The 57,671-nt window shown below is 39.1% G+C and carries 56 protein-coding genes and 1 tRNA gene (1 of these 57 cut by a window edge); 56 read left to right on the top strand and 1 reads right to left on the bottom strand.

What is annotated here, in order from left to right:
• The 50 genes from MN204_RS12080 to MN204_RS11835 all read left to right on the top strand — a co-directional run.
• A protein-coding gene (locus MN204_RS12080) for a sensor histidine kinase (RefSeq protein ID WP_249871327.1) crosses the window boundary here: on the top strand, positions 1-665 show its 3' portion. 475 nt of this gene lie to the left of the window's left edge; only the last 665 of its 1,140 coding nucleotides appear in the window; its start codon lies beyond the left edge, outside the window; its stop codon occupies positions 663-665.
• Positions 666-763: 98 nt separating this feature from the next.
• A complete protein-coding gene (locus tag MN204_RS12075) occupies positions 764-1,456 on the top strand; it encodes a response regulator (protein WP_249871326.1) in 693 nt (230 codons plus the stop codon).
• Between the two features lie 149 nt (positions 1,457-1,605).
• Positions 1,606-2,448 carry a DegV family protein gene (locus MN204_RS12070; protein WP_249871325.1) on the top strand — a complete coding sequence of 281 codons (843 nt, stop codon included), beginning with the start codon at positions 1,606-1,608 and terminating at the stop codon, positions 2,446-2,448.
• Positions 2,449-2,528: 80 nt separating this feature from the next.
• Positions 2,529-3,935: an ATP-dependent helicase ComFA gene (locus MN204_RS12065; RefSeq protein WP_249871324.1), complete on the top strand. Its 1,407-nt coding sequence runs from the start codon at positions 2,529-2,531 to the stop codon at positions 3,933-3,935.
• Between the two features lie 2 nt (positions 3,936-3,937).
• The gene (locus tag MN204_RS12060; protein ID WP_249871323.1) at positions 3,938-4,618 is read left to right on the top strand and encodes a ComF family protein; all 681 of its coding nucleotides are present in this window, start codon (positions 3,938-3,940) and stop codon (positions 4,616-4,618) included.
• Positions 4,619-4,662: 44 nt separating this feature from the next.
• The gene (locus MN204_RS12055; RefSeq protein WP_249871322.1) at positions 4,663-5,088 is read left to right on the top strand and encodes a TIGR03826 family flagellar region protein; all 426 of its coding nucleotides are present in this window, start codon (positions 4,663-4,665) and stop codon (positions 5,086-5,088) included.
• A 91-nt stretch (positions 5,089-5,179) separates the two neighbouring features.
• Positions 5,180-5,440 carry a flagellar biosynthesis anti-sigma factor FlgM gene (gene flgM / locus MN204_RS12050; protein WP_249871321.1) on the top strand — a complete coding sequence of 87 codons (261 nt, stop codon included), beginning with the start codon at positions 5,180-5,182 and terminating at the stop codon, positions 5,438-5,440.
• Between the two features lie 109 nt (positions 5,441-5,549).
• Complete coding sequence (locus MN204_RS12045) at positions 5,550-6,041, top strand: flagellar protein FlgN (RefSeq protein ID WP_249871320.1); 492 nt, start codon at positions 5,550-5,552, stop codon at positions 6,039-6,041.
• A 27-nt stretch (positions 6,042-6,068) separates the two neighbouring features.
• Positions 6,069-7,586: a flagellar hook-associated protein FlgK gene (gene flgK, locus MN204_RS12040; RefSeq protein ID WP_249871319.1), complete on the top strand. Its 1,518-nt coding sequence runs from the start codon at positions 6,069-6,071 to the stop codon at positions 7,584-7,586.
• A 9-nt stretch (positions 7,587-7,595) separates the two neighbouring features.
• A complete protein-coding gene (gene flgL / locus MN204_RS12035; RefSeq protein WP_249871318.1) occupies positions 7,596-8,480 on the top strand; it encodes a flagellar hook-associated protein FlgL in 885 nt (294 codons plus the stop codon).
• A gap of 181 nt (positions 8,481-8,661) precedes the next feature.
• Positions 8,662-9,225 (top strand): DUF6470 family protein, encoded by a 564-nt coding sequence (locus MN204_RS12030; protein ID WP_249871317.1) that lies wholly within the window; start codon positions 8,662-8,664, stop codon positions 9,223-9,225.
• A gap of 18 nt (positions 9,226-9,243) precedes the next feature.
• The gene (fliW, locus tag MN204_RS12025; RefSeq protein ID WP_249871316.1) at positions 9,244-9,690 is read left to right on the top strand and encodes a flagellar assembly protein FliW; all 447 of its coding nucleotides are present in this window, start codon (positions 9,244-9,246) and stop codon (positions 9,688-9,690) included.
• Positions 9,690-9,914, top strand: a complete 225-nt coding sequence (gene csrA / locus MN204_RS12020; protein WP_249871315.1) for a carbon storage regulator CsrA — start codon at positions 9,690-9,692, stop codon at positions 9,912-9,914. The genes fliW and csrA overlap by 1 nt, the downstream gene beginning before the upstream one ends.
• 77 nt (positions 9,915-9,991) lie before the next feature.
• Positions 9,992-10,360: a flagellar protein FlaG gene (flaG, locus tag MN204_RS12015; RefSeq protein ID WP_249871314.1), complete on the top strand. Its 369-nt coding sequence runs from the start codon at positions 9,992-9,994 to the stop codon at positions 10,358-10,360.
• 12 nt (positions 10,361-10,372) lie between these two features.
• Entirely contained in the window at positions 10,373-11,869 is a 1,497-nt protein-coding gene (locus MN204_RS12010) for a flagellar hook-associated protein 2 (RefSeq protein ID WP_306798684.1), read from the top strand.
• 29 nt (positions 11,870-11,898) lie between these two features.
• A complete protein-coding gene (gene fliS, locus MN204_RS12005; RefSeq protein ID WP_249871313.1) occupies positions 11,899-12,300 on the top strand; it encodes a flagellar export chaperone FliS in 402 nt (133 codons plus the stop codon).
• Positions 12,300-12,653 (top strand): flagellar protein FliT, encoded by a 354-nt coding sequence (locus MN204_RS12000; protein WP_249871312.1) that lies wholly within the window; start codon positions 12,300-12,302, stop codon positions 12,651-12,653. The genes fliS and MN204_RS12000 overlap by 1 nt, the downstream gene beginning before the upstream one ends.
• Positions 12,654-12,899: 246 nt before the next feature.
• Positions 12,900-13,460 carry a ribosome hibernation-promoting factor, HPF/YfiA family gene (gene hpf, locus MN204_RS11995; RefSeq protein WP_249871311.1) on the top strand — a complete coding sequence of 187 codons (561 nt, stop codon included), beginning with the start codon at positions 12,900-12,902 and terminating at the stop codon, positions 13,458-13,460.
• Between the two features lie 254 nt (positions 13,461-13,714).
• Entirely contained in the window at positions 13,715-13,879 is a 165-nt protein-coding gene (locus MN204_RS11990; RefSeq protein WP_249871310.1) for a hypothetical protein, read from the top strand.
• Positions 13,880-14,089: 210 nt separating this feature from the next.
• On the top strand, positions 14,090-16,603 hold the full coding sequence (secA, locus tag MN204_RS11985; protein ID WP_249871309.1) for a preprotein translocase subunit SecA: 2,514 nt from the start codon (positions 14,090-14,092) through the stop codon (positions 16,601-16,603).
• Between the two features lie 64 nt (positions 16,604-16,667).
• A protein-coding gene (gene prfB, locus MN204_RS11980; protein WP_249871308.1) for a peptide chain release factor 2 occupies positions 16,668-17,769 on the top strand; the annotation gives its coding sequence in 2 pieces (ribosomal slippage) (positions 16,668-16,739 and positions 16,741-17,769; 1,101 coding nt in all).
• Between the two features lie 240 nt (positions 17,770-18,009).
• The gene (gene cccB / locus MN204_RS11975; protein ID WP_249871307.1) at positions 18,010-18,369 is read left to right on the top strand and encodes a cytochrome c551; all 360 of its coding nucleotides are present in this window, start codon (positions 18,010-18,012) and stop codon (positions 18,367-18,369) included.
• Between the two features lie 589 nt (positions 18,370-18,958).
• Positions 18,959-19,645: a cell division ATP-binding protein FtsE gene (ftsE, locus tag MN204_RS11970; RefSeq protein ID WP_249871306.1), complete on the top strand. Its 687-nt coding sequence runs from the start codon at positions 18,959-18,961 to the stop codon at positions 19,643-19,645.
• On the top strand, positions 19,635-20,528 hold the full coding sequence (ftsX, locus tag MN204_RS11965) for a permease-like cell division protein FtsX (RefSeq protein ID WP_249871305.1): 894 nt from the start codon (positions 19,635-19,637) through the stop codon (positions 20,526-20,528). Before ftsE ends, ftsX begins: the two co-directional genes overlap by 11 nt.
• Positions 20,529-20,585: 57 nt before the next feature.
• Positions 20,586-22,058: a murein hydrolase activator EnvC family protein gene (locus MN204_RS11960; protein ID WP_249871304.1), complete on the top strand. Its 1,473-nt coding sequence runs from the start codon at positions 20,586-20,588 to the stop codon at positions 22,056-22,058.
• A 269-nt stretch (positions 22,059-22,327) separates the two neighbouring features.
• Positions 22,328-23,797, top strand: coding sequence for a S41 family peptidase (locus MN204_RS11955; RefSeq protein ID WP_249871303.1), 1,470 nt, complete (start codon positions 22,328-22,330; stop codon positions 23,795-23,797).
• Positions 23,798-24,144: 347 nt separating this feature from the next.
• The gene (locus tag MN204_RS11950; RefSeq protein WP_249871302.1) at positions 24,145-25,362 is read left to right on the top strand and encodes a PDZ domain-containing protein; all 1,218 of its coding nucleotides are present in this window, start codon (positions 24,145-24,147) and stop codon (positions 25,360-25,362) included.
• Between the two features lie 266 nt (positions 25,363-25,628).
• On the top strand, positions 25,629-27,611 hold the full coding sequence (gene uvrB, locus MN204_RS11945) for an excinuclease ABC subunit UvrB (protein WP_249871301.1): 1,983 nt from the start codon (positions 25,629-25,631) through the stop codon (positions 27,609-27,611).
• Between the two features lie 7 nt (positions 27,612-27,618).
• Complete coding sequence (uvrA, locus tag MN204_RS11940) at positions 27,619-30,498, top strand: excinuclease ABC subunit UvrA (RefSeq protein ID WP_249871300.1); 2,880 nt, start codon at positions 27,619-27,621, stop codon at positions 30,496-30,498.
• 140 nt (positions 30,499-30,638) lie between these two features.
• The gene (locus MN204_RS11935) at positions 30,639-30,992 is read left to right on the top strand and encodes a YojF family protein (RefSeq protein ID WP_249871299.1); all 354 of its coding nucleotides are present in this window, start codon (positions 30,639-30,641) and stop codon (positions 30,990-30,992) included.
• Between the two features lie 27 nt (positions 30,993-31,019).
• Positions 31,020-31,691, top strand: a complete 672-nt coding sequence (gene bshB2, locus MN204_RS11930) for a bacillithiol biosynthesis deacetylase BshB2 (RefSeq protein ID WP_249871298.1) — start codon at positions 31,020-31,022, stop codon at positions 31,689-31,691.
• 130 nt (positions 31,692-31,821) lie between these two features.
• On the top strand, positions 31,822-32,016 hold the full coding sequence (locus MN204_RS11925) for a PspC domain-containing protein (protein ID WP_249871297.1): 195 nt from the start codon (positions 31,822-31,824) through the stop codon (positions 32,014-32,016).
• Entirely contained in the window at positions 32,016-32,375 is a 360-nt protein-coding gene (locus MN204_RS11920; RefSeq protein WP_249871296.1) for a phage holin family protein, read from the top strand. The genes MN204_RS11925 and MN204_RS11920 overlap by 1 nt, the downstream gene beginning before the upstream one ends.
• A 341-nt stretch (positions 32,376-32,716) precedes the next feature.
• Positions 32,717-33,649 (top strand): HPr(Ser) kinase/phosphatase, encoded by a 933-nt coding sequence (hprK, locus tag MN204_RS11915; protein WP_249871295.1) that lies wholly within the window; start codon positions 32,717-32,719, stop codon positions 33,647-33,649.
• A 21-nt stretch (positions 33,650-33,670) separates the two neighbouring features.
• Entirely contained in the window at positions 33,671-34,546 is an 876-nt protein-coding gene (gene lgt / locus MN204_RS11910; protein ID WP_249871294.1) for a prolipoprotein diacylglyceryl transferase, read from the top strand.
• A gap of 44 nt (positions 34,547-34,590) precedes the next feature.
• Positions 34,591-35,550, top strand: a complete 960-nt coding sequence (locus MN204_RS11905; RefSeq protein WP_249871293.1) for a nucleoside recognition domain-containing protein — start codon at positions 34,591-34,593, stop codon at positions 35,548-35,550.
• Positions 35,525-36,184, top strand: a complete 660-nt coding sequence (ppaX, locus tag MN204_RS11900; protein WP_249871292.1) for a pyrophosphatase PpaX — start codon at positions 35,525-35,527, stop codon at positions 36,182-36,184. Before MN204_RS11905 ends, ppaX begins: the two co-directional genes overlap by 26 nt.
• Positions 36,162-36,677, top strand: coding sequence for an acyltransferase (locus tag MN204_RS11895; RefSeq protein ID WP_249871291.1), 516 nt, complete (start codon positions 36,162-36,164; stop codon positions 36,675-36,677). The genes ppaX and MN204_RS11895 overlap by 23 nt, the downstream gene beginning before the upstream one ends.
• Before the next feature lie 12 nt (positions 36,678-36,689).
• Positions 36,690-37,235, top strand: coding sequence for a glycerol-3-phosphate responsive antiterminator (locus MN204_RS11890; protein ID WP_249871290.1), 546 nt, complete (start codon positions 36,690-36,692; stop codon positions 37,233-37,235).
• A gap of 263 nt (positions 37,236-37,498) precedes the next feature.
• Positions 37,499-38,506, top strand: a complete 1,008-nt coding sequence (locus MN204_RS11885; RefSeq protein WP_249871289.1) for a TRAP transporter substrate-binding protein — start codon at positions 37,499-37,501, stop codon at positions 38,504-38,506.
• 840 nt (positions 38,507-39,346) lie between these two features.
• Positions 39,347-39,829 carry a TRAP transporter small permease gene (locus tag MN204_RS11880; RefSeq protein WP_249871288.1) on the top strand — a complete coding sequence of 161 codons (483 nt, stop codon included), beginning with the start codon at positions 39,347-39,349 and terminating at the stop codon, positions 39,827-39,829.
• A gap of 1 nt (position 39,830) precedes the next feature.
• Positions 39,831-41,135 (top strand): TRAP transporter large permease, encoded by a 1,305-nt coding sequence (locus tag MN204_RS11875; protein ID WP_249871287.1) that lies wholly within the window; start codon positions 39,831-39,833, stop codon positions 41,133-41,135.
• A gap of 20 nt (positions 41,136-41,155) precedes the next feature.
• Positions 41,156-43,549, top strand: a complete 2,394-nt coding sequence (locus MN204_RS11870) for a glycoside hydrolase family 31 protein (protein WP_249871286.1) — start codon at positions 41,156-41,158, stop codon at positions 43,547-43,549.
• A gap of 224 nt (positions 43,550-43,773) precedes the next feature.
• Positions 43,774-45,438, top strand: coding sequence for a glycerol-3-phosphate dehydrogenase/oxidase (locus MN204_RS11865; protein ID WP_306798683.1), 1,665 nt, complete (start codon positions 43,774-43,776; stop codon positions 45,436-45,438).
• A gap of 217 nt (positions 45,439-45,655) precedes the next feature.
• Entirely contained in the window at positions 45,656-46,651 is a 996-nt protein-coding gene (locus MN204_RS11860) for a tetratricopeptide repeat protein (RefSeq protein ID WP_249871285.1), read from the top strand.
• Positions 46,652-46,738: 87 nt separating this feature from the next.
• Positions 46,739-47,692, top strand: coding sequence for a thioredoxin-disulfide reductase (gene trxB, locus MN204_RS11855; RefSeq protein ID WP_249871284.1), 954 nt, complete (start codon positions 46,739-46,741; stop codon positions 47,690-47,692).
• 442 nt (positions 47,693-48,134) lie between these two features.
• Positions 48,135-49,016 carry an RNase adapter RapZ gene (gene rapZ, locus MN204_RS11850; protein WP_249871283.1) on the top strand — a complete coding sequence of 294 codons (882 nt, stop codon included), beginning with the start codon at positions 48,135-48,137 and terminating at the stop codon, positions 49,014-49,016.
• Between the two features lies 1 nt (position 49,017).
• Positions 49,018-49,980: a gluconeogenesis morphogenetic factor MgfK gene (locus tag MN204_RS11845; RefSeq protein WP_249871282.1), complete on the top strand. Its 963-nt coding sequence runs from the start codon at positions 49,018-49,020 to the stop codon at positions 49,978-49,980.
• Positions 49,981-50,088: 108 nt separating this feature from the next.
• Positions 50,089-51,039 carry a DNA-binding protein WhiA gene (whiA, locus tag MN204_RS11840; protein ID WP_249871281.1) on the top strand — a complete coding sequence of 317 codons (951 nt, stop codon included), beginning with the start codon at positions 50,089-50,091 and terminating at the stop codon, positions 51,037-51,039.
• Between the two features lie 164 nt (positions 51,040-51,203).
• Positions 51,204-51,458: an HPr family phosphocarrier protein gene (locus tag MN204_RS11835; protein WP_249871280.1), complete on the top strand. Its 255-nt coding sequence runs from the start codon at positions 51,204-51,206 to the stop codon at positions 51,456-51,458.
• A 48-nt stretch (positions 51,459-51,506) separates the two neighbouring features.
• Here MN204_RS11835 and clpP read toward each other — a convergent pair whose 3' ends face one another.
• Positions 51,507-52,097: an ATP-dependent Clp endopeptidase proteolytic subunit ClpP gene (gene clpP, locus MN204_RS11830; protein WP_249871279.1), complete on the bottom strand. Its 591-nt coding sequence runs from the start codon at positions 52,095-52,097 to the stop codon at positions 51,507-51,509.
• A gap of 241 nt (positions 52,098-52,338) precedes the next feature.
• On the opposite strand from clpP, the gene MN204_RS11825 reads away from it, so the two are divergent.
• From MN204_RS11825 to MN204_RS11800, 6 genes are all read left to right on the top strand, one after another.
• A tRNA-Arg gene (locus MN204_RS11825) sits at positions 52,339-52,414 on the top strand.
• A 115-nt stretch (positions 52,415-52,529) separates the two neighbouring features.
• Positions 52,530-53,894, top strand: a complete 1,365-nt coding sequence (locus tag MN204_RS11820; protein WP_249871278.1) for a sigma-54 interaction domain-containing protein — start codon at positions 52,530-52,532, stop codon at positions 53,892-53,894.
• A gap of 225 nt (positions 53,895-54,119) precedes the next feature.
• Positions 54,120-54,815 (top strand): CoA transferase subunit A, encoded by a 696-nt coding sequence (locus MN204_RS11815; RefSeq protein WP_249871277.1) that lies wholly within the window; start codon positions 54,120-54,122, stop codon positions 54,813-54,815.
• A 24-nt stretch (positions 54,816-54,839) separates the two neighbouring features.
• Positions 54,840-55,514 (top strand): 3-oxoacid CoA-transferase subunit B, encoded by a 675-nt coding sequence (locus MN204_RS11810; RefSeq protein ID WP_249871276.1) that lies wholly within the window; start codon positions 54,840-54,842, stop codon positions 55,512-55,514.
• Between the two features lie 170 nt (positions 55,515-55,684).
• Positions 55,685-56,461 carry a 3-hydroxybutyrate dehydrogenase gene (locus MN204_RS11805; protein ID WP_249871275.1) on the top strand — a complete coding sequence of 259 codons (777 nt, stop codon included), beginning with the start codon at positions 55,685-55,687 and terminating at the stop codon, positions 56,459-56,461.
• A 27-nt stretch (positions 56,462-56,488) separates the two neighbouring features.
• On the top strand, positions 56,489-57,667 hold the full coding sequence (locus tag MN204_RS11800; RefSeq protein WP_249871274.1) for a thiolase family protein: 1,179 nt from the start codon (positions 56,489-56,491) through the stop codon (positions 57,665-57,667).
• Positions 57,668-57,671 lie beyond the last annotated feature (4 nt).

Genomic DNA, 57,671 nt, shown 5'->3' with positions numbered 1-57,671 from the left:
TTGAAAATGCAAAAGAGAAGCAGGAATTTGGATTAAAGATTATTGAAGCACAGGAAGACGAGCGCAGGAAAATATCTCGAGAAATACATGATGGACCTGCACAGATGCTTGCGAATATTTTGCTTCGCTCAGAGCTAATGGAGCGGACGATTCGTGATGGTACAGCAGAACAGGCAATAGCCGAAATCAGAAGTGTCAGGGAAATGGTTCGATCCTCCCTATATGAAGTCAGAAGAATTATTTATGATCTGAGACCGATGGCACTCGATGATCTTGGTCTTGTTCCTACGATTAAGAAATATGTGGATAGTATAGCCGACTACAATAATATTGACATTGACTTTACTGTTATTGGTGAGGAAAGGCGCCTCAATCAAAAATATGAAGTAGCCTTCTTCCGACTGATGCAGGAATCTATCCAAAATGCTACGAAACACAGTGAAGCGAGTTTGATTCAAGTTAAGCTGGAAATAAGAAGAGATAGCCTGACGATGCTTATTAAGGATAATGGTAAAGGATTCGATATGAGTATCAAAAGGGATAAGTCATTTGGTCTGATAGGAATGAGAGAAAGAGTTGAAATGCTGGAAGGTCATCTTAATATCCAGTCTGCTATTGGCAAAGGAACAACAATCATCATAAAAGTTCCATATTCTACGCCATAAGTATATAATAGTTTCATAAGATAAATAGAGCGAAACGTATTTCCATCATATAAATATAATAGGGCAAATAGTTAATCGTATGTGGGAGGAAAGTGTCGATGAATACTGAGAAAGAAATTCGTATTGTTTTAATAGATGATCATAAATTATTTCGTGAAGGTGTAAAGCGAATCCTGGAATTTGAGCCATCGTTTAATGTGGTAGCCGAGGGTGATGATGGATCTGTTGCATCTAAGCTGGTAAAAGAAAATAATCCGGATGTTGTATTGATGGACATTAACATGCCTGAGATAAATGGTGTGCAGGCAACTTCTGATCTTGTTAGGTATTTTCCAAATTCCAAAGTTATCATCCTTTCTATCCATGATGACGAAAGCTATGTGACACACGCGCTGAAAACAGGTGCACAGGGGTATTTGCTTAAAGAAATGGATTCTGATTCATTAATTGAAGCAATTAAAGTAGTAAGCGAGGGTGGTTCTTATCTGCATCCAAAGGTAACACATAATCTCGTGAAGGAATATCGTCGTCTTGCTAGAGAGAATTCGTCGAGTATTTCAGATAAAGGAATTGAATACCGCAAACCGCTCCATTTGCTGACGAAACGTGAGTGTCAGGTATTGCAGTTGCTGGCAGATGGCAAAAGCAATCGCGCAGTAGCAGAAACATTGTATATCAGTGAAAAAACTGTAAAAAACCATGTGAGCAATATTTTACAAAAAATGAATGTTAATGACCGAACCCAGGCAGTAGTTTCAGCAATCCGCAAAGGCTGGGTTGAGGTAATCTAAATAAGATAGCTTTTTAAAAAAATAATCCCTATGATATTTCTATCAGGGGATTTTTTTATGCACAGAAATTACAGATGATTTTTTTAGTTGATTCATGTAGAATAAAATGAAATGAAGTACAGTTCATTTTGATGAGGAGTAGGATATACATGAAGCTTGCTGTAATGACGGATAGCACAGCGTACATAAGTGCTGACGAGAGGAAAAATAAAAATATTCATATGGTTCCGCTCAGCGTTATCTTTAATGATAGATCCTTTGAGGAAGAAATAGATATTACGACAGAAGAATTCTATCAAAAAGTTAAACAATCAAAAGAATTGCCAACAACTTCACAGCCTTCCATCGGTTATATAACGGAAAAGCTGGAAGAACTCGCAAAAGACTACGACGCAGTTATATCTGTTCATTTGTCCAGTAGAATCAGTGGAACATATCAAGCAGTTGTTACTGCGGGGGAAATGGTCGAAGGGATTGATGTTTTTCCCTATGATTCTGAAATGAGTTGTATGGTCCAGGGCTTTTATGCTTTGGAGGCTGCTAATCTGGCTCAACAAGGTAAATCAGCAGAGGAAGTAATTGCACGTTTGGATGAAATGAAGGAAAGCATGAGAGCCTACTTTATGGTGGATGATCTGACAAATCTGCAGCGTGGGGGACGTCTTAGCGGTGCCCAGGCATTGGTTGGTAGTCTTCTGCAGGTGAAGCCAATTCTTCATTTTTCGGACAAGCTAATTGTTCCGTTTGAAAAAATACGGACCCGCAAAAAAGCAATTAGCCGAATAATGGGAATGCTTGAATCTGATGCCGAAAAAGGAAAAAATCTTCGGGTAGTTTTTATTCATGGAAATGCCGAAGCAACTGCGATAGAGCTTCGGGATGAATTTTTGAAAAAGTATCCGACAATGGAAACTTCCATCAGTTATTTTGGTCCTGTCATCGGTACCCATTTAGGGGAAGGTGCCATAGGAGTTGGCTGGTACGTAAAGTAGCAAGGAATTAGTAAGAAATTGTTAGTCTATGATTACCGACAATTTCTTACTATACAATATAGAAAGTGAGTGATGCATAGATGCAAGATTATGAAATGCCACCCCTTCATGAACTCTCCGCACGATTCTCTGGAAAACTTCTTCTCAGAAAGGAAATCCCACTTGAGGAAACCCTTTTTCAGCAACTTCTATCATTGAACTACCTCACACCTAAAAAAGCCATCACCCGGAAAAATTTTACATATCAATGCGAGCGCTGCGGTAATCAGAAACATTATTTATTTGCGAATATACCATGTGGAATATGTAAACAAAGGCACTTATACTGCCGTAAATGTATCGAAATGGGGCGAACAAGTGAATGTGAAATGCTGTATTATTGGACAGGTCCGCAATTCACTTGGATTTTTCATGAAAATCCTTGTTCCTGGCAGGGTGAACTTACAGACGTTCAGCAAAAAGCCGCACAACGAATTGTAACAGCAATTAGAAATAAGGAGCGGGAGCTTTTGGTATGGGCTGTTTGTGGAGCCGGAAAAACGGAAATGCTTTTTCCGGGAATAACAGATGCTTTACAGATGGGCAAACGAGTTTGTTTGGCGACACCAAGGGCTGATGTTGTAAGGGAATTGCAACCCAGACTGCAGAAGGCATTTTCAAAAGTAGCTATTCAAGCATTATACGGAGGTAGCAAGGATAAGCAAGGAACTGCACAGCTGATTATTGCAACCACCCATCAACTGCTTAGATATGAGGCAGCATTTGATGTGATGATTATCGATGAAATTGACGCTTTTCCTTACCATGCAGATGAATCATTGCCATTTGCAGCAAACCGTGCAACAAAAGCACAGTGCACGACAATCTATCTAACTGCGACTCCACGTAAACGACATCAAATGTTGATCAACCGTAAAAAACTCCCCCATGTTTTTGTGCCTGTCCGTTTTCATGGGCAGCCCCTTCCAGTACCGAAAAAGACGATGTGCCATAGTCTGAAACGGGACCTATCCAAAAATCTCCCGCCAGCAGCATTTTTAAAATGGATAAAGGTAAGACAAAATCCCAGCAGACAGCTTCTCATTTTTGTACCCTCCATAACACTTGCTGAAAATATGAAGGACCATTTATACAGGATCCTAAAGCTGCAAGGTCACTTTCACTCGATAGAAAAGTTAGATTCCGTACATGCAGCTGACCGTGACAGGGAACAGAAGGTACGTGCATTCAGAGAAAAAGAAATTTTCATCTTGATTACAACGACAATCCTTGAAAGAGGTGTAACCTTTCCCTCGGTCGATGTAGCAATTTTTGATGCAGGTCATGATGTGTTTGATGAAGCTGCCCTTGTCCAAATTTCAGGAAGAGCGGGAAGAAGCCCGGATGACCCAACAGGCGAGGTTGTATTTTTTCATCAAGGGAAAACAGAGGCAATGATACAAGCCATTGACTCCATCAAAAAAATGAATAAAAGAGGAGGATTCTAAGAATGATTTGTCTTTGGTGTTACAGGGAGATAATTCCAGAGATTACCTGGTCAAATCTGTTCCAGTTGTACAAGCCGAAACCTATCTGTTTAGACTGTGAAAATGAGTTAGAGCTATTGCAAGGTGAGCGATGCAGAAAATGTAGTCGTCAAACAAATAAAGAAATCTGTTCGGACTGTTTATGGTGGGATGATAATGGAGCACTTGATACGATTGAATTTAATTATTCGTTATTTGCCTATAATACGATGATGCAGAATATGATAGCTAAATGGAAATACCGTGGTGATTATATTCTTGGAGAGCTGTTCAAAACATACATGGTGGAGGCTTTCAATAAGAAATTTGCCAACTTAAAAAAGGACGTGATTGCTGTTCCAATCCCGCTGAGTAATGCACGGATGAAAGAACGGGGCTTTAACCAGGCCAACTTGTTGGCTGAATTTCTTCCAGTGATACGTGCGGATATTCTTTTGAGGAAAGACGGGGAAAAGCAATCCAAGAAAAATCGAATGGAGCGTATCTTAACCGACAACCCTTTTTTTATTCAACAGACTATTAACAAACCGGTCCTACTTGTCGATGATATATATACAACAGGCACAACATTGCGTCATGCAGCAACACTGCTGAAAGAGAATGGATGTCCAGCAGTTTATGCCATTACATTGGTTCGGGGTTAAAGCTTGTATGTGCTATAATTTAGTTGAAAAGAGGGAAAAAAACAATGGCTGAATTAGCTAATTGCACCCGCTGTGATACAGTTTTTGTAAAAGGATTACGTGATATTTGCAATAACTGTTATAAAAAAGAAGAAGCAGCATTTCAGAAAGTTTATGGTTTTTTAAGAATAAGAAAAAATAGAGAAGCAACCTTAATAGAGATTGTCGAAGCAACCGGTGTGGAAGAAACGTTAATCACTAAATTCGTCAAAGAAAAACGTCTTCATCCGACCCAATTTCCAAATCTTGGCTATCCATGTGAAAAATGCGGGATAACCATTTCCTCCGGGAAACTTTGTATAGCTTGTACGGAAGAATTGAAAAAAGAGTTAACAACATATGAAGAAACCGAAAAAAGACTGGAAGAAGTTCGACTTCGGGAAACCTCCCTTGCAAATACCTATTATTCGATAGAGAAACATAAGAAATAAATAGCTTAACGTTTTTGTTTAAGCAGTCGATAATAGAAGTAAGATAAATTGTCCGTAAATTAATGGAAGAACAGAAAGAGGTGAAGCACAAATGAAAATCAACGGTACGAATCATACAAACTTCAATCCATATAAACAACAAATTCAAAAACAGGCAGAAGTAAAAAAGGATATCCAATCGAAAGATCAAATTGAAATTTCGAGTGAGGCAAAGCAGCTGCAGGAAAATGAAAAAACGAGTGAAAAGCGTGCTACCCATGTTCAGGAAATCAAACAGGCGGTTGAGTCCGGGAATTATAAAGTGAATCCGGAAAAAACTGCCCAAAAAATGCTGGATTTCTGGTCGAAATAAAATGTTATAGCACGTCCGAACTTTCCAGCTTGCTTTCGTACTATGAAAGCATCCGCTGAAAGGATTGGTGACAACCAATTTTTCTGAAAATGCATAGAAGGAGGACTTCATGTTGTCCGTTCATTTAATTACAAAGTCAATGGAAGAATTAGTGCGAATACATGAGGACTTGTTAACTGTTTCTAAAGAAAAAACGAAAGCAGTCAAAGAAGGTTCCCTCGATCCATTACAAGTACTGCTCGTAAAAGAACGAAAACTTATCCAACTTTCCGAACAAACAGAACGCAACAGGCAGGAAGCAGTTGAGACTTGGTGTAAAGCGAATCATCATTCGGCTGAAGGTGCTACCATTACGAATATACTCCATAAAGTCGAGGATGAAGCGGAGCAGGCTCATTTGGAAAGTAACGCAATAAAACTTACGGAGTTAATTACAGAGCTGAAACAGCAGGAACAGTTAAACCATGTCCTGATCAGTCAATCGATGCAATTTGTCCAATTATCATTGGATTTGATGAGTCCGACATTAAAAAATATGAATTATGGAGTCAATAAAGATACGGAAACCTCAAATCGATCCGTCTTTGATTCGAAAGCATAAGATTAAGCAGTAAAAGGAGTTCGCCAAATGAGTACATTTCATGGTTTGGAGATGGCAAGACAGGCTTTATCCACCCAACAGTCAGCTTTATATACAACCGGTCATAATATCGCAAATGCCAATACAGAGGGCTATACAAGACAACGTGTCAACTTTGAAACATCATCCCCTTTTCCTCAAGTATCACGAAACAGGCCTCAGATTCCAGGACAAATGGGTACAGGAGTTGAGGCAGGTTCTGTTCAGCGTATCCGCAATCAATTTTTGGATAATCAATTTCGCAGTGAGAATAGTACTTCAGGCTATTGGACTGCAAGATCGGAAGCGCTAAGCCGTATGGAGACACTCTTAAATGAGCCTTCTGATACTGGATTATCGACGACAATCGATCAATTCTGGCAATCTCTGCAGGATCTTGCTGTCAATCCGGAAAACTCAGGTGCCAGATCTGTTGTGCTTCAGCGGGGGCAGGCTTTGGCGGAAACGTTTAATTACATGTCGGGAACCTTAACGAACATCCGTAACGATTTAGAAAATCAGATTGACGTTACTATAAAGGATGCGAATACATTAATTGATGGAATCAATGAATTAAATAAACAGATAAAAAATCTGGAAACACATGGATATACAGGAAATGATTTGTATGACCGCCGGGATGTTATGATTGATCAGCTATCAGAGATCGTTAGTATTCATGTCGATTATAATAAAAGTCATCTTCCACCAAACAAAATGGGGGATGGCGTTGCTACGATAACGATCGTAAATCATGCGGGAACTGCAATCACAGAGCTGATTAATGGTGTGACAGGGGAAGCAAATCTTTTTGATGAGCCATCATATACGGAAGCTGAATCATTATCTGTAATAAATAGTATTACAATTGCTGGTGCTGATTCCGGTATTATGTCTACAAATGGATCACTTAAAGGGTTAATCGATTCTTTTGGATATGCAGATGAGGCTGGAGTTGCCAATGGGGACTACCCCGAAATGATGCGCCAGCTGGATCAGATGGCATTTGCAGTGGCTACAGCATTTAATGAACAACATCAAGAAGGTAAAGTAGGTTCTGGTGAAAATGCAGCGGATGGCGGGGCATTCTTCACAAATTTTGGTGGTGGAGAGACCGCATATATTGGTGCCGCTGGAGCGATATCGGTATTACTGACGAATGGCAGTCAAATTGCAACTAGTACGAATGGTGATTCCGGAAATGGCGATAATGCTTTAAATCTTGCAGCTGTATTTGATAAACCAATCACTAGTTTAGATGGCGCTTCTATTAAAAAATTCTATGAATCTGTTATCGGCGATCTTGGCGTAACCGCCGAACATGCAAACCGCATGACGGAGAATACGGGTACACTACTTGCTCAAGTTGAGAACCAACGCCTCTCGGTGAGTGCGGTATCACTCGATGAAGAAATGACCAACATGATTAAATTTCAGCATGCGTACAGTGCAGCTGCGAGAAATTTAACTGCAGTTGATGAAATGCTTGATCGGATTATCAATAATATGGGATTAGTAGGGAGGTAGGATATAACGATGCGGGTAACTCAAGGAATGCTTTCCAATAATATGCTACGGAACTTAATGAACAGTAATTCTAAAATGTCTGGGTATATGGACCAATTAAATACAGGGAAAAAAATAACCCGACCTTCCGATGATCCTGTCGTTGCAATGAAAGGTATGGGTTATCGTACAGAACTAGTAAGGGTGGAGCAATTTCAGCGTAATACGAATGAAGTGCATAACTGGATGGATAATTCAGATGCTGCATTGGATAAAGCGACTTCTACCATGCAGCGGATTCGCGAGCTTGCAGTACAGGCAAGTAATGGCACATACGGTAGTGAAGAGCTTGCGAACATCGGTGAGGAAGTAAAACAGCTGAAAGAACATCTAATCGACCTTGCTAATACAAATGTAAATGATAAATTTATTTTTAATGGAACAAAGACGGATACACCTCCCATTATTAGGAATGAGGAGGGTACTGATTGGGAATATGATTTTAATGATTCTGAAGTTAGGATAGAAGTTTCGAGTGGTACAACATTAAAAGCAAATGTGAACGGTGCAACTGTTTTTGGCGGGCAACCGGGAATGTTTGATGCAATAGATAATTTCATTGACAGATTGGGTACTGGTGAAGAAATTGACGCAAGTATTGGTGAGCTTGATGATGGGATCAATACGATTATAAATGCCAGGGCAGAATTGGGAGCAAGGATGAATCGTCTGGAACTTATTGAAAACCGCCTAAATGAACAAGAAGTTATTGCAACGAAGACGTTGTCCAACAACGAAGATATTGATTATGCCAAAGCAATCACCCAATTAATTACACAGGAAAGTTTGCACCGTGCCGCATTATCAGCAGGTTCTAGAATCATTCAGCCTTCTCTGGTTGATTTTCTAAGATAATAATTCGTAAACCCTGACCCGACGTATGGTTCAGGGTTTATCCATTGTTGGCAGATAGGAAACGATAAAATTTCCCTATCTGTAAAGGTGCAACTTGGATGTCACTGAAGGGCATGGTGCATTCAAGTCTGTGAACCGATATAAATCAGAATTACTGACAAATAGGAAGGGAGTTTGAATGGTGGAGTTACCGCAAATTCGAATGGAATCACAGCTGGCACAAATACAAATCGTGAAGACGGATGGTAGGCAGCAAATCTCTCAGCCACAAGCAGAACTGACAATTCAGCAGCCAAAAGCACAGCTTTCAATTCGAACTAGTCCCGGAAAGCTGCAAATTGATCAGACACAAGCATGGGAAGATATGAATTTAATGCCTATTACAAAACGGAATAAGAAATTTGCTCAAGACGGTGTGAATGCTTTGATGCAAGGAATAGCCAGAAGAGCAAGGCAGGGCGACGAACTAATGAAAATTGAAAATGGCGGAAATCCGATTGCGAACCAGGCCGTACAAAATAGTCATCCTTCCATGAAATCTCTAGGCATCAAATTTATTCCTTCCCATTTTTCAGTGAAGACAAACTACCAGCCTGCTGAAGTACATATAGAAGTTAAAACAAACAAACCTGTCATAGAAGCAATAACAAGAAAACCGGAATTCGATTTTCAGCCTGGTAAAGTAGAGACTAGTTTAAAACAACGACAAGAAATAGAAATAAGTTTTACCAACCTGCTAGTTTAAGAAAGGATGAATTTTACCATGAACATAAAAACGAAATATTTAAGTGAAGTGGAGATTACTGAAAATAAAATTATTCATTTTCCTGTTGGACTACCTGGTTTTGCGGAGGAGACAGAATTTGTATTATTGGATTTACCGGAAAACCCTATTTTTCAAATATTACAATCTGTTAAGTCTTATGAAATAGCCTTCGTAGTAACGAACCCATATCAAATATATCAAAACTATACGTTTGAGCTCGATGCAAGTTTACTGGACAGTTTGCAAATCAGCAATGAAAAGGAAGTAGCTGTGCTTTCGGTCGTAACCTTGAAAAATCCTTTCAAGTTAAGCACTTTAAATTTAAAGGCGCCGATTATCATTAATTCCAATCTTAAACAAGGGAAACAATATATTTTAAACACGGAAGAATATTCATCCACGACTTCAATTGTTCCAGCAGTATCTGAAGGAGAGGTAAAATAATGCTCGTACTTTCAAGAAAAAAAAATGAAGCAATCAAGATTGGTGCAGATATTGAAATAACGGTCCTTGCTATAGAGGGTGACCAAATAAAGATTGGGATCGATGCCCCAAAGTCAGTTGAAATTCACCGTAAGGAAATCTATATGGATATCCAACAGCAAAATAATGAAGCAGCAAACATTTCAATGGATCTAATAGAACTGTTAAAAGACTCAAATAAATAAGTAAAAACATCTATTAGGCTTCATAAACAGCTGCGCTTAACCGATATAAAAATAAAAAGGTTGAGGAGTGTTATGGGATGACAGTAGATGGAGTATTATCTGGATCTCAAACTTCGTTGAACAGTGAATACAGCATGAAATCGACAACAGCCGCCGAAAGTATGGAAGTGAAGACAGAGCATAAAATGCTGACGGAACAACTGAAGAATGGAACGATGGAAAATAAAGAAAACCTTGAAATGGCAATTTCCAAATTCAATGATTTTATCGAACCGTTGAGACGGAATCTGAAATTTGAGCTTCATGACAGACTGGATAAATATTATGTAACCGTAATTGATTCCAGTACAAATGAAGTAATTAAAGAAATACCACCTAAAAAAATGCTGGATATGTACGCGGAAATGGCAGATTTCATGGGATTTCTAATCGATAAGAAAATATAAGGAGCGATATTCATGAGCATGAGAATTGGCGGTCTGGCCAGTGGGATAGACACAGACTCCATCATCAAGGATCTGATGAAAGCAGAACGGATGCCCTTGGATAAGATGGAGCAGGATAAAATAAAAATGGAATGGCAGCGCGATGCTTTTCGTGATATCAATAAAAAATTGCTAGAACTCGATAATATGATGCTCGATATGAAAATGAGCAGAACATATAATTCCAAGCAAGTAACTTCTACTATGCCAGGAGCTGTAACGGCTACTGGTACAGCGAGTTCGACGAATGGGACGTATAATATTAGTGTGCAACGATTGGCATCTTCTGCGATTAATGTGAGTGGAACAATCAGAATAGATCCGAATGAAAAACTAGTAGGTCAATTGATGATGGATGAAACAATTCAGTTAGAACAAGCTATTTCTTTTACGACCTTCGATAAAGATGGAAATCCACAGACTTACGAATACAAAATTGGTGCCGATGATACTTTGAAAGATGTTATTTCTCGAATCAACACTGCGGATAATAATGTAAGAATGACTCTTGATAATAACACGAATCAAATAATCATGGAAACTACTCGTACTGGTAAATATAACCCCGCCGAAACTGGAAATGAAATTATCTTCAGTAATTCATTTTTCAAAAAAGGCTTAAACTTACATCAAGGTAATGAAACAGGTGGTGATAATGCCGAATTCACCTACAATAACGCATACACAGTTGAATCCAGAGAAAATAGTTACACCCTAAACGGTATTACATTCCAGTTCAACAACGTGACAGCGGTTGGGGAGAGTGCAACCCTAACAGTCAACAACGATGTCGATGCTTCCTTCGATAAAATTATGGCGTTCGTGAACAAGTACAATGAAGTAGTGGAGGAATTAACCGGATCCCAGCAGGAAGAACGTTATAGGGATTACCCACCATTGACGAAAGAACAAATGGAAGAAATGTCTGAAAAAGAAATTGAGCTTTGGGATGAAAAAGCTAAAAGTGGTCTATTAAAAGGTGAAAATGCGATTACAAGTGGATTATTCGATATGCGTCAAAGTTGGTACTCAACAGTGGTTAACGATGGACAATACAGTTCATTAACACAAATAGGAATTTCTACTTCCAACAACTATCTTGACGGTGGCAAGCTCATTGTAAATGAGGACAAGTTAAAAGCTGCATTGCAACAGGACCCTGCAAGTGTTCAAAGTTTGTTTTCCAATAGTAACACAGATAATAAGCGTGGATTGGTGAACAGACTCGAAGATGCGGTTAAAAGCACGATGAAACGAATCAATCAACGTGCAGGAAAAGGTACGGATACGCTGGAAAATTACACATTAGGTAAGCGGATGAAGGACCTTGATAATAGAATCAGTTCTTTTGAGGACAGACTTGTTAGAATTGAGGATCGGTATTGGAAGCAATTTAGTGCAATGGAAAAAGCGATTTCGATGATGAACCAGCAGTCGGCCATGCTTATGTCCAATTTTGGAGGGTACTAAAATGATGTTGAAAGGAGTGGAACAGGCAGATGGCAGCAAATAAAGCATATCAAACGTACCAGAACAACTCGGTAAATACAGCTTCAGGTGGAGAACTGACATTGATGCTGTACAATGGATGCATGAAGTTTATTAAGCAGGCAATCAAGGATATGAATGATAAAAATTATGAGGCAAAAAACAAAAATATCCAAAAAGCTCAAAATATCATTCAGGAATTGATGATTACATTGGATCCTAAGGTTGCAATTTCCGAGCAAATCCTTCCGTTATATGAATTTATGCAATTTCAGCTTAAAGAAGCGAATATAAAAAATGATCCAGCAAAACTGGAAGAAGTTTTGGTATTTGTGACGGAGTTCAGAGACACTTGGAAGCAGGTAATCATTAAGAATAGGCAGCAGCAATTTTCTCAAGGTGCACAAGTTTAATGAACAGGGCAAAGCCAGTTTATGAAGTTACGATGAAAATAAAAACGATATTAGATCAGAAGATTACACCGCAAGCAAGAGAATCAGCAATCGAAAAATTAAATGATCTTATTATCGATAGAGGTACGTATATGGAGTCATTAACGCCTCCCTATTCGGAAGAAGAACAACGTTTGGGGCGGGAACTTGTACAGTTGAATGAGGAAATCGAAAAAAAAATGCATCTTTTATTTGCTGATTTGAAATTGGAAATGATTCAAGTACAGAAACAGAAAAAATCAAATCAGTCCTATACAAATCCATACAAAAACGTTCACACAATGGATGGAATGTTTATGGATAGTAAAAAGTAAACACTTTTCAGAAACGAAGAGTGTTTACTTTTTTTGGTCCGGGTTTGTTGAGTGTAATCAAGGTGCTTGCACTTTTATAAATTAATTGTAAAAATTATTAATTAAATGTAAACTCTGTAACCGTTGATATATAAAGGTTTTTACCTGTTTCGGTATGTTTTCTCTCTTTTTATAGCGGGTTTAAGTAGGAAAAAATCGTGGTAAAGTAGTATAATAAATATATAAAGTATAAAGGAGGACACTTACATGAAATTTAACATTCGTGGTGAAAATTTAGAGGTCACAGGTGCAATCAAGGAATATGTGGAAAAGAAAATTAGCAAACTTGAAAGATACTTTGACACTGCTCCTGCGTCCGATGTACACGTAAATTTGAGTGTCTATAATGATGAACAACGAATTGAAGTTACAATCCCGATGACAAACCTGTTATTACGTGGGGAAGTTCAACATGTTGATTTATATGCGGCTGTTGATCTTGTTGTAGATAAATTGGAAAGACAGATTCGTAAGCATAAAACAAAAATCAATCGTAAGTTCAGACATAATGGTTCTCCTAAACACGCTTTTGCTGAAATGGAAAAACAGGCCGGCAATATTGCGGTGGAAGATGAAACGGATGAAATAGAAATTGTAAGAACAAAACGATTCAATTTAAAACCAATGGATTCTGAAGAAGCAATTCTTCAAATGGATATGCTTGGCCATGAATTCTTTGTATTCACAAATGATCAATCTGGTGATACAAACGTTGTTTACCGTCGCAGAGATGGAAAATATGGATTAATCGAACCAAATGTTTTTTAATATAATATAAGATGCGAAAGGCGATTCCAATTGGAATCGCCTATTTATGTCGAAAATTGTAGAACGAAATAGCAAATTTTAAAAATAAAATAAAATATATCAAAAAATGTATAAAGTTGTCTATTTTACATATAGAAATTTCATTATTTAATTCTAATTGGTGTCGAATTTGAATCGAAAATCCAAAAATAAGAATTGGTCTTTTGGCTTATCTTCGTGATATAAATAAGACTATAGAACTAGGAGGTGAGACTGTGAATGAAAGTGATCGGCTGGCATTAAAAGAACTTGCAAGTAAAGTAGAACAGCACGAAGCCACTATAGCGCAGTTACTCGAAATAATTGCAGCTACAAACCGAAAAATTTCAGAATTAACTTCGTATCAAAAAAAGAGAGATTATTTTCATTCTCAGGTTTAATATCTAGGTTTCTCACCCTTACCTACCTCAATTAGTCCCCAGTTATGAGAGCGGTCTCTCCCCAAGCCCGCTCTCTATTTTTTTCGTGGAATGGCTGTCTGACAATGCCCACTCAGTTGTCAGAGCTTATTGGAAAGTGTTATGATAATACTGGATTATTTTAAAAGGTGCACATGCACAAGTATTGATTTTTTGAGGAGCGTTTACTATATGGCTGGATTATTAACAAAAATTTTTGGTGATGGTAATCAAAAACAATTGAATCGATTACAAAAACAGGTTGATAAGATAGAAGCTATGGAAAATGATATTGAAAAACTTTCAGACTCAGAATTACAGAATAAAACACAGGAATTTAAAGAGCGATACTCCAATGGCGAAAGTCTTGAACAATTGCTCGCTGAAGCATATGCAGTAGTCCGTGAAGCATCGAGAAGGGTGCTCGGTATGCGTCCATTCTCCACACAGCTTATGGGAGCTGTAGCACTGCATGAAGGTAATATTGCAGAAATGAAAACAGGGGAAGGTAAAACCCTGGCTTCCACTATGCCGGCATATTTGAATGCTTTGTCAGGTAAAGGTGTCCATGTAATCACTGTCAATGAATATTTGGCAGAACGTGATGCAAATGAAATGGGAAAACTCTATGATTTTCTAGGGCTGACTGTCGGTCTAAATGGAAATGACCTGTCTAAAGAGCAAAAAAGGGAAGCGTATAACTGTGATATAACATATGGTACAAATAATGAGTTTGGTTTTGACTATCTCCGCGATAATATGGTTTTATATAAAAATCAAATGGTACAAAGGCCGCTTAATTTCGCAATCATTGATGAAGTGGATTCCATTTTGATTGATGAAGCAAGAACACCGTTGATTATCTCCGGTTCTGCAAAGAAATCAGCTGCGCTCTACCAACAGGCGGATGGTTTTGTAACTGCCCTGAATGAAAAAACAGACTATACGTACGATGAAAAAACGAAAGGTGTGCAGTTGACCGAAGAGGGAATCAACAAAGCTGAACGCTATTTCTCTATTGAAAATTTATTCGATTTGGATCATGTATCTTTAACACATCATATCAACCAGGCATTGAAGGCCCATGCGTCCATGCACCGTGATGATGATTATATGGTCGAAGATGGAGAAGTAATTATCATTGACCAATTTACCGGTCGTAAAATGAAAGGACGCCGGTATAGTGATGGTCTCCATCAGGCAATTGAGGCAAAGGAAGGACTACAGATTCAAAACGAAAGCATGACACTTGCTTCTATAACCTTCCAAAACTTCTTCCGAATGTATAATAAACTTTCTGGTATGACTGGTACAGCAAAAACAGAGGAAGAAGAGTTCAGGAATATTTACAATATGGATGTTATTGCAATTCCGACTAATAAACCGATTACGAGGGATGACCGTGCGGATTTAATTTATAAATCAGTAGAAGGAAAATTCAAGGCGGTTGTTGAAAACATTAAAGAAAGAAATCAGAATGGACAGCCAGTTCTAGTAGGTACGGTTGCCGTGGAAACTTCTGAGCTTATATCCAAAATGCTTAAGAAGGCTGGTGTCAAACATGAAGTGCTCAATGCGAAAAATCACTTTAGGGAAGCAGAGATTATAGAGAATGCCGGTCAGAAAGGTTCAGTTACAATAGCCACTAATATGGCAGGACGTGGTACGGATATTAAATTAGGAGAAGGCGTTAAGGAATTAGGGGGCCTTGCTGTAGTAGGTACGGAGAGACATGAATCCCGTCGTATTGACAATCAGCTTCGCGGACGTTCCGGGCGTCAGGGTGACCCAGGTGTGACACAATTCTATCTATCCATGGAAGATGAATTGATGCGACGTTTCGGATCGGACAACTTAAAGAACATGATGGAAAGACTTGGTATGGATGACACACAGCCAATTGAGAGCAAAATGGTTTCCAAAGCTGTTGAATCTGCGCAAAAGAGGGTCGAAGGGAATAACTTCGATGCCCGTAAAACGGTCCTTTCCTATGATGATGTATTGCGTGAACAGCGTGAAATTATTTATAAGCAGCGTTTTGAAGTTATCGAAGAAGATGATAACTTACGTGAAATTATCGAGAATATGATGGTATCTTCCATTAACCGGGTAGTGGCAACACATACACAGGATGATGATGAAGAGAACTGGGATAAAAAAGCCATCGTAGAATATGCACATGGAAATCTAATGGATTCGGACGAGCTCTCTGAAGCAGATCTGAACGGAAAAGAAGCTGATGAAATTTCAGATTTACTTATGGAGAAAGTACGTGCCCGTTATGACGAGAAAGAAGCCGAACTTACTCCTGAGCAATTCAGGGAATTTGAAAAAGTGATTCTGCTTCGGACAGTTGACTCCAAATGGATGGACCATATTGATCAAATGGACCAATTACGACAGGGGATTCATCTTCGAGCATATGGACAAAATGATCCATTGCGCGAATATCAAATGGAAGGCTTTGCGATGTTTGAAGAAATGGTTGCAAGCATTGAAGATGAGGTCGCAAAATATGTGATGAAAGCACAAATTCGCGAAAACCTTCAACGTCAGGAAGTTGTTAAGAATACGCAGGCTGTAGCTGGTGGACAAGAAGAAAAGAAAAAAACACGTAAACCAATCGTGAAAACACAGACAGCTGGCCGGAACGACCCTTGCCCATGCGGCAGTGGAAAGAAATTTAAAAATTGTCATGGGAAATAATCTATAAAACACGTCAACTTACCGTGCGTATTTTATAGGAAGAAATAAATTTGAGGTGAAAGATATGGAATTAGTGGAAATAAAAAATGAATTGGATAAAATAGCTTCACGTGTTGAAGACTTTAGGGGGTCTCTTTGACTTAGATGTCAAAAAGGCAAGAATTGCTGAATTGGATATGCAGATGTCAGACCCCGATTTTTGGAATAGCCAGGAAAATGCACAGAAGGTAATAAATGAGGCAAACGGATTAAAGAGCTATGTTAACAGCTTTGAAGATATGGAAGAGCGACTGGAAAACCTGGAAGTCTCTTATGAACTGGTAAAGGAAGAAAATGATAAAGAACTGTACGAAGACCTGCAGTCAGAACTCAATTCCTTTATGAAAGACGTCAATGATTTCGAATTACAAATGCTCCTGAGCGAAGCCTATGATGCGAATAATGCCATCCTTGAGCTTCATCCAGGTGCGGGTGGAACAGAATCACAAGACTGGGCGAGCATGCTGCTAAGAATGTACCAGCGTTGGGCTGAAGATCGTGACTTTAAAGTGGAAACGTTGGATTATCTCCCCGGAGATGAAGCTGGTGTAAAAAGTGTGACCCTAATGATTAAAGGGCATAATGCATACGGTTATCTAAAGGCTGAGAAAGGTGTGCATCGCCTTGTACGCATTTCACCGTTTGATTCATCCGGACGTCGTCACACATCATTTGTCTCCTGTGATGTAACACCAGAAATGACAGATGATGTTGATATTGAAGTGAAAACGGAAGATATCAAGGTGGATACTTATCGGGCAAGCGGCGCTGGAGGTCAGCATGTCAATACGACTGATTCCGCTGTCCGTATAACACATATACCGACAAATACGGTTGTTACGTGCCAAAATGAACGCTCACAAATAAAAAACCGTGAAGCAGCAATGAAAATGCTTAAATCTAAATTGTATCAAATGGAAATCGAGCGTCAGCAGAGTGAACTTGATGAAATTCGTGGAGAACAAAAAGAAATCGGTTGGGGAAGTCAAATTCGTTCCTATGTTTTCCATCCTTATTCCATGGTCAAGGATCATCGTACAAATGCAGAAACAGGAAATACACAGTCGGTTATGGATGGTGACATTAATCTATTTATCGATGCCTATTTAAGATCGCAAATCAAATAGCTTTTATAAGGAGGAGGACTTTCATTCTGAATAAGTCCTCCTTTCATCGTATCTCATAGGTTTTCTAATAATTTCATAAAATTGCCATAATCATCCAAAGTCATTGAGGCACCTATGTTTTCACCCTATCTGCACCGTGTAAACGTTGATGTCGGAAGTTTTAATATTTTTTAAAAGGGTTATAATATAATAAGGTTCTTTTATTAAAAGCAAGCATCATAATGAATGGGGGATTTATTCATGAAAAAATGGTTAGTGGCAATTTTGTTTGGAACGGTTTTAACTTTAGCAGCTTGTGGCGGTGCTACTGACGATGGCGGAACCGACGATACGGACACAGGTACGGATACGGAAGAATCAGCAGGTGGAGGTGCAGTTGATACTGCAGCGGCTGAACAAGTATACCAAGCTAACTGTGCTGCATGTCATGGTGCCGATCTTTCTGGGGGAGCAGGCCCTGAGTTGGCACAGGTAGGATCTAAATATTCTGCTGATGAAATTGCAGAGATTATAACGAATGGTATTGGAAGCATGCCACCTATGAATGTAACTGGAGAAGATTTAGATGAATTATCCAACTGGTTGGCGGCACAACAATAACTTAAAATGTAAATGAGAAAACGAAGGCTGTCACCATGCATGTAGGTGACAGCCTTCGTTGCATTGCAATCATCTTTCTCACCAATTAAATAGGGTTTAACTGTTTAATAGTGTTAACCTTAAAAAGCCTCCGCCCAGAGCGAACCCGGACGGCGGCAAGAGCACTTATCTCCAAGAATAAACTTAAGTTACGTCGCATTTTATATCAACTGCGATAAGCGATAAAAGAGTAAACAAAAGTCAACTTAAGCAGTGTATCTCCAACCCTCCTAATTCTACAAGGCTTATTTGTAAACTTTACTATGCGAAAATAGAGTTATACAGTAAGATAGTTTTTATGTTCCAACCTACTGAAAAACGCTCTTAACGGGCTTGAACCCTGTTAAGAGCGTTTTTATTGATTTTTTTTAATATATTGTTACACGCTGAAATATAAATGTAATAATTTTATGTCTAAATTTACTGTTGAAAAATGGTATAATAAGTAGGAATTGTTGGAAGCGTGCAAAATGACCATTGTTTATGCGGGCTAATAAGACAGAATCGGCATCAAGGAAAGACAACAAAAATTAAAAAGGTGATACAAACTATGATATTAATGAAGGATATATATAAAACGTACGCCAATGGAGTAACAGCATTAAATGGTGTAAACGTTGATATAAAACAAGGTGAGTTCGTATATATTGTCGGACCCAGTGGTGCAGGGAAATCGACATTTATAAAATTAATGTACCGGGAAGTTAAGCCTTCCAGTGGAACGATCATTATTAGTGATATGGACCTAAGTGAAATAAAAGAACGGAAAGTTCCTTATTTACGAAGAAACATAGGAGTGGTCTTCCAGGATTTTAAATTGCTTCAAAAACTATCAGTCTATGAAAATATTGCATTTGCATTGGAAGTAATTGAAGAATCTCCGAAAAATATCCGTAAACAGGTGATGGAAGTGCTGGAAATGGTCGGTCTGAAAAATAAAGCCCGTTTCCTCCCCAATGAATTATCCGGTGGGGAACAGCAGAGAGTGTCCATTGCTCGTGCCATCGTTAACCACCCCAAAATAGTAATTGCAGATGAGCCTACAGGAAACCTTGACCCGGAGACATCGTGGGGCATCATGAAGACATTCGAAGAAATAAATGCTAGAGGTACAACAATTATCATGGCCACTCATAGTAAGGAAATTGTCAACACAATCAAGAAACGTGTTATTGCTATCGAAGACGGTTTAATTGTTAGAGATGAGCACAGAGGTGATTATGGCTATGAAATTTAGAACATTTTTGCGTCACGTACGGGAAGGGTCAAAAAATATAATCCGCAATGGATGGATGACAGTTGCCTCAATCGGTGCAGTTACAACTACTTTAATACTTGTGGCAGTCTTTCTTGCATTGGTACTTAATTTAAATGAGATGGCAAATAACATAGAAAATGATGTTCAAATAAATACAATGATAGACTTGACAGCTACCGAGGATGAAATTATCGAACTTGGTGGTGAAATTGAGACAATCGCTGGAGTGGAATCTGTTGCATTTTCGTCCAATGATGATGAATTGCAGAAATTAATTGAAAGTATGGGTGAAGAAGGAGAGTCCTGGAAGCTGTTCGAACAGGATAACCCTTTAAACCATGTATACATCGTCAGGGCGGCCGTTCCTGAAGATACAGAACGCATTGCATCGGAAGTAGAAACGCTAAATGGCGTTGATAGTGTGGTTTACGGCCAGGATGTGGTCGAGCAGTTATTCGAGTTTAATAAATATGCCCGAACCATCGGCCTTGCATTAGTCATCGCACTCGTATTTACAGCAATTTTCCTGATTTCCAACACCATTAAAATTACAATTATTGCTCGTAGTACCGAAATAGGTATACAGAAGCTGGTGGGTGCAACCAACGGATTCATTAGATGGCCTTTCTTCATTGAAGGATTGCTGCTGGGAGTTCTTGGTTCCGTAATTCCAATCGCAGTAATTATGGGTGGATACTATTATCTGGATACGAATTTCAGTGAAACGATATCTTTCAGTTTTGTTGAACTTCTGCCATTTGATCCTTTTGCATGGCAGTTGTCGCTAATGGTACTTGCAATTGGTGCAATTATCGGTATTTGGGGCAGTGTGATGAGTGTCCGTAAATTCCTGAAAGTATAAAGATAGACGTATACAGAGAAGCAAAAAGACCATTATTAGTGAAAAGGGGAATTACGATTGAAAAAGTTAGCATCGGTTATTCTTATTGCTGTTTTGATATTGACAACATTACCTGCTGGAATGAGTTCCATTTCAGCTCAATCGATTAGTGATCTCGAACAAGAGATTAAAAAGCAGGAAGAAGAAAGAAGTAAAGTAGAAAGTGAAAAAAGCAAACTCGAAGGTACTAAAAAAGATACCGAAAGTAAATTAGGGGAAAACGAGAAACAACAGAGTACGGTTAAGAATGAAATAAACACCATTGATGAGGAACTCTCAAAAACTAAAAATGATATCAATGCAAAAGAAAATGCAATTTCAGAAACAAATCATGAAATTGAAGAGTTAACGAATAAAATAAACGAATTAAATGATAGAATGGAAGAATTAAAAGAAGAAATCGAAATACTCGAGGATAGAATTGCAAAAAGAGATGAATTGCTTAAAGAGAGACTTCGCGCGATACAGCAAAACGGCGGAGATATGAAATATATCGAAGTAATCTTTGGTGCGAACAGTTTTGGTGACTTTATCAGCAGAACTTCTGCCGTAAATACGATAATGGATCAGGACAAAACCATCATGGAAGCACAGTCTGCAGATAAGATAGCTCTCGAAGAAAACAAACTAGAAGTAGAGGCTAGCAAAAAAGAAGTAGAAACGAAAAAAGTTGCAGTGGTAGATAAAAAGAAATCACTGGAAAAACAAAAGCAGGAACTTGTCGCTTTAAAAGGTCAATTAGATAAGCAAATGGCTGAGAAAGAAACGTTAATTGCTCAGCTGGAATTGGAACACGAAGATTTGGAAGAATACAAACTTAGTGTAGAAGAAGAACAGCAAATTTTAAATGATCAGGCAGCGGCTATACAAGTTGCAATGCAGCAATATGAATCAGAAAAAGGTAAATTGGAACAGTTAGCTAGGGAAGAAGCGGCTCGCGAAAAAGCAGCGCAGGAACAAGCAGCGAGAGAAGCAGCTGAAAAAGAAGCTGCCGCAGCTAAATCTTCAAGCTCAAGTTCAAGCTCAAGTTCAAGCTCAAATGAAAGCACAGGAACTGTTGCTTCTGCACCTTCAACGGGGACAGCAAACTTTATCAGGCCAACAAGTGGTCCAGTAACTTCCCCATTCAATCCAAACCGTCTTCACCCCGTTCACAATGTGGTAAGACCACATAATGGAGTGGATTTTGGGACAAGAGGTCCTGCTGATTTAGTAATTAAAGCATCAGCAAGTGGTGTTGTTTCTACTGCAACTTCAATGAGTGGCTATGGTAATACGGTAATGATCACACATGTTGTTGATGGGAAAACTTATACCACATTATATGCGCATCTAAATAGCATGTCGGTTTCGCCAGGACAAACCGTAAGTCAAGGTCAGCAAATCGGAGTCATGGGGTCAACTGGTACATCTACCGGTACGCACCTGCATTTTGAGGTACATCCAGGCGGATATAGAAATCCTGCTAATCCAATGAATTATATAAACTAAGAGAAAAAGGCATTGCCCACTGTGCAATGCCTTTTCTCTTATATTTTTTTATTCCACTAATCACACAAGATAAAACCATAGTCATTGGGAAAATATAATGTTATTCTTTAATTATACGCTTTTTTAGGAAGTAAGGCATTCGCCCAAAAGGCTTAGGCAGTTGCCACGTTTTCTAATAAACCGAAAGATAAATAATCGATATCACTAGTAAACTGTTTGGCCGCATCATATATATTAGGACATAGCATCAAAAAAATAGAGGTGGAAAAATGAATTTAAAAAAATCACAAATTATATTAATACTGGTTGCTGCACTTTTCCTAGGTTTTACTGGTGCATATGCCGGTGTTCAAATTGCTCAGCCTGATGGACCGGAGTTTGCGCAGAATTCGGAACCAACACAGAGTCTGCCAAAATCTGATGGTCAAGCGAATGATGCAGGTTTACCTGGAGATTTGCATAAGATTGCCCAGGCCTATGGTTTAATCAAGCAAAATTACTTGGAGGAAGTTGAGGATAGCCAATTAATAGAAGGAGCAATTGAGGGAATGCTTTCGACTTTGGAAGATCCGCATACCTCCTATATGGATCTTGAAACGGTTAGCCAGTTTAATGATCAAATCGAATCTTCGTTTGAGGGAATTGGTGCAGAAGTAAGCATGGTTAATGGTCTGGTAACAATAGTTGCCCCGATTAAGGATTCACCTGCAGAAAAAGCGGGATTGCGTCCGAATGATCAAGTTCTGACAGTTGATGGCGAAAGTCTCGAAGGGTTGAATCTGAATGAAGCAGTTGCAAAGATACGAGGCGAAAAAGGATCTGAAGTCGTTTTGCAAATTCAGCGTTCAGGAGTAGCAGAGCCATTTGACATTACAATTGTACGTGATGAAATTCCGGTGGAAACGGTATACAGCCGTACAGAAACAGTTGATGGAAAAATGACAGGAGTATTGGAAGTCACAAATTTCTCTGAAAACACCTTTACGGAGTTTAATGAGCAATTATCTGCTTTGGAAAATGAAGGGATTGAAGGTCTGGTAATTGATGTGAGAGGTAATCCAGGTGGACTGTTAAATGTTGCTGAGGAAATTCTTTCACTCTTTGTCCCAGAAGATATTCCTTATATTCAAATAGAAGATAGTAATGGAGAAAAGGTTGAATATTACTCGGAATTGGCTGAAGAGAAGGATTATCCAGTAAGTGTTGTGATTAATGAAGGGAGCGCCTCCGCTTCAGAGATACTAGCTGTTGCACTTAAGGAATTGGGATACGACATTGTAGGAGAAACAAGTTATGGAAAGGGAACAGTTCAACAGGCCGTTCCATTGGGCGATGGCAGTTCCATTAAGCTGACAACTTTCAGATGGCTTTCTCCGAGTGGAGAGTGGATTAATGAAACTGGCGTCGAACCGACAATAGAAGTAAGGCAGCCAGAGTATTATTATACTTACCCAATTCAGGCAGAAGAACCTTATGCATATGATCAGACTTCAGAGGCTATTGCAAATATGCAAGTCATGCTTTCAGGGTTAGGCTATGATACTGGGCGTACAGATGGCTATTTCAGTGTAGAAACAGAGAAAGCAGTAACTACATTCCAATCTGATAATGATTTGGCTGCTACTGGTGAAGTAAATGAGGAAACAGCTGGATTAATCGAAACCCAATTAATTGAAAAAATCCGTAATGGTGATGACGATCAGCAGCTGGATAAAGCTTTGGAAGAGTTGTATCGATAACATAAACAAGTTACTTCGGCTTCCGCCTGTAATCCATGAGTGTATTTCCCAGAGCGGTCGCCGAAGCAGCTTCTCTTATTTAGCTGGTTATATGTACTACGAGGATTGAAAAGCCAACAAAATTTATGACAAGAGCAACATATAAAATCCACGAGTTCTGCTCGTGGATTTTGATTAAGTTTTTTGGCAGGTAAGAGAGTAAAACTTTCCTGCCTGCAGAAGTGCAACTAAGGCAGTCACAAAATGCTTGGTGGCGACCAAGTTTTCTAATAGAAAAAGCAGGGAAATAATAGATAACTATCGAATATATTAATGATGGTCATCAGATATTGAAGAAGGTGAGTAGTTTGGCAGAAGCATGGCTAATTGAAATTGCTAAAGGAATAGGCAGGTTTTTTTTGAACCCAATCGTATATTGGACAATCTTATTAATACTACTGGCTGGTTACAAACGATTAAAGCAGGAGAGACTTGATTTTGGTTCCAAAGTCTTTGATATATTTTCGGAATGGAAAAGCACATGGGGCTTTTCACTAATTGCAGGACTTGTGTTGTCAATAATCACGATAGCTGCAGGAATGGTTTTTTCCTATGAATCGATTATGATTTTGGCGATTGTTACCATCCTGTTGAGTATTACATTCAGATTTACGTTTTTATCTCCAAGCTATACAATAGGATTCACATTTTTACTGCTCTTATTTTTGCCACTTTTATTGGAAAATCAAACCGTTATAGATATAAATTTAAATTTGGTTACTAATTTTAATATACTATCAAGCCTTTCGTTGCTGGCTGGATTATTGCTAATTGTGGAATCTATATTGATTGGTAGAGTTAAGCGAGATGAAACATATCCAGGTATCACATTAAGTGACCGTGGATATTGGGTTGGACAGCATCGAATTAAGAAGTTGAGTGTCATCCCCTTTTTCGCCGTTATTCCAACAGGGTTGGTTACCCCCTTTGCATCTTGGTGGCCATATTTTTCCATTGGGGAGTCCACGTACAGTTTCATACTCATTCCATTTTTGATTGGGTTTGATTATTTGGCGAAAGGGCATCATCCAATGCAGGCAACCCAAAAAATCTCGAAATTTAATGGCTTGCTGGGCTTAGGAATCGTTCTTATTGCTGCCTCTAGTATTTTTCTGCCAATGTTATCAATCGTAGCAATTGTTTTAGCTATTATCGGTAAGGAATATTTAAATTATAAATATCGTGTCGGGGACAGACTTCGGAGACCTTTTTTTCAACCGCAGGAGACAGGTTTGAAAATCGTAGGCATTATTCCACTGACACCCGCAGCAAAACTGTCGGTCTTTCCGGGAGAGACTATTTCAAAAGTGAATGGCAGAAAGGTGTCAACGGAAACGGAATTCTATCGTGCACTGCAAGGCAGTGGCGCTTTCTTTAAGCTGGAAGTACTTGATGATAATCAGGAAGTCCGGTTTGTACAAGGGGCTTTTTATGAAGGAGACCATCATGAGCTTGGCCTTCTCTTTCCAGGTTCTCCATTCCGTTCCAAGAAATCAAAAAAAACCAAAAAAGAAATGTCAGGCTGAGCAACCATCATGGTTGCTTTTGCCATTTTCCCCCGTATGAAACTCACGCTAAGACCACACTGTTTGGAAATTCAAATGTAAGATGAGGCATGGGGCCATCCATCTTCTGACTCTATGAAAAGGATTCATGATTTTCTCTCATGGTTTATGGGTAGTATAGTTAAGAGATTATCATCCATAATAATCGAATACTTGTTCGTTTTTATGTTAAACTATATAATTAGATATAGTAGAAAGATTTTCACGAAGGAACGGAGGCAGTATCTGTGAAGGATAAATTTGAATTGGTTTCAAAATATGAACCTGCAGGGGATCAGCCTAACGCGATAAAGGAAATTACGGAGAAGCTCCTTGCCGGTCAACGTCACCAGACATTGCTGGGTGCTACCGGTACAGGGAAAACATTTACGATGTCAAACGTAATCAAGGAAATTAATCGGCCAACATTGGTCATAGCCCATAATAAAACATTGGCAGGTCAGTTATATAGTGAGTTTAAAGAGTTTTTCCCGAATAATGCTGTAGAGTATTTTGTCAGTTATTATGATTATTACCAGCCCGAAGCATATGTCCCATCAACGGATACATTCATTGAAAAGGATGCAAGTATTAATGATGAAATTGATAAACTGCGTCACTCGGCAACGTCTGCCTTGTTTGAACGGAAAGATGTTTTAATTGTTGCCAGTGTATCCTGTATATACGGTTTGGGTAATCCGGAAGAATATCGGAATCAGGTACTGTCATTACGGATGGGGATGGAAAAGGATCGGGATCAGTTGTTACGCAATCTTGTAGATATCCAATATGCACGAAATGATATAGATTTTAAGCGGGGTACTTTCCGTGTAAGGGGAGATTCTGTAGAGATAATACCTGCTTCCAGGGAAGAGCGCTGTATACGTGTTGAATTTTTTGGAGATGAGATTGATCGAATCCGGGAAGTTGATGCATTAACAGGAGAAATCATTGGCGATCGTGAACATGTAGCTATTTTCCCTGCGTCCCACTTCGTCACCGGTGAGGAAAAAATGAAAATTGCGATTAAAAACATAGAAATGGAATTGGAAGAACGGCTGAAGGAATTGCGTGAAGCAAATAAGCTGCTGGAAGCCCAGCGACTCGAACAACGTACGAACTATGATTTGGAAATGATGCGTGAAATGGGATTTTGCTCGGGCATTGAAAACTATTCGCGACATTTGACACTTCGAGAATCAGGAGCAACTCCCTATACATTAATCGATTTCTTTCCGGAAGATTTTCTCGTCGTAATCGATGAGTCCCATGTTACATTGCCGCAAATCAGGGGAATGTACAATGGTGACCAGGCAAGAAAGCAAGTTCTCGTAGATCATGGTTTTAGACTTCCTTCAGCAATGGATAACCGTCCATTGAGATTCACGGAATTTGAAGAGAAAACGAAGCAGCTTGTTTATGTGTCAGCAACACCTGGACCATATGAGCTGGAACATAATCCGGAAATGACGGAACAGATCATCAGGCCGACTGGATTACTTGATCCTGAAATTGAAGTTCGGCAAATTGACGGTCAAATTGATAATTTAATAGAAGAGATAAATAAACGTGCAGATCGTAATGAACGTGTGCTCGTTACGACACTTACAAAGAAGATGTCTGAAGATCTTACCGACTACTTAAAGGAACTAGGAATCAAGGTTGCGTACTTGCATTCAGAAATAAAGACATTGGAGCGCATTGAAGTTATCCGGGATCTTCGTGTCGGAAAATATGATGTGCTCATTGGAATTAACCTTCTTCGAGAGGGTCTGGATATTCCTGAGGTTTCCCTTGTCGCAATTCTTGATGCCGACAAAGAGGGGTTCCTACGTTCAGAACGTTCACTCATTCAAACAATGGGTAGGGCAGCGCGAAATGAGAATGGAAGAGTTATCATGTACGCTGATAAAATAACAAACTCTATGCAGTTGGCGATAGATGAGACGTTAAGAAGGCGCTCCATTCAGCACGACTATAATGTAAAACATGGGATTACTCCGAAAACCATTCGAAAAGATGTACGAGATGTAATAAAAGCTACCGTTGCAGCAGAGGAACAGGAAAAATATCAAGGTGAATCGAAAAGCCTAAGGAAATTAACGAAAAAAGACAAGGAAAAAGTTCTCAAACAGATGGAAAAAGAAATGAAGGAAGCTGCAAAGTCGCTTGACTTTGAAAAAGCAGCAGAACTTCGTGATATTATATTTGAGATTAAAGCGGAAGGATGAAAAAGTGATGCCCAGTAAAACAATTAAAATAAGGGGAGCACGTGCCCATAATCTGAAGAATGTAGATATTGATATCCCTAAAAATAAACTGGTTGTATTGACCGGCCTATCGGGTTCCGGTAAGTCATCCCTAGCATTTGATACAATTTATGCGGAAGGACAGCGTCGCTATGTGGAGTCGCTATCTGCATATGCCAGAATGTTTCTAGGTCAGATGGATAAACCTGATGTTGATATTATTGAGGGACTGTCACCAGCTATTTCCATTGATCAGAAAACGACAAGCAAAAACCCGAGGTCGACTGTCGGTACCGTAACTGAAATATATGATTATCTGCGTTTATTGTATGCACGAGTTGGACGGCCGACATGTCCGAAACATGGTATCGAAATCAGTTCGCAAACAGTGCAGCAAATGGTTGACCGAATACTGGAATATCCAGAGAGGACCAAGCTTCAGATACTTGCTCCTGTTGTTTCAGGAAGAAAAGGGGAACATGTAAAAGTTTTTGAGAATCTGAAGCAGGAAGGGTATGTCCGTATCCGTGTTGATAAAGAAATGCGTGAAATAACAGAAGATATTAAACTAGAGAAAAACAAAAAGCATTCGATTGAAGTTGTCGTAGATCGTGTAGTAGTAAAAGAAGGTGTCGCGGGCAGACTGAGTGATTCGATTGAAGCAGCCCTGCATCTTGGAGAAGGGAAAATCATTGTTGATATTATAGATCAGGAAGAACTGACATTCAGCGAAAATCATGCATGTCCTATATGTGGATTTTCCATTGGTGAACTCGAACCTCGTCTCTTTTCCTTTAACAGTCCATTTGGAGCATGCACGAGCTGTGATGGCCTCGGTACAAAGCTGGAAGTGGATCCTGATCTCGTTATTCCGGACTGGGATAGAACGTTAAATGAAAATGCGCTGGCACCGTGGGAACCAATTAGCTCACAGTATTATCCGCAGTTACTGAAAAGTGCATGTAAGCATTTTGATATAGATATGGATATACCGGTTAAAGATATTCCTAAAGAAAAAATGGATAAGTTACTGTATGGCAGTGGTAAAGAAAAAATACATTTCCATTATGTGAATGATTTTGGAAGTACACGGAATACGGATGTCGTATTTGAAGGTGTCATCAATAATGTAGCACGGCGCTATAAAGAAACAACATCTGAATTTATCCGGGAAACATTGCAAAAATACATGGCAGAAAAAAACTGTACGAAATGTAAAGGGTATAGACTGAAAGAAGAAGCGCTTGCTGTTCTCATCAATGGATTGCATGTCAGTAAGGTAACTGATTTTTCCGTTGTGGAGGCCGAATCGTTTTTCAATAACCTGGACCTGACTGAGAAAGAGACACAGATTGCCAACATGATTTTGAAGGAAATCAATAACCGTCTTGAGTTCCTGCATAATGTCGGCTTGGACTATTTGACACTTTCCCGTGCAGCTGGAACATTATCTGGCGGGGAAGCACAGCGTATTCGGCTGGCGACACAAATCGGTTCCGCATTGACTGGAGTGCTGTATGTATTGGATGAACCATCAATCGGTCTACATCAGCGGGATAATGACAGGCTTATTGAAACACTTAAGAAAATGCGTGATCTCGATAATTCATTACTTGTCGTGGAACATGATGAAGATACGATGCTAGCTTCAGATTGGCTTATTGATATCGGTCCAGGAGCAGGTGAACATGGTGGAGAGATTATAGCAAACGATACTCCTGAAAAAGTAATGGAGAATAAAAATTCATTAACAGGAAGATATTTATCAGGTAAAGAATATGTTTCTGTCCCAACCAAACGCCGTAAACCGGATAAGCGTAAAATCGAAGTAATTGGTGCAGCACAAAATAACTTAAAAGATGTTTCTGTTAAAATCCCAATTGGCTTAATGACGGTTGTAACCGGGGTTTCTGGTTCTGGTAAAAGTACACTTGTAAACGAGATTGTCTATGAAGCACTGGCAAAGGCTCTTTATCGAGGGAAACACAGACCAGGGAAACATAAAAAAATAAACGGTATCGAACACATTGATAAGGTTATCAATATCGATCAGTCTCCGATTGGTCGTACACCAAGGTCAAATCCAGCTACATATACGAGTGTATTTGATGATATTCGTGATCTGTTTGCACAGACGAACGAAGCAAAGGTGCGCGGCTATAAAAAGGGACGTTTTAGCTTTAACGTAAAAGGTGGACGTTGTGAAGCATGTCGCGGAGATGGAATCATCAAGATTGAAATGCATTTTCTGCCTGATGTATATGTACCTTGTGAAGTATGCCGTGGCAATCGCTATAATAGAGAAACAATGGAAGTGAAATATAAAGGCAAAAGTATTGCAGAGATACTGGATATGCGGATTGAGGACGCCGTTGATTTCTTCGCTGCTGTTCCAAAAATAAAAAGGAAGATACAAACACTTTACGATGTAGGATTAGGCTATGTTAAGCTTGGTCAGTCGGCAACTACTTTATCGGGCGGGGAAGCACAGCGTGTTAAATTGGCCAGTGAGCTCCATAAACGGTCAAACGGCAAGTCCTTCTATATCTTGGATGAGCCGACCACAGGACTGCATGTTCATGATATTAAGCGACTGCTTGTCGTTCTCCAACGCCTAGTTGATAATGGCGATTCGGTATTGATTATTGAGCATAACCTGGACGTTATTAAAAGCGCTGACCATATTATCGATCTTGGCCCGGAAGGTGGAGATCGTGGTGGACAAATTGTCGCCACAGGGACTCCTGAACAAATCGCCGAGAAAGCAGAACTATCCTATACAGGAAAATATTTAAAATCCGTTCTGGAACGTGATCGTAAACGAATGGAAGAAGCAATTCATAGTAAAGAAAAAGTCAGTTCAAACTAAGGATAGTAAAAAGACAGTAAGCTTCCACAACCGCTTACTGTCTTTTTACGACCGAGGAATGAAAGTAGGAACAAAATTTTTGACGTAGCCTTTGCCATTAGGTACATTTAAAAAAGAAGGATATTGGGAGGCATAAATACATGAAGCCAATTGAAATTGAAAAAGTCCAGGATGTTCTGGACCAGTTTATCAATAAAAACGTATATGTTCATTTGGAAACAACGAATGGTGCGTATGCCAGTCATCTTAATGAACAGGCATATAATGTGGGAGCGTACATACGAAACGCGAAAGTAGTATTCAACCAGGCTAAGCTGGTAGGAGATGGTAAGGTTTACCGTGCTGGTCTGAAAATGGAAATGGGATGGATTTATGCAGAAGGCCTGACTGACTGGGTTATGCATGAAGACAATCAACTATTAATGGCGGGCCATGACCGCGAAGGCCGATTGATGGTTTCCCTGCAAATCAGCGAAACCCCATTTAAATACTAAACTAATGAATGGAAACAGGTGAATAAAATGGAAAAGCATGTTGTCGTCATATATCCGCATCCAGATGATGAATCATTTGGTGCAGCTGGTTCAATTTCCAATTTTCGTGAGCAGGGAGTTCCTGTAACGTACCTATGCGGGACATTAGGGGAAATGGGAAGAAATATGGGCAACCCGACGTTTGCCAACCGGGAAACATTGCCTGAAATTAGAAAACAGGAACTAATCCATGCATGTAACGTGCTTGATGTGAATTTGAAAATGCTTGGATATCGTGATAAAACGCTAGAATTTGAAGACCGAGCGGAAATTGCCGAGCATTTAAAGCAGATTCTAGAAGAAATTCAACCAAGCCTTGTCATTACGCATTATCCCGACCATGCAGTCCATCCAGATCATAATGCCCTTGGAGCAGCTGCAATCGAGGCAGTCCGTTTAATGGATCCGGCAAAGCGGCCCGAAGTTTGGGCACAGGCAATTACAAACAATTATTTGGATATCCTTGGAAAACCGGACGTCATTAATGACATTACTGCCTACTTTGATAAAAAAATGGAGGCTATCTTCTGCCATGATTCCCAGGCGTCAGGTGTACTGGGCCAATTTAAACATGTAGATAAGCTTGAAAGCGAAATCCAAGAAGATATTAAGAAGCGTTTCAGTACAGAACAATTCTATACATGGAATTTTGAAGACTAATGTCGTTCCCCTGCAGAAGATTTGCAGGGGGATTTTCTAATTTAGGAAACTTTTCAACCCTCTTTCCCGTATATATGTTTATAGAGTACAACGATTTGGGAAAAACATAATGAACAAGGAGGATGAAACAATGAAGCGATTATACCGTTCTACATCAAATAAAATGATTTCAGGTGTGCTAGGTGGACTTGGTGAGTATTTCAATGTTGATGCGACAATTTTGAGACTGATATTCGTTATCTTACTCATTCCAAGCTTTATGACATTCGCATTGATTTATCTTGTTGCCGCCTTAATCATACCTATAGATGAGGAGATTTACTGATGTTGTTAAGGTGGTTAGTCTCTCTCGTATTAAATGCAATTGCACTGATAGCAGTTGCCCAACTCTTTGACTCCTTTCACTTGGAAGGGTTCAGTACAGCATTGCTTGCCAGCTTTTTCTTGGCAATTTTGAATGTACTCGTTAAACCGATTCTGATTATAGTGACGTTGCCAATTACGATTCTGACACTGGGATTATTTTTGATAATCATTAATGCTATCACATTAATGATTACTCAGGCGCTAATGGGTACCTCTTTTGTAATAGATGGCTTTGGTATCGCAATTATTGCATCGATCGTTATTTCGTTAATCAGTATGCTTTTAAACAGTTTAATAAAAGATTCCCTAAAAGGCTAAAATTGCGTGTTCAAATAGGGGGATAAAAGGACCGGTCGGCTAAGAACGCAACGTCCTGGGACTGTGGTTACTCGCCCCATCGAAGAGCTTTGTTGCGACGCCGACACTAGCACGTCCTGTGCGTCGAAAGTTCAAGACGGCGAAGCTTTGAGCAACGGAGCGTATGCAATTTATACGCGAGTAGCGGAAAAGCAAGCATTCGTGCGAAAATCGAAGTGTCATTTTCACCGGACTTTTTGAACAACCTCTAAAAACGTAGGCTCATGCCTACGTTTTTTTCTTTGCATATGCTAAAATGTATATCAGTTACGTCCGGAGTTCAATGATTAGGAGGAAGTTATATGGCAGCTATTGTCCGTACAAAAGATTTACTTGAAAATTTCAATCTGACTTTGGTTTCGGGGGAAGATGGTATCAACAGGGAGATTATTACAAGTGATATATCACGCCCCGGTATTGAAATGACAGGTTATTTTAAATACTATCCGAAAGAACGTCTGCAGTTAATCGGTAAAACGGAGATGACCTACTTCCTTGATTTAACTGACGAACAGAAACGAGATCGGTCAAAAAAACTTTGCACAGATATTACACCGGGTATCGTTGTATCAAGGGGAATGGACGTTCCAGAGATTTTAATTGAAGAGTCCAATAAATCTGGTGTTCCGATTCTGCATTCCCCACGGAAAACAACCCGTGTAATTAGTAGACTTACCAACTACCTGGAAGCAAAATTTGCACCCTTTACTGCTATCCATGGTGTGTTAGTTGACATTTACGGGGTGGGTGTATTAATCATTGGCCAAAGCGGAGTTGGTAAAAGTGAGACAGCCTTGGAGCTTGTCAAACGTGGACATCGTCTTGTGGCAGATGACAGTGTTGAAATTCGCCAGGAAGATTATGATAGCCTTGTTGGTAATTCACCACCATTGATTGAACATTTACTGGAAATCCGTGGGTTGGGGATTATTAATGTCATGACATTATTTGGTGCCGGCTCTGTACGATCGAAGAAAAGAATTTCACTTGTTATTAATTTGGAGAACTGGGACGAGAAAAAACAATATGACCGCCTTGGTTTAGACGAAGATACAATGAAGATTATGGATGTATATTTACCGAAAGCAACCATTCCTGTTCGGCCTGGAAGAAACCTTGCTGTCATTATCGAAGTCGCGGCAATGAATTTCCGTTTGAAACGAATGGGTGTCAATGCAGCAGAAGAGTTTTCAGAACGATTAACAACGATGATTGAACATGAACAAAAAGACTAAATGAGTGGGAGTGGGTTTTCTTTGATATATAGTGCACCTGCATTAGACAGGGTATTTCTTGAACTTGGACCTTTTACAATTTATTGGTATGGTGTAATTATTGCGTTTGGAGCATTGATCGGTATTTATTTGGCAACGAGGGAAACAGATCGTCTGGGCTTAAAGCAAGATTTGTTAATTGATTTTATTGTATTCGCAGTTCCAATTGCGATATTATGTGCACGAATTTATTATGTTATTTTCGAATGGGATAGATATGCAGGCGGGCCATGGTGGAGCATTTTTGCTGTTTGGGAAGGTGGTCTTGCCATCCATGGGGCAGTTATAGGTGGCGTTTTGACCGCTATGGTTTTTTCAAAAGTAAGAAATGTTTCAGGGTGGCAACTGCTGGATATTGTAGCCCCAAGCTTGATTCTTGCGCAGGCTATCGGCCGTTGGGGAAATTTTATGAACCAGGAAGCACATGGCGGACCGATTTCTGAATCTACATATGAAAGCTTTCATCAGTATCTTCCTGATTTTATTATGAACCAAATGACAATTGATGGTGTGATGTACCATCCGACGTTTTTATATGAATCTTTCTGGAACGTTCTTGTATTCTTTCTCCTGATTTTGATTAGAAAATATAATCCATTACGTGGGGAAATAATTCTAAGTTATGCAATCTTTTATTCCATAGGGCGCTTCTTTATTGAAAGTATGCGTACCGATAGTTTATATGCATTCGGCGGTGCCATAAGACAGGCACAGTTAATATCCATCGTACTTATCGTCTTATCAATTATTTTGATTATTTATCGACGCAAAACGGTCACTGCTAGATATAACGATGTTCCGGTTCCTGAAAAACAGAAATCGAATAAAAAGAAGAAAAGAAAAAAGAAAAAGAAATAGATTCATAAAAGGTGTTACAGTAATTTTGAAAGAGAGGTAGAAAGATGTCAGGAATTTTATACCGAGGGTTGCAGCAAGGTCTGAAAACAACCTGGACTTTGGGGAAAGTGATTTTTCCAATTACATTGATTGTTACTATTTTACAATTTACCCCTGTATTGCCTTGGATCATTAGCTTATTGGCACCTGCTATGGGACTGATTGGTCTTCCTGGCGAGGCAGCTGTGCCATTGGTTCTCGGAAATACACTTAATTTGTATGCCGGAATCGCTGCCATCATATCATTTGAGTTCACGGTGAAGGAAGTATTTATTATGGCAATGATGCTTTCATTTTCACATAATTTATTTGTGGAGTCAGCTGTGGCGACGAAGGTCGGTGTCAAGTGGTGGGTTATTATTGGAGTAAGAGTCGGACTTGCATTAATTGCGGCTATCATTATTAACCTTGTCTGGAACGGTGGAGCCGAGATGGCACAGTATGGTTTTGTTTCATCTTCAGAAGTTGTTTTAAGCAGCTGGGGTGAAATAGCGTTGCATGGTATGCAAACAGCCTTACTTGCTATTTTGCAGTTAGCCATCATTGTTATTCCTTTAATGATCGTCATGCAGTACTTGCGCGAACTAGGCTGGATGTCGGCCATGTCGAATAAACTTGCACCGTTCTTAAAAGTTCTTGGCATGGACAAAAACGCATCGATGACAATGGTTGCAGGATTGACGATTGGATTAGCATATGGAGCTGGATTAATGATACAGGCAGTGAAAGAAGATAACGTATCGAAGAAGGATATGTATCTGGCAATGATTTTTCTTGTATCCTGTCACGCAGTAGTTGAAGATACACTTGTATTCATTCCACTTGGAATACCGGTATTGCCATTGCTCATTATACGATTAGTAACGGCAATTCTCCTAACAATGATTATTGCATATGTCTGGAACAAGAAAGACAGTAAGAAAAGAAAGGAAGCCACACATGAGCATTCGTACAATACTCTTTGATTTGGATGGAACATTAATCGACACGAACGAATTGATACGTGCATCTTTTCAGCATACATTTAATCATTATAATTTGACGTTTACACCAGAAGAAATACTTGAGTTCAATGGACCACCATTGATTGAAACGTTTAAAAGGATTGATTCTAAAAGAGCTGATAGGATGATTGCTACTTACAGGGAACATAATTTGTCTGAACACGATAATTATGTGACAGCATTTCCGGAGGTGGTGGAAACGGTCATGCAATTGCAAGAACATCATCTAAAACTTGGAATTGTTACGACAAAAATGTCACCGACTGTACACATGGGATTAAAACTTACAGGTCTGGACAGTTTCTTCAGCACGATTATCGCGTTAGAAGATGTGACACACGCAAAACCACATCCAGAACCGGTGTTGAAAGCAATGCTAGCATTAAATGCCGATCCACAAACAACACTGATGGTCGGAGACAATTATCATGACATCGAATCCGGCAAAAATGCTGGTATACAAACGGCAGGGGTAGCATGGTCTCAGAAGGGAAAAGAAAGATTGATGGAATACAATCCAACTTACATGCTGGAACAAATGACAGACTTACTAACAATTGCAGGTGTGAAAAATGCGGCAAACCGAACGATTTAAAGTGAAAAGCTCAAACTCCTTGTGGCAGATTTATAAAACTGTTCCGTTCTGGAAGGTAGTTAAAAACTTCATGGTGATTCAGCTAGCAAGATATACGCCATTTTTAAGTATGAAAAACTGGTTATACCGAACTTTTTTGAGAATGAAGGTAGGCGATGAGACGTCGTTCGCACTGATGGTCATGCCGGATATCATGTTTCCTGAAAAAATCACTGTCGGTCGTAATTGTGTCATCGGCTATAACACAACGATATTGGCCCATGAATACTTAATAAAGGAATATCGTATCGGAGAAGTAATCATTGGGGATGAAGTGATGATTGGAGCCAATAGTACGATCCTTCCTGGGGTCACAATAGGGGATCATGCAATTGTATCAGCAGGAACACTTGTACATAAAGATGTTCCTGCAGGTGCCTTTGTCGGTGGGAATCCGATGCGATTGATCTATACGAAGGAAGAAATGGAAGAGCGGAATAAGGATGATCGATAAGGTGGGGATAACATGGATGTGCCAACGGGCGTTTTGCCTGTAGTACGAAAAATGAAGAATTTCGAGAAAGCATTGGATACGAGCCATGCATTCATAGTAATTCTTGAATCCAGGCTTGTTCAGTTAAAAAGTCTTGTGGAATATTCCAGGAGATCGAATAAGCTCGTGCTTATCCATTTTGATCTAATTCAAGGTTTGAAATCCGACGAATTTGGCATGGAATTTTTAATTAGAGAGATAAAGCCAGATGGGATATTATCTACGAGAGGGAATATTATACAGCTTGCCAAGAAGCATAATTTATTAGCCATTCAGCGTATTTTCTTGTTAGATAGCCATGCACTCACCCATAATTTGAAGCTCGTTGAGAAATTCAAACCAGATTGTATCGAAGTACTTCCAGGTCTAATGCCAACGGTTATTCAACAAGTATTGAAGGAAACAAATATCCCGATTATTGCCGGTGGGTTGTTAAGTAAAGAAGAAGATGTGAAAGCAGCATTTGATGCGGGTGCTATTGCTGTATCAACGTCAAAAACAGAATTATGGAGTTTCTAGGAAAATAATGTTGACAGCGCTTGCAACATTGGTTATGATTATTTTAAGTTAATTATGTGATGGAGCATTTGGAGACCCACATTGTAATCTCTTACTATTTAAAAATATAGTAAGTTTATTATGATGTGGGTTTCTTCATGTTAAGTTTTCTAGAAGGGGTGTAAAGATGGGGAGAGACGTCTCAGCTTTTTAGTCTGATCTGAAAATGGAATAACAAGTTTCAATAACAAATATCAGAAAATTCAAAAGAAAGGAAGATTAATTTGAAAAAGTTGGTATTGTTTTTTTGTATCTTGGCACTTGGCCTGTTAGTGGCATGTGGTTCTAATTCAGAGGGAAATGGAGAAGCAGAAGGAGAGGGAACACAGGAGTTAAGACTTGCTCATAATCTGAGTGAGGATCACCCAATACACACTGCACTTACAAGCTTTGCTGAAGCTGTAGAAGATAAAACGAATGGAACCATAACGTTTGAGATTTTTTCGAATGGTGTATTAGGAAGTGAGTCTGAAGTTTTGGAACAGCTGCAAAATGGTAGCGTTGACATTACGAAAGTAAGCGCCGGGGCATTGGAAACCTTCTCCGATGAGTATTCCGTATTCTCGCTACCGTATATCTTTACAAGTGATGAACATTATCGGAATGTAATGGAATCTGAAATTGTGCAGGAAATCTATCAGTCTACGGAAGCTAATGATTTTATAGGACTCTCTTATTTCGACTCAGGTGCACGAAGTTTCTATACGAAAGATACGCCGATTGAAACACCAGAAGATTTAGAGGGTATGCTAATAAGGGTTATGGATAGCAGGACTGCGATAGAGATGGTCAGACTATTGGGAGGTACACCGACTCCGCTTGCATACGGTGAAATTTATACAGCACTTCAACAAGGCGTGATAGATGGCGCTGAAAGTAATCCGACTGCTTTGACTACAGGGCAACATGGTGAAGTTTCGAAAGCTTTCTCCTACTCAGAACATACAAACATTCCTGATATTGTTGTTATAAATAAAGGAAAATGGGAAAGCTTTACAGATAATCAGAGACAGGCATTTTTAGATGCAGCTGACGAGTCCAGAGTAGAACATACAGAACTCTGGAACCAGGCACTTGAAGAAGCCGTTAAGGACGCAGAAGAGATGGGTGTACAATTTTATGAAGTAAACAAAGAACCATTTATTGAGGCTGTCCAACCTCTTCATGAAGAATATAGTCAGGATGAAAGATTGGCAGAAATTATAGATGCCATTAACGAGTTAAATCAATAGATGGAGAATGAAGGTGCTCATGAAGAGCACCTTCAATAATTACTGTCTTAACTTTTGCATCGTTAAATTGACAAATAAGCCTTCGAAAAATAGAAGGGTAGGAGATACGCAGCTTAAGTTCATCGCAGTTGATATAAAATGCGACGTAACTTCTTTTATGTTAAAACAACAGCACTGATATTGGAAAATAGTTTCTCCGGCAATCGCTCTGGGGAATTCACTGCGCTTTTCGCGGGCGGCTGTTGAGCCAACTTGCGCTAAAGCGCTGCGCTGTCTCACCGATGCCTCTGCTCCCGCAGAAGTCTCCGTGAATTCCCCAGAGCTGGTTAGTAAATTGTTCAATTAATATCCATATAATAGCTGAAATAACATCATATAGATTCTCCAGACGGATGAGCAGCAAACGGTGACCCCTCACATATAAACTAATTTTCTTACTGAAATGTAAAAGAGAACAAAGAGAATAAAGCATTTTTCCCCAAGGTGACTCAGATTCATCGAGGAACCATAAAGGCCTTTGTAGCTTGTTATAAAAATGCTGGATGCTATCAAAGTTAAATCAAAAGTTTGGCTTGTTCTTGCATAGATTTTCCTTTTAAAGAACTCCTATACCAGCAGCCAGTATACACGTAGACTCCAGCGGGAGGAAAGGCATAGGTGAGTCACTGAAATGCGTTAGCATGAAGGGGCTCACCAGCCGCCCGCGGAAAGCGAAGTGTATACTGGCTGCGCCTGCAGAAGCAACTAGTTTCCATTTCAGCGCTGCAGAAGTTATTTCGGAGTTCACATAAAATACGAGGCTCATAAACCAGCAAAACTTACAAGGAAGTGATATAAATTATGATAGAAAAAATTAAAAATGTACTGGATCGAATTATCCTTATTTCTGCCTCCTTTTTGTTGATTATCTTAGTGCTTGGAGCTTTATGGCAGGTTTTCAGTCGATATGTTTTATCTAACCCGAGTACGTTTACCAATGAGTTGTTAGGTTTCCTGTTAGTTTGGACATCGATGCTTGGTGCAAGCTATGCATTTGGAACAAATCAGCATTTAGCTTTAACGTTTATTAAGAATAAACTTAAAGGAAAAAATGAGTTCGTTATCACAATAATAAATGACTTATTTATTGTAGTATTCACTGTTTTGGTATTAATAATTGGTGGCTTTGAAGCGGTGAATATTACGATGGGACAGAATACCCCCATTCTTGGGATTTCAACGGGCTTGATTTATTCTATATTGCCAATTAGTGGTTTTTTGATAATCTTTTATAAATTATTGGATATAAAAAATTATCGAATTCCCAAAAAGGTAGGTGACTAATTTGGAAACGGCATTACTGACATCACTGGTTTTATTTGGCTTGTTCTTTCTTTTACTTGCTATCGGAGTGCCAATATCTGTTGGCATTGGTATCTCCTCTATTGTTTCAGCATTGACTTTCGTTCCTTTAGATGTGATCACCTTTACGGCTGCCCAAAAATTATTTCAAGGTATCAATAGCTTTACATTACTCGCTCTAATCTTTTTTATGCTCTCGGGAAGTATTATGAATAATGGCGGCATTGCAATTAGATTAATTAATCTGGCAAAGCTATTGGTTGGTAGATTGCCAGGGGCGTTAGCACATACTAATGTTGTGGGTAATATGCTGTTTGGTTCTATTTCTGGTTCTGCAGTCGCTTCAGCAGCAGCAATAGGAGGATTAATGAATCCGATGCAAAAGAAAGAAGGATATGATCCATCCTTTTCAGCTGCAGTAAATATTGCTTCGGCTCCGGCTGGTTTGCTAATTCCTCCGACAACTGCATTTATTGTATATTCCTTGGTTAGTGGTGGTACTTCCATATCAGCTTTGTTTATGGCAGGCTATTTACCAGGCATTTTAATGGGGGTTTCCATTATGATTACAGCATATTTCATTGCTAAACGTGCGAAATATCCCATATCAGATAAACTTACATTTAAACAAGGATTAAAAGTAATCATTGATGCTCTACCAAGTCTTTCCTTAATTATCGTAGTTATTGGGGGAATCGTAGCTGGAGTTTTTACTGCTACAGAAGGGGCGGCAGTCGCTGTTCTATATTCCATTATTTTATCTTTCTTTTATAAACAGATTAAGCTCTTTCAAATTCCGAATATATTAAAGGAAACGGTTGTAATGACTGGCATTGTCCTTTTTCTTGTGGGAGCATCTTCTATTATGTCTTGGGTGATGGCCTACGCGGGGATTCCTCGCGCTATTTCTGAACTGTTGTTATCGGTTTCTGAAAACCCTATCATTATCCTATTGTTGATGAATATTATTCTGTTAATAGTTGGGACATTCATGGATATTACACCTGCTATATTAATATTTTCGCCGATTTTTCTGCCAATTGCCTTGCAGATAGGAATAGACCCAGTACATTTCGGAGTGATTTTAATATTTAACTTATGTATTGGAATTACTACACCACCAGTAGGGAGTGCGCTGTTTGTGGGAAGTAGCATAGCAAATGTTTCAATCGAATCTGTGATAAGACCATTGATGAAAATGTATGTGCCACTCGTAATTACACTATTATTAATTACGTATTTCCCTTGGTTCAGCTTAGCAATACCTAAATTATTTGGTCTTATGTAAATGGAGAGGAGTGCGTTCACATGATCAAAGATATAGCATTTAATGTTGTGTCTACCGATAAGAATAAAATCATTTTTCATTCTAAGGAACAGGATGTATACATGTATATATTGGAAGAAGATGTTTTCCGTATTTTTATCCCTACAGACAACCATCCGATTATGAATAAGACTTGGACAATCGCACCTATGGCAGAGGATATTCCTGCAGAAGGTCGGGACAGGTTTGATCTGAGCCCATTTTCTTTACCTAAGTATCATGTTATTACAAAAGCTAATCAAATTGAAGTTTCAACTAGTAACATGAAGGCTATGGTTGATCTAAATGGATTCAAAATCAGCTGGTATGGAAAAAAACAGGATGATTGGGTATTGATCGTGAATGATAGGAAAACACAAAGTTATAATTTTAATAAATGTTTAGGTGATGGCGTATTTCATTATCTGCAGAGAAGTCATGGAGAGCATTACTATGGTCTTGGGGAAAAAAGTGGTACCTTAAACAAGGCAGGTAAGAGGTACAGAATGCTAAATATCGATGCTATGGGATATGATGCTGAACACACGGATCCACTTTATAAACATATACCGTTTTATGTAACGTACAATGAAGTTACGAAACTCTCCTATGGACTCTTCTACGATAATTATAGTGATTCTGTATTTGATATGGGTTCGGAGTTAGATAATTATCATGGTAACTATAAGTACTATCAAGCTAAAAATGGAAATTTGGATTATTATTTTTTTTACGGACCTCAAGTAAAAGAAGTTGTTGAGAAATTTTCTAAATTGACTGGTAACACAATTTTGCCTCCTAAGTGGAGTTTAGGTTATTCTGGCTCTACGATGACATATACGGATGCGCCAGATGCACAGGAACAGCTGAAAAAGTTTGTAGAGGCTTGTAAATCATTTGATATTCCTTGTGATTTATTCCAGCTTTCTTCTGGATATACAAGTATTGAAGGAAAGCGCTATGTCTTTCATTGGAATTTGTCTAAAATTCCTGATCCACATGCTATGGTGGATTACTTTCATGATAATAAAATAAATATTAGCGCAAATATCAAACCAGCATTTCTTAAAGATCATCCTTTATATGAGGAATTGGAAAAATTGGGATATTTTATTCTTTCTTCCGATGGAGTGACTCCTGAAATTGCTCAATTCTGGGATGATACCGGTTCCTATTTGGATTTTACGAATAAGGCTGCATTTGATTGGTGGAAAAGCAAAGTCAAAAAAGAGTTATTGGAATATGGGATTGATTCAACGTGGAATGACAATAATGAATACGAAATATGGGATGATACAGCATTGGCAAATGGATTCGAGGACGCCATACCAGTAAGCGAAATAAAGCCAATTCAAACCATGCTGATGATGAAGGCTTCTTATGAGGCCCAATTGGAACATAATCCGGATAGACGTCCATATTTAATATCACGTTCTGGTGCGCCTGGAATGCAACGATATGTACAAACATGGACAGGAGATAATTTTACTGAATGGAAGACCATTCGTTATAATTTGAAGATGGGGCTAGGTTTAAGTTTAAGCGGTATATACAATTACGGACATGATGTTGGTGGCTTTGCAGGAAGTGCTCCAGATCCTGAACTTTTCATCCGTTGGATACAAAACGGTATTTTTCATCCCCGTTTTACAATCCATTCCTGGAATGATGACAATACGGTTAATGTACCATGGATGTATCCGGACTATATGGAGATAATCAGTAAACTAATGAAGGAAAGGGTAAAATGGATTCCTTATCTTTATCATTTGCTGCATGTGGCTCATACGGAATATAAACCTATTCTGACTCCTACTTTTTATTACTTTGAAAATGATCCAAATAATTTTAGAGAAAATGATGATTTCCTGGTTGGAGGAAATTTATTAGTCTGCAATGTAGTGGAAAAAGATACACGCACTCGTGAAGTCTATTTACCTGATAATGAAATAGGTTGGTATGATTTAAATGATGGGCGTTTCTATGAGGGGAAATCGCAAATTGTTGTCGATGCACCTTTAGACAAGATTCCCATGTTTGCTCAATCTGGTTCTGTTTTTCCTGTAAGGGACGGTGAGATTAGTTTTAAAAATAAAAACCTTGAAGAGCGTGGATTACTAATCTATCCAACATTAGGAGAAGGTTACTTTACTGCTTCATTTTACGAAGATGATGGTGAAAGTTTTAATTATAAAAAAGGTGAATTTGCTTATATTAAAACGGTGATACAGACATATGAAGATAAAGTCGATATTAGACTTGCCGTTGAAGGGGACTACCATTTACCTTATGATCATATAAAACTATATCTTCCTTCAACTGAAAAACGATCTATTTTCATTAATGGTCAGAATACTGATTCGAAACGACCATTAATATGGAATATCGAACAGTAAAACGGTACATCAGATTCATTCCACAAGAGAGAAACATTGTGCTATACTAAATACAAGTTAATAATGGTTGGTCGGAGAAAAGGAGAAACCGCAAACAACTAGTGCAACAATGCATTAGTTTGTTTGTGGTTTTTTGGTTTCTCAAGTCTTTCCGAGATAGGAAATTTTTAAAAAAGGGAAAAGCTACGTATAGACAATAGACGATTATTAGGGAGTGTTTGGAATTGACTTTATTCTCAAGCCATCATCGAGATGATATCTTCGCAAATTTGAAAAGTGGACCACTGGATGTATTAGTTATCGGGGGAGGAATTACCGGAGCTGGCATTTCACTGGATGCAGTGACGAGAGGATTGAAAACAGGTTTAGTTGAAATGCAGGACTTTTCTGCTGGAACATCGAGCCGGTCGACAAAACTGGTGCATGGAGGACTGCGTTACTTACAACAATTTGAAGTGAAGATGGTTGCAGAAGTCGGAAGAGAAAGAGCGATTGTATTTGAGAATGGTCCACATGTCACAACTCCTGAGTGGATGCTCCTGCCATTTCATAAAGGGAGTACGCTTAGGCCGCTGACATCGAATATTGGTCTCCGTGTTTATGATTTTCTGGCAGGAGTGAAAAAAAAGGAGCGCCGTTTAATGTTCAGCCCGGAAGAAGTACTAAAGAAAGAACCTCTGATAAAAAGGGATGGCCTAAGAGGTGGCGGTTATTATGTGGAATATAAGACAGATGATGCCCGCCTGACGATTGAAGTTTTGAAGAAAGCTGTGGAACATGGCGTTCATGCAGTAAACTATGCCAAGGCAATAGAATTTATATATGATGAAGCAAAAATAGTATGTGGAGTAGTCGTTAAAGATCAAATTTCTGGGGAATTGATTCCTATTTATGCGAAGAAAGTGATCAATGCTGGCGGTCCTTGGGTGGACAGTCTAAGGAAACTTGACGGATCGAATCTGGGGAAATCATTATACCTGACAAAAGGAGTACACTTAGTATTTTCGAAAGATACGTTTCCTTTGAAACAGGCAATTTACTTTGATGCACCGGATGGGCGTATGATTTTTGCGATTCCACGCGAAAATAAAACCTATGTAGGAACCACAGATACGGCCTATGATGACAATCTGGAAAACCCATTAATGACAGAAGAGGATCGTGATTACTTACTTGATGCTATACATTATATGTTTCCAATGATTACCGTTAACGCTGAAAATGTGGAATCTAGCTGGGTTGGATTACGACCGCTAATTGCCGAAAATGGTGCAGACAATCCGAGTGAAATCTCTCGTAAGGATGAAATATTCATATCCAATTCCGGACTAATCTCCATGGCTGGCGGCAAGCTTACCGGATATCGGAAAATGGCGGAACAGGTAGTCGATACCATTGTAAACCAATTAAAGGAAGAAGAAGGAATCTTATATTCAAAAAGTGATACAAAACATCTTCCTATATCCGGTGGAGATGTTGGTGGTTCGATGGGTTTTGAAAATTTCAAGAAGCTTAAACTTGAAAACGGAATCAGTTTAGGAATTGAAAATGAAATAGCGGCACAAATCATACAGCGATACGGTTCCAATGTGGATACACTTTTTAACATTTATCAAAAATGTAAAGATGAAGCTGCTAAGGAAATGATTGATCCAATCGTATTTGCAGAATTAAACTATACCATTGAACACGAAATGGCATATAAACCTGCTGATTTCTTTATACGAAGGACAGGCGCTTTATACTTCAACAGAGAATGGGTCGAAAAGCACCAGCGGCATGTAATGAACTATATGGCAAAAAAGCTGAAATGGAATAAGAAACAAAAAGACGATTATTCAGCCGAGCTAAAGCAATTGATACATGAAGCAGTAACACCAATTAAATAAATCCTATAAGATATAACTATAAGCCAATCAAAATCGGTTGGCTTTTTTTCACGTTTTATTGCTATCATTCTTTTTCAAAATAAAAGAAAGTGAAGGGCGTAAATGATTTAACCATGCTCTGTTTTTGCGTCCATTTCAAATTTCTTCCAATCCTATATTAATATAGATAAAAATATGGTATACTTTTGACGAATGTTGCGAATTTAGGGGGATATCCATGCACGCAAAAGATAAGGAAATTAAAACAAATAACATTATCCCTTTTATTCCTGAAGGTGATTTTTACTTTACTAAAGGTGTAGAAGCTTTTCAAAAACGAAAGTTTGATATAGCAATAAAATGGATGAAAAAAGCGACAGAGATGAAACCGGATGAGCCACTGTATAAATGTCAAATGTCGATTATTTATACTGAAATTGGTGCCTATCATGCCGCAAATCAGCTCTTGACAAGTGTATTGCAATCCAGCGATTATATTGATTGTTATTACCTATTAGCGAATAACTATGCGCATCTAGGTCTATTGAATGATGCCAAAAAATATGCGTACTCCTATCTGGAAAAAGAACCGGATGGAGATTTCAGTGAAGAGGCCGAGAGCTTGCTGGATTTAATAGATATCGATGAAGAGGACGAAGACGACTGGAATCTGGAAGATGAAGATGAACTGCTCATTTATCAGGAAACAGCGTTTTATCATCTTGAAAACATGGAGTGGGAAAAAGCGCTTCCTATAATAGAAGAAATGATGACAATATTCCCTGAGCATACTATGGCGAAACATGACTATACACAGGCACTGTTCTTTACAGGTCATGAGCAGGAAGCGATTGAGATGGAAGAGGATATTCTGAAAGAAAATCCAAGCTCGCTCTACAGCCATATTAATTTAGCGCTGTATTATTATGAGAAAGGTATGAAAGAGGAATACCAAAATCATATTCAGGCATTACTAAATATATATCCAATCCATGAGCAGCAAAAATTACGCATCGCTATTACCTTGGCAAGAACTGGTTTCCATAAGGAAGCCTATTCACGTTTCCGCACGATTCCGAAAGAAAAAGTGAACAGCCACCTGTCCTATTTTAAGTGGTACAGTGTTGCAGCGTTTCAAAAAGGGGATCCTGGAAAAGCACTCGCAATCTGGGAAGAAGGATGTAGAAGACATCCGAAACTCTCCAAAGAGGAAGGTCCATGGATTAAAAGCTGAGCAGAAAAATAGACGGACAGCGAAGGATTTAATAAACTGTTTGTAGTCAAACTATAAATTATAATTAGAACTGAAGGGGCGATAAAGATGTCCGAAGAACGTATGTATGATGTGATTATTGCTGGGGCTGGACCGGCGGGGATGACCGCTGCAGTTTATGCTTCCCGAGCAAATTTGGATACACTGATGATTGAACGTGGTATTCCAGGTGGGCAAATGGCAAATACAGAAGATGTGGAAAACTACCCTGGATTTGATCATATAATGGGACCGGATCTTTCCAATAAAATGTTTGAACATGCCAAAAAGTTTGGGGCGGAATATGCCTATGGAGATATTAAAGAGGTAGTCGATCACGGTGATTATAAAACCATCATCGCAGGCAGTAAGGAATATAAAACCAGGTCTCTTATTATTACAACAGGTGCGCAATATAAAAAACTTGGCATCGAAGGCGAGGAAGAACTAGGAGGCCGTGGTGTTTCCTATTGTGCGGTTTGTGATGGTGCATTCTTCAAACAAAAGAACCTTGTCGTGATCGGTGGCGGGGACTCAGCAGTAGAAGAGGGAATCTATCTTACCCGTTTTGCCGATAAAGTAACGATTGTTCATCGTCGTGATGAGCTTCGGGCACAAAAGATCATTCAGCAGCGTGCTTTCGACAATGAGAAAATCAACTTTATTTGGGATACGGTAATCAATAAGATAAACGGGCCTGACGGAAAAGTAAGCAGTGTAACCCTGCAGAATAAACTTACCGGTGAAGTATTTGATTTTGAAGCGGATGGTGTCTTTATTTACATTGGCATGGTTCCCCTGAGCGAACCGTTCAAATCACTTGGTATTACGAATGAAGACGGCTATATCCCGACGAATGAGCATATGGAGACCAGTATTTCAGGTGTTTTTGCAGCAGGAGATATTCGTGAAAAAACGCTTCGACAAATTGTGACAGCAACTGGCGATGGAAGTATTGCTGCAGAAGCAGCCATAAAATATGTCGAAGATCTGGTTGAGGAGAAAAAAACAGCAAGCAAATAAATATTTAAAAAAATTTACCATTAGTAACTGCTTTTTAATGATGCTGTAATACGTTCGCAATATTAATGGGGTACACTATAAATAACTAATTGACCCCCTTTTAATAGATAAATTAGTTTATTGCACAGGTGTATGTCACCTGTGCTTTTTTTTTTGCGAGTTGAACTTTCCTCCTTGCATAAGTGCAACTAAGGAATTCGCCCAAAACTTGGCGAATACCAAGTTTTCTAATCGTATAGCTTGTCCAATTTTGTCGAAATTGTAATTTACTTCATTTCCTTGTTGGAAGAGAATCGTTCATAGTATAATAAAAAGGAACAGTTTTTCATAAACATATACTATTGTAAATGCAGTCCGCGCTGGTCTGCATATTTATAAAGAATGCAATTTAAATACACATCCTTATATAATGTTCAAATGTTTTAGAAGGGGAGAAAACAATATGAGTAATGAACAGGAAACAAAGCTTGTTATTATAACAGGTATGTCGGGTGCAGGAAAAACGGTCGCCATTCAAAGTTTTGAAGATTTGGGATACTATTGTGTAGATAACCTCCCCCCTGCATTACTGCCAAAATTTTTGGACCTGATGAAGGATTCCACCAATAATATTCGAAAAGTGGCATTAGTGATGGATTTGCGTGGCAGAGAATTCTTTGATTCTTTGTTTGAAGCTCTGGATATTTTGGGGGACGAGGATTGGTTACAGGAACACATTCTTTTTCTCGATGCGAAAGATGAAGTTTTGGTTGCAAGGTATAAAGAAACACGGCGTTCTCATCCACTTTCAACTGGTGGACTTCCGTTAAACGGTATTACGCAGGAAAGAGAGATTCTCGATGAACTGAGAGGTCGTGCACAACGAATTATCGATACAACGGCTCTAAAACCACGTGAACTGCGAGAGAAGATACTTAAGATTTACTCAGAAGAAAAACAGGAGATTTTCTCCATTCACTTTTTATCATTTGGCTTTAAATACGGTTTGCCTATCGATGCGGACTTGGTTTTCGATGTTCGCTTTCTCCCAAACCCTCATTACGTCGCCAACCTTCAACCGCTAACTGGACTGAATCAGGATGTTTCATCCTATGTTTTTAAATGGTCTGATACACATAAATTTAATGAAAAAGTATTGGATCTGCTAAAATTCATGCTCCCTCAGTATAAAAAAGAAGGAAAATCACAGCTTGTAGTTACGATAGGATGTACAGGAGGGCAGCATCGTTCCGTGGCGATAGCAGAGTATTTTGCAAAAGAGTTATCCTCTAGTTATATCACTCATGTAAGTCATCGAGATATTGATAAAAGAAAGGGACATTAATATGAGTAAGCAAAAACTGCCACGGGTAGTAGTAATCGGTGGAGGAACTGGCATGCCAGTTTTGCTTAGAGGCCTTAAAAACCTTCCGATTGAACTGACCGCACTTGTAACGGTTGCTGATGATGGAGGAAGCACTGGAAGAATAAGAAGCGAGATGGCAATTCCAGCTCCTGGGGATATACGTAATGTGATTGCTGCATTATCTGATGCGGAGCCAATGCTACTGGAATTATTCCAGCATCGCTTTTCTGAAGGTAACGGACTTTCCGGACATTCCATGGGGAATCTATTGCTTGCCGCCATGACTTCGGTAACCGGTAATTTCAATACAGGAATTAAAGAAATATCACGTGTATTAAATGTGAAGGGCAAAATTTATCCAATCTCGAATGAAAATATGTCGCTTCATGCTGAAATGGAAGATGGTACGATCGTCTCGGGGGAATCCAATATTCCGCTTTCTAATAAACGGATTAAGCGGGTTTTTTTACGGCCACAGCCGGTTAAACCTCTTCCTAACGCCGTTAGAGCAATCGAGGCAGCAGATCTTGTTGTCATTTCACCAGGGAGTTTGTATACGAGCATAATGCCCAATCTGATTATCCCTCAGGTTAAAGAGGCGCTGCGAGATACGAAAGGGAAGGTCGTTTATGTTTGTAATGTAATGACACAGGCTGGGGAAACTACAGGATATACTGTCTCAGATCATGTTAAAGCTATTAGTGATCATATTGGTCAGGGGTGTATTGAAGCCATTGTAGTGCATAATGAAGTGATTGATAAATCGATTCGGGCTATATATGCGGAAGAGAATGCCGCTCCTGTTGAATATGATATGGAACGTCTGTTGGATATGGACCTGGAAATTATCGAAGGCGATATCATTGACCATTCTCAATTTACATTGCGGCATGATAATAATAAAATTGCTAACTTATTATATTCCATTATGGAAAAAGAATAGATCATATTTTAGTGTGTGTTCAAGAAAAGGATAGCCGTTTAAGAAATACAAGGTATCGTTTTTGCCTGTCACTTGAACACACTAAAAAATGGTAAAGGGGGGTCTAACATGTCCTTTGCTTCGGAGATAAAAAAAGAATTAACTAATATGGAAATGGATGATTGCTGTAAATTAGCCGAACTCGCAGCTTTAATTCGGATGAATGGTGCAGTCTCACTTTCAAGACAACAATACGCCCTTGATGTACAAACAGAGAACGCGGCAATAGCCAGAAGAATCTATACTTTAATTAAATCCAGCTATTCATTGCCGGTAGAACTGCTCGTACGTAAAAAGATGAAGCTGAAAAAGAACAATGTATATATCGTTCGTATGAAAGAAGATGTTCAGCAATTTCTGGAAGATCTTGATATTATCCGTGACCAATATACCGTAGTAAGAACGATATCAAAAAAATATCAGGCTAAGTCCTGCTGTAAAAGATCTTACTTGCGAGGTGCTTTTCTTGCTGGTGGTTCCATCAATAATCCTGAAACTTCATCTTACCACCTTGAAATATCCAACTTCTATGAGGAACATAATGATGCATTATGTGAATTAATCAACACATTTGATTTGCGAGCGCGCACACTAGAACGTAAAAACGGTTACATTGTATATATTAAAGAAGCTGAGAAAATAACGGAGTTCCTAAGTATAATAGGAGCGCACAGAGCTCTTTTTAAATTTGAAGATGTACGGATTATTAGAGACATGCGTAACTCGGTGAACCGACTGGTGAATTGCGAAACTGCAAACCTGAATAAGACGATTGGAGCTGCTTTCAGGCAGATCGAAAATATAAAGCTAATAGAAGCAACAGTCGGTCTTGATCAGCTTCCAGAAAAATTGCAGGAAATAGCGAAATTACGAGTAGAACATGAAGATGTTTCATTAAAAGAATTAGGGGAATTAGTAACAGGCGGTAAAATTTCCAAATCAGGGGTAAACCACCGATTGAAGAAAATTGACGAATTTGCAGATCGGATCAGACGTGGAGAAACAATAGTAAATCAATAATCATTTGACGAATCAGTACATTTATGTAATGTTATATGATATAATACTGATGATTCAAAAGATGCAGTTTATTTTAAAGTGTAAATATACAGTTTGCTCTATGTATGAGCAGCTGTTTGTATATTGGTTTGATAGCGTTTCCGACATTGGGGAGGTTGATTGACTTGGTGGAGAAGTCAGTAAAAGTTGAATTAGATACAGGTTTGCAGGCAAGGCCTGCGGCACAATTTGTTCAGGAGGCTAACCGTTATTCTGCACATTTGTTTCTTGAAAAAGACGGAAAAAAAGTGAATGCAAAAAGTATAATGGGTCTGATGAGCCTGGCAATTACAAAGGGTGAAGTAATTAAGCTCATTGCTGAGGGGTCCGACGAGCAGGATGCACTTGCGCATTTGGCTTCATTTGTAGAAGAACAATAAGCAGAGAAAATCCCTTTCAATAACTGAAAGGGATTTTCTATCTGTGCATTATTTTTCTTCTTTGCGTTCCAGAATTTTATCAATCAATCCGTATTCTACGGAAGTCTGCGCAGTCATGAAGTTATCACGCTCTGTATCACGTTCGATTACTTCAAGTGGCTGACCTGTTTTCTCTGCCATGATCTCATTCATTCTGCGTTTAATTTCAATGATTCTTCTTGCGTGAATTTCAATATCTGTTGCCTGTCCTTGTGTCCCGCCTAATGGTTGGTGAATCATAATTTCACTGTTAGGCAATGCATAACGCTTGCCTTTTTCGCCGGCAGTCAGCAGGAATGCTCCCATTGAAGCCGCCATCCCGATACAGATAGTTGAAACATTTGGTTTAATGAAATTCATCGTATCATAGATAGCCATACCAGCTGTAATAGATCCGCCTGGTGAGTTGATGTATAAAGAAATATCTTTATCCGGATCTTCTGCTTCCAGGAATAATAATTGTGCTACAATTGAGTTGGCAACATTGTCATCAATGCCGCTTCCCAGTAAAATGATGCGGTCTTTAAGTAAACGTGAATAAATATCATATGCGCGCTCTCCACGGTTGGTTTGTTCAATAACTGTAGGTACTAAATTCATTTAAAATCCTCCCTTAATCTTAACATAATATCATTATATATAGTTTTATAATAGCTTAATGGTCAATAAAGGTCAAACGATAAGGGTCAGCACTGAAGAAGAAATATACTTTTCCATGATTCCCTTATTTTTTCTTTATAAACGTTCAAAAGGAATAGTTTCGTGTTAAATGGGAAAAAGACTTGTTTCTATTTGCAAACCGCGTTATAATATTCTATGTGCCAATTTTAAAATCATATATGCGCCCGTAGCTCAGTTGGATAGAGCACTGGTTTCCGGTACCAGGTTTTGCGGGGGTTCGAATCCCTCCGGGCGCGCTTACATAACATCAGGGGCAAGAGAATTCACTATTTCTCTTGTCCTTTTCATAACGATTTTTAAAATTGCAGAATAAAACGTATACTGCAAATAAAAGCATAAGGGGGGATAGAAATGCTGTTGGATAGTCCATACAGAGAAGAAATAATAGAAACTGTCTTCGAAAAATCAAACTTTTGCTTTGTTGTTGTAGATGATCAGGGGTTAGTAACCTATTTAAATGATAATTATTGTCAATTTATTGATGTGAAAAAGGAGGACGCTATAGGAAAACATGTGGAGGATGTAATAGAAAATACGCGAATGCACATGGTAGTGAAATCTGGAAAAGAAGAAATAGCTGATATTCAGTATATACGTGGTAATTATATGATTGCCAACAGGGTGCCATTGTACGCTGAAGGTAAAATTGTTGGTGCAGTTGGTACAGTTTTATACCGAGATACAAAAGAATGGATGAAGATGAACTCCCATATAAGAGATCTTTTGATGGAAATTGAACATTACCGCAAGAAACTGATGGACCAGAGCGGAGCAACGTATACGCTCAGTGATATCGTGGGCAGCTCCGATCAACTGAATAAAGTTAAGGAAAAGGTTAAAAAAGTATCAGCAGGTGATGTATCCGTTCTGTTGAAAGGGGAAAGTGGTACAGGGAAGGAATTATTCGCCCATAGTATCCATCAGTTAAGCGAGCGTAGCAGTAAGCCATTTATAAAAATCAATTGTGCCGCGATTCCGGAAGAATTACTGGAGTCTGAGCTTTTTGGCTATGTGGAGGGAGCATTTACTGGAGCGAGAAAATCTGGAAAACTCGGAAAATTTCAACTTGCTGATGGTGGAACACTATTCCTCGATGAAATTGGTGATATGCCATTAAACGCCCAGGTCAAAATCCTTCGTGTATTACAGGAAGGCGAAGTAGAAGCAATCGGGTCAGAAAAAACACAGAAAATTGATGTAAGAATCATCGCAGCGACAAATCAGCCATTGGAAAAACTAATTCAGGAAAATCGTTTCCGTGAAGATTTATTTTACCGTATTAATGTTGTTCAAATAAAAATTCCCCCGCTTCGTGAAAGACCTGAAGACATTAAAGTAATTGCCAACTACTTGCTTGGGAAAATTACGAGGCGTTCTGGTAAACGAGTGTTTGGCTTTGATGATGCTGTAAAAGATTTTTTTATGTATTACCAATGGCCAGGAAATGTACGTGAACTTGAAAATGTCATCGAGTCTGCGGTACATCTTGCCCCCTCTGATGTGATTACACTTGAAGACCTTCCCGAACAGATCCAAGCCAACCCATATATTACAAAACAAGGATCGGGTTTAAAAGAGATATTGGATCGAACAGAGAAGCAGGCAATTGAACAAGCCTTGAAAAAAGTGAATGGTGATAAAACAAAAGCTGGAAAACTTTTAGGTATCGGAAAATCAAGTCTCTACGAAAAATTGAAAAAGCATGGTATTTCATAGTCCGTAATTCCGGAATCCATTCCGAAATTCCGGAAAACTATATAAAACAAAGGAAAAAGAAAGGGCTTACATATAAACTGCTATTGATGTGAGAGCTTTTTTCCGGTTTCTTGGAAAAGATCTATTTTTGATTCGTATGTAAACACTGTCTAAACAGTGTTTATTGCAATAACAATTCATGGCACGTTTTTTGCTAGTATATAAGTGGAAGGGAGTGCAATTTTAATGAAAACAATTTATACATCATTCAATGAAGCGGTAAAAGATATTAAAGATGGATCTACCATTATGGTTGGAGGTTTCGGATTAGTGGGGATTCCAGAGAATCTCATTCTTGCACTGGTAGATTCACAGGTCAAGCATTTGACGGTTATTTCCAATAACTGTGGTGTTGATGACTGGGGACTTGGATTATTGCTGAAGAATAAGCAGATTGACAAGATGATAGGGTCGTATGTTGGAGAAAATAAAGAATTTGAACGTCAGGTGCTTTCCGGGGAACTGGAAGTGGAATTGACTCCTCAAGGTACATTGGCTGAACGAATCCGTGCAGGTGGAGCTGGCATTCCGGCTTTTTATACACCAGCTGGAGTGGGAACACCTATTGCAGAAGGCGGAGAGGTTAGAACGTTCGGAGATAAAGAATATTTGCTCCAAACAGCTTTAAAAGCTGATTTTAGTCTTGTCAGAGCTGCAGTTGGCGATAAAGATGGGAATCTAGTATATAACAAAACAGCACAGAATTTTAACCCAATGATGGCAGCGGCAGGTAAGATTACGATTGCAGAGGTAGAACAACTGGTTGAAACTGGTTCCATTGAGCCTGAACATGTGCACACGCCTGGAATCTATGTGCAACGTTTAATCGTTGGAAAACAGGAGAAGAAAATAGAACGTCTGACAGTTAGGCAAGAAGCATAATTCTTAATAGGAGGTAGCCAACTTATGGTAAAGCAAGCAGATAAGGCAGCAATCAGAGAGAGAATTGCAAGAAGAGCTGAGAGAGAAATTGTAAACGGTTCCTATGTAAATCTAGGAATTGGCATGCCAACAATGGTGGCAAATTATATTCAGGAAGGAAAGCAGGTTGTCCTTCAATCGGAAAATGGTTTGTTGGGGATTGGAAAATACCCATTAGAAGATGAAGTCGATCCAGATTTGATCAATGCCGGAAAAGAAACTGTAACAACCCAGAAAGGTGCATCCTTTTTCAGTAATGCAGAGTCTTTTGCTATGATTCGTGGAGAGCACCTTGACCTTGCCATACTCGGTGGTATGGAAGTCTCTGAAACAGGTGATTTGGCCAATTGGATGATTCCAGGAAAAATGATCAAGGGCATGGGCGGGGCGATGGATATCGTTCATGGCGCTAAAAAAATTGTCATTATCATGGATCACGTAAACAAACAGGGAGAGTCAAAAATTTTAAAACAGTGCAGTTTACCATTGACGGGTAAAAATGTTGTAGATCGAATCATTACAGATCGTGCAGTGATTGATGTGAAAGATGATGGTCTTGTTCTCGTTGAAGTTGCTGAGGGGTGGACGGTAGAACAGATTATGGAGTCAACAGAAGCCGAACTTAAAGTAAGTGAAGATCTGCAGATAGAAACATATTAAACATTGATTAGTACACTTGGCATACGTCAAGCTTTTGTGTGGATGCCTACTTTGGCAGACAGGAAAATATAAAACTTTTCTATCTGTATAAAGTGCAACTAAGACTGTCACCGAAAGGCTTGGTGACAACCAAGTTTTCTAACTAAAAACAAAATTTGGAGGGGATTGTTTTGATGGAGAATAAAGTGGTTTTTATTACTGGGGCAGCAAGTGGAATTGGTTATAAAATTGGTGTAGCATTTGCAAAGGATGGCGCGAAAGTTGTACTGACGGATATCAATGCTGAAAAGGTGAAAGAAGTCTCTGAAAATTTGGCTAATGATGGTTTTGAATGCATCGGCGTAAAATGTGATGTGACGAAAGAGGATGAGCTTCAAAATGCTTTGGATGTAACAGTGGAAAAATACGGTAGAATTGATGTCTTAATCAATAATGCGGGATTACAGCATGTAGCCTCATTGGAAGAGTTTCCGACAGAGAAGTATGAGTTTATGCTAAAAGTAATGCTTGTTGCCCCGTTTATGGCGACAAAACATGTATTCCCTATTATGAAGAAACAGGGCTTTGGACGTGTTATTAATATGGCCTCCATTAATGGCCTTATCGGTTTTGCCGGAAAAGCTGCCTACAATAGTGCCAAGCATGGATTAATTGGTCTGACAAAAGTGGCTGCATTGGAAGGTGCTGCTGAGGGAATTACAGTTAATGCGATTTGTCCTGGTTATGTGGACACACCTCTTGTAAGAGGACAGTTTGAAGATCTTGCCAAAAACCGCAATGTACCGTTGGAAAACGTTCTTGAGGAAGTACTTTATCCATTGGTACCTCAAAAGAGACTTCTGGATGTTCAGGAAATAGCGGATTATGTCATGTTTCTTGCTAGTGATAAAGCGAAAGGTGTTACAGGCCAGGCAGTAGTATTAGATGGCGGATATACAGCACAATAAATTTTGAATCAAGGGGGAGTAGAGTAAATGGAAAACGTTTATATTTTGGAAGGGGCCCGGACAGCTTTTGGGACTTTTGGCGGAAGTCTTAAAGATGCAGATCCAACCGATCTCGGTGTGACAGTAAGTAAAGAAGCCATACGCCGCAGTGGGATTGATCCAGGTGATATTGATTTTTCTGTTTTGGGAAATGTTATCCATTCCGCAAAAAATGCACCATATCTATCACGGCATATCGCTTTGAAATCAGGACTTCCACTGGGAAGTCCTGCCCTTACAGTCAACCGTCTTTGTGGTTCTGGTCTTCAGTCAGTAGTATCAGCAGCACAATCGATTATGCTTGGTGATGGGCAATTGGCTTTAGCCGGAGGGGTAGAGAACATGAGTCTGTCTCCGTATGCAATGAGAGGGAGTAGATTTGGCACAAAACTCAAGACGCCCCAAGTGGATGATATGTTATGGGCGGCGTTGACAGATGAATATATTGGTTCTGGTATGGGTCTTACTGCTGAAAACCTTGCAGATAAGTACGATATATCACGCGAGGAACAGGATGAGTACGCTTATCTCAGTCATAAACGTGCAGCCGCAGCAAGAGATGAAGGGAAATTCGAAGAGGAAATCGTTCCTTTTGAAATAAAAACAAGAAAAGGAACTGTTCTTGTCGATACGGATGAACATATTCGTGAAGACACGACGATAGAGAAACTTGCCAAACTGAGACCATCTTTCAGACAGGATGGCACCGTAACGGGTGGAAATGCAAGTGGAATTAATGATGGTGCAGGGGCAGTAGTTTTGGCAGGCGAGAACTATGTTCAGAAAAAAAGTTTGCAGCCAATTGCTAGAATCGTTTCCTATGGTATAGCAGGTGTCGACCCATCTTATATGGGAATCGGTCCTGTTCCGGCAATTAAGCAAGCTTTGGAAAAAGCAAAGCTTACCTTAAATGACATCGACCTTATTGAAGTGAATGAGGCCTTTGCATCGCAATATTTGGCAGTGGAGAAAGAACTCGGATTGGATAGAGAAAAAGTTAATGTCAATGGTGGAGCGATTGCTTTAGGACACCCAATCGGGGCAAGTGGTACAAGAGTGTTATATGGGGTTATAAGAGAGCTTAAAAGAAGAAATCAAAAATTTGGTGTCGCCTCGCTTTGTATTGGGGGAGGGCAAGGGATTGCCATGGTCGTTGAAGTTATTTAAATAG

The sequence above is a fragment of the Oceanobacillus saliphilus genome (genome assembly GCF_023522835.1).
GTDB classification, from domain to species: domain Bacteria; phylum Bacillota; class Bacilli; order Bacillales; family Amphibacillaceae; genus Oceanobacillus; species Oceanobacillus saliphilus.
The sequence above is the reverse complement of the archived record's forward strand: the minus strand, read 5'-3'. Positions and strand labels throughout refer to the sequence as shown.

Coding starts and splice junctions, on each gene's coding strand:
- MN204_RS12000 (WP_249871312.1), top strand. CDS start 12,300: ATGAACAGGGCAAAGCCAGTTTATGAAGTTACGATGAAAATAAAAACG.
- flgK (WP_249871319.1), top strand. CDS start 6,069: ATGAGTACATTTCATGGTTTGGAGATGGCAAGACAGGCTTTATCCACC.
- rapZ (WP_249871283.1), top strand. CDS start 48,135: ATGAGTAATGAACAGGAAACAAAGCTTGTTATTATAACAGGTATGTCG.
- MN204_RS12065 (WP_249871324.1), top strand. CDS start 2,529: ATGCAAGATTATGAAATGCCACCCCTTCATGAACTCTCCGCACGATTC.
- MN204_RS11955 (WP_249871303.1), top strand. CDS start 22,328: ATGAATTTAAAAAAATCACAAATTATATTAATACTGGTTGCTGCACTT.
- hpf (WP_249871311.1), top strand. CDS start 12,900: ATGAAATTTAACATTCGTGGTGAAAATTTAGAGGTCACAGGTGCAATC.
- fliS (WP_249871313.1), top strand. CDS start 11,899: ATGGCAGCAAATAAAGCATATCAAACGTACCAGAACAACTCGGTAAAT.
- MN204_RS12055 (WP_249871322.1), top strand. CDS start 4,663: ATGGCTGAATTAGCTAATTGCACCCGCTGTGATACAGTTTTTGTAAAA.
- flaG (WP_249871314.1), top strand. CDS start 9,992: ATGACAGTAGATGGAGTATTATCTGGATCTCAAACTTCGTTGAACAGT.
- MN204_RS12070 (WP_249871325.1), top strand. CDS start 1,606: ATGAAGCTTGCTGTAATGACGGATAGCACAGCGTACATAAGTGCTGAC.
- ftsE (WP_249871306.1), top strand. CDS start 18,959: ATGATATTAATGAAGGATATATATAAAACGTACGCCAATGGAGTAACA.
- secA (WP_249871309.1), top strand. CDS start 14,090: ATGGCTGGATTATTAACAAAAATTTTTGGTGATGGTAATCAAAAACAA.
- flgM (WP_249871321.1), top strand. CDS start 5,180: ATGAAAATCAACGGTACGAATCATACAAACTTCAATCCATATAAACAA.
- MN204_RS12060 (WP_249871323.1), top strand. CDS start 3,938: ATGATTTGTCTTTGGTGTTACAGGGAGATAATTCCAGAGATTACCTGG.
- MN204_RS11860 (WP_249871285.1), top strand. CDS start 45,656: ATGCACGCAAAAGATAAGGAAATTAAAACAAATAACATTATCCCTTTT.
- csrA (WP_249871315.1), top strand. CDS start 9,690: ATGCTCGTACTTTCAAGAAAAAAAAATGAAGCAATCAAGATTGGTGCA.
- MN204_RS11905 (WP_249871293.1), top strand. CDS start 34,591: ATGTCAGGAATTTTATACCGAGGGTTGCAGCAAGGTCTGAAAACAACC.
- MN204_RS11800 (WP_249871274.1), top strand. CDS start 56,489: ATGGAAAACGTTTATATTTTGGAAGGGGCCCGGACAGCTTTTGGGACT.
- uvrA (WP_249871300.1), top strand. CDS start 27,619: ATGCCCAGTAAAACAATTAAAATAAGGGGAGCACGTGCCCATAATCTG.
- MN204_RS11890 (WP_249871290.1), top strand. CDS start 36,690: ATGGATGTGCCAACGGGCGTTTTGCCTGTAGTACGAAAAATGAAGAAT.
- MN204_RS11870 (WP_249871286.1), top strand. CDS start 41,156: ATGATCAAAGATATAGCATTTAATGTTGTGTCTACCGATAAGAATAAA.
- MN204_RS11845 (WP_249871282.1), top strand. CDS start 49,018: ATGAGTAAGCAAAAACTGCCACGGGTAGTAGTAATCGGTGGAGGAACT.
- MN204_RS12045 (WP_249871320.1), top strand. CDS start 5,550: ATGTTGTCCGTTCATTTAATTACAAAGTCAATGGAAGAATTAGTGCGA.
- MN204_RS11895 (WP_249871291.1), top strand. CDS start 36,162: ATGCGGCAAACCGAACGATTTAAAGTGAAAAGCTCAAACTCCTTGTGG.
- trxB (WP_249871284.1), top strand. CDS start 46,739: ATGTCCGAAGAACGTATGTATGATGTGATTATTGCTGGGGCTGGACCG.
- MN204_RS11820 (WP_249871278.1), top strand. CDS start 52,530: ATGCTGTTGGATAGTCCATACAGAGAAGAAATAATAGAAACTGTCTTC.
- bshB2 (WP_249871298.1), top strand. CDS start 31,020: ATGGAAAAGCATGTTGTCGTCATATATCCGCATCCAGATGATGAATCA.
- fliW (WP_249871316.1), top strand. CDS start 9,244: ATGAACATAAAAACGAAATATTTAAGTGAAGTGGAGATTACTGAAAAT.
- MN204_RS11920 (WP_249871296.1), top strand. CDS start 32,016: ATGTTGTTAAGGTGGTTAGTCTCTCTCGTATTAAATGCAATTGCACTG.
- ppaX (WP_249871292.1), top strand. CDS start 35,525: ATGAGCATTCGTACAATACTCTTTGATTTGGATGGAACATTAATCGAC.
- MN204_RS12010 (WP_306798684.1), top strand. CDS start 10,373: ATGAGCATGAGAATTGGCGGTCTGGCCAGTGGGATAGACACAGACTCC.
- MN204_RS11810 (WP_249871276.1), top strand. CDS start 54,840: ATGGTAAAGCAAGCAGATAAGGCAGCAATCAGAGAGAGAATTGCAAGA.
- MN204_RS11935 (WP_249871299.1), top strand. CDS start 30,639: ATGAAGCCAATTGAAATTGAAAAAGTCCAGGATGTTCTGGACCAGTTT.
- ftsX (WP_249871305.1), top strand. CDS start 19,635: ATGAAATTTAGAACATTTTTGCGTCACGTACGGGAAGGGTCAAAAAAT.
- MN204_RS11815 (WP_249871277.1), top strand. CDS start 54,120: ATGAAAACAATTTATACATCATTCAATGAAGCGGTAAAAGATATTAAA.
- MN204_RS11925 (WP_249871297.1), top strand. CDS start 31,822: ATGAAGCGATTATACCGTTCTACATCAAATAAAATGATTTCAGGTGTG.
- flgL (WP_249871318.1), top strand. CDS start 7,596: ATGCGGGTAACTCAAGGAATGCTTTCCAATAATATGCTACGGAACTTA.
- MN204_RS11880 (WP_249871288.1), top strand. CDS start 39,347: ATGATAGAAAAAATTAAAAATGTACTGGATCGAATTATCCTTATTTCT.
- cccB (WP_249871307.1), top strand. CDS start 18,010: ATGAAAAAATGGTTAGTGGCAATTTTGTTTGGAACGGTTTTAACTTTA.
- whiA (WP_249871281.1), top strand. CDS start 50,089: ATGTCCTTTGCTTCGGAGATAAAAAAAGAATTAACTAATATGGAAATG.
- clpP (WP_249871279.1), bottom strand. CDS start 52,097: ATGAATTTAGTACCTACAGTTATTGAACAAACCAACCGTGGAGAGCGC.
- MN204_RS12075 (WP_249871326.1), top strand. CDS start 764: ATGAATACTGAGAAAGAAATTCGTATTGTTTTAATAGATGATCATAAA.
- hprK (WP_249871295.1), top strand. CDS start 32,717: ATGGCAGCTATTGTCCGTACAAAAGATTTACTTGAAAATTTCAATCTG.